The following is a 57,671-nucleotide window of genomic DNA, read 5'->3' on the forward strand; positions in this document are numbered from 1 at the left end:
CCAGGGCGTGCAGCCGCACAATTTCGATGATCGGCAGCAGACCACGCTTCTTCAGGTTCAGGGTATCCTTGTGATCACCGTTGCGCTCCACCACGAAGCGCCGGAAGATGCCGATGGGCGGGCTGCCTTCCAGCACGTTCTCCGCCAGGGCGGCCTGGAAGATGGAGTTGGCCCGGACCCGTTCCAGCATGTGGGACTGGACCCGGCTGGTAAGAGAGGCGTCGCCGTGGACGGTGCGGAGATCGAAGGCGATGCTGATCTCCATCACATGGTGTGGGCTGAAACTGGTGACCCAGTTGTCCACGGCCTCGTACCAGCCCGTGAGCCGGCGCCGCCAGAAGGGATTGGTGGCCATGACGTTGCCATTGCAGTAGACATAGCCGCACTCATTGAGCCAGTCGCTGACCCTGGTGGCCAGCTTCTCGAACCAGGCCACGTCCTCGTCGGTGGCCTCGTCCGCGATCACCAGGCCGTTATCCTGGTCGGCGTTGAGCAGCTGCTCCGCCCGCGCCTGGGAGCCGAAGCACAGCCAGGCGAAGGGCACCGGGGCCGGGCCCAGTTCGTCCAGGGCCATTTCGATCAGCCGGTTGGTTACGGTATCGCTGATGGCGGTGAGGATGTGGCTGACCTGATCCGCCGGTACCCCGGCATCCGTCCAGCGCAGCAGGAACTGGGGAATGTCGCGAAGCACCGTCTGCATGGTGGCGACCGATTCCTGGCGTGACAGGCGCTGGACGATGTAGACCGGGTCGTCCTGGCGGGCTGTGATCAGGTCCGAGGTGGTGAGGATGCCTACAGGCCTGCGGTCCTCAAGCACCGGAAGGTGGTGCATGCGGTGGCGGGTCATCAGCAGGGTGGCGTCAAACAGGGTCGCCTTACGCTCGAGGCTCACCGGGTCCGCCGTCATGATTTCGGAAACCGGGGTGTCCGGCGAACGGCGCGCCGCCAGTACCCGGCTGCGGAGGTCGCGGTCGGTGACGATGCCGCTCAGCTTGCCGTCGTTGAGCACCAGTGCCGAGGAAACCCGGCGGCTGGACATCATCTCCGCCAGCTCGCAGACGGGCGTCTCCTCGCTGGTGGTGACCAGATCGGTGGCCATCAGGCTGGTTACCGGCGTGAGCATGCCATCCGGTGACACCATGCTGCGGGTGGCCCGGAACAGGCGCCGGCTGCGCTGGCCATGGAAGAAACGGTCGAAGTCCCGGAAGCGCCCGCGCAGGTCCTGGTAGGCTTTCTGCGGCAGGAAGTAGATCAGGCTGTCCTCGATCAGGACCGCCCGCACACCGGGTTCCTGCTGGAGAAGCCCGCTCAGGGCGAAGCTCTCGCCCTCGGCCAGACGGTCGAGCAGCTCGCCGTCCTGGCTGCGGATCTCGACGGCACCACTTCGCAGAATACGCAGTCCCTGATCCCGGGTGTTCTCGTTGAACACATGCCCGTTGCGGAAATAGCCGATCTCCATCTCATGGACAATGCGCTCAACCTCTCCTTCGGGCAGGGCGTTGAAGGGCAGTGTCTGGCGGATGAAATCCGCGATGGAGGCCAGCTCTGGCGGCAGGGACTGGGTTTCGGTCATTTCCGGAAGTCCTCCCCGAAACTGGTTTCGTAATCGATGAAGACGGTCTTGGCCTCGCCGTAGTAGCTGGTGCCGTCCGCCCGGGCCAGGACGCGCATGCGGGCCTTGGTGCTCGCTTCTCCCGGAATCACGCCTTCCCAGCGGGTGCGTCTGTCGTTGGCCGGCTCCAGAGCGGTCTGTTCCGTTTTCTCCGCGCCGGGGTTTACCCAGCCCATGCTCATCGCGTCCAGCGGATGGGCGGATTCCAGTCGCACCGCCAGCTGGTTCTCGCCGTCGGCCCGGTCCACCTGGATATCCAGCTTAAAGTTGCCGTTGGTCATGGTGCAGGTGCCGCTCTCATAGCGGCAGTTCGAGTCACCGATCAGCTCGTAACCGAGCCCCTCCTTTGCCGGCTCCTTGCGTTCGCCCAGGGCGGTGTCCGCGGCGTACCAGGCCAGAATGGCCAGTGCCGGAGCAACCAGAAGCGCGACAATGAAATGGAAATTGCGGAACATGCAGGGCCTCTGATTCGGGAAAGGGAATTGCCGGGAGAGCACTCTGTTACAGAAGGGTGCTCTCGCGGCAGCTCCATCTAGGGTAGCTGAAAACGGACAGTGCTGCCGAAGCAGCACTGTCCGGGGATTGAACCCTCAGGGCTCAGTGCCCGCCTGAGGCGAGCGAGGAGCCCACCGGTACCCGCACGTCGTCCACGATGTGCTGGATGTTCTCCGGAGGTTCGGGAGTCATCTTGCACACGACCATGGCGACGATGAAGTTGACGATGGCACCAACCGCACCGAAGGCGTTGGGCGAGATACCGAAGAACCAGTTCGGATCCAGGTCTCCCAGGAAGGAAGTGCTGGCGACGAACATGATGCCCTTGTGCTGGAACACGTAGAGCAGGTTCACGGTCAGGCCCGCCAGCATGCCGGCGATGGCGCCTTCCTTGTTCATCTTCTTGTAGAAGATGCCGAACATCAGCGCCGGGAACAGACTGGCCGCTGCAAGCCCGAAGGCCAGTGCCACTGTCCCCGCGGCGAAGCCGGGTGGATTGAAGCCCAGGTAGCCGGCTACGGCAATGGACGCTGCCATTGAGATCCGTCCCGCCATCAGCTCGCTCTTCTCGGAAATGTCCGGCTTGAACACCCCTTTCAGCAGGTCGTGGGAGACCGCCGAGGAGATGGCCAGCAACAGACCCGCTGCTGTGGACAGGGCGGCGGCGAGACCACCAGCGGCCACAATCGCGATTACCCAGTCGGGCAGCATGGCGATCTCGGGGTTGGCCAGAACGATGATGTCACGGTTGAGCTCGGTGACCTCGTTCTCTTCCGGGTTGGAGCTGTAGTTGATGGTGCCGCTGTTGTCCTTGTCCGTGAACTCGATGAGTCCGGTCTGCTCCCAGTTCTTCACCCACTGCGGCCGTTCTTCATAGACCATCTCGGTGGCCTCGGTGGTGCCGAAGGTTTCCATCAGGTTCAGACGGGCCATGGCGCCAACGGTCGGAGCAGTGGTGTAGAGAATGGCGATGAACACCAGAGCCCAGCCCGCGGAGGAGCGCGCCGCCTTGACCGTCGGAACGGTGAAGAAGCGGATGATGACGTGCGGCAGACCCGCGGTACCGATCATCAGCGAGAGGGTGTAGAAGAACATGTTGATGCGGTTGTGCTCATCCACTGCCACGTACTCGGCAAAGCCAAGCTCGTTCAGGACCTGGTCCAGACGGTCCAGCACGTAGGTGCCGTGCTCGGTCAGGGTGGAACCAAGGCCGATCTGCGGCAGCGCCCAGCCGGTCATCTGCAGTGAGATGAAGACCGCCGGAACGGTATACGCTGTGATCATCACGCAGTACTGGGCGATCTGGGTATAGGTGATCCCCTTCATACCGCCCATGACCGCGTAGAAGAACACGATCAGCATGCCGATCGACAGGCCCATCTCATAGCTCACTTCCAGGAAGCGGGAGAAGGCAACGCCGGTACCGGTCATTTGGCCGATGACGTAGGTCAGTGACGCCAGGATCAGGCAGATAACGCCGATAACACGCGCGGTGTTGGAGTAGTAGCGATCCCCCAGGAACTCGGGCACCGTGAACTTGCCGAACTTGCGCAGGTACGGCGCCAGCAGCATGGCAAGCAGTACGAAGCCACCGGTCCAGCCCATGAGGAAGACCGAGCCGCCATAGCCGAGAAAGGCAATGAGGCCGGCCATGGAGATGAAGCTCGCCGCGGACATCCAGTCGGCTGCCGTGGCCATGCCGTTGGCAACCGGATGAACACCCTTGGAGGCGACGTAGAATTCGCGGGTCGAGCCCGCCTTACAGTAAATGGCAATGCCGAGATAGAGCGCGAAGGTGGCGCCCACGACAATATAGATCAGTGTCTGCTGGTCCATGGTAAGCCCCTTTTACTTCGCGTCTTCGGTTTCCTGGACGCCGTATTTCCGGTCCAGCCGGTCCATGAGTTTCGCGTACACGAAGATCAGCACCACGAAGGTGACGATCGAGCCCTGCTGTGCGAACCAGAAACCGAGCGGATAGCCGCCGATGTGGATGGCGTTCAGTGCCTCCGCGAAGATGATGCCGCAGCCGAAGGACACGAAGGCCCAGACGGCGAGCAACCACCCGATGATGCGCAGGTTGTCGCGCCAGTACTGCTTCTTGAGTGTTTCATTCTGGAATGCCATCAGCATTTCCCCCCATTATTGTTGTCAACGCGTTCACGGTGGGATCACCGCTACGGCACAGCTTTGACCCGCTGACCGCCAGTCTCCATACGACTTTGGTCTAAGCTGTCGTCCCGGTTTGTTAACTCCTTGTCACGCAAGGGTTCATGGCGCTTAGACCATGGTCTAATACCCAGTGCTTCCGCCCTTGTCGACACTGGGAGGTACAAAGCCTTTCCCACTAAGGCACCGAACTGACAAACAGAACAGGATTGAGGAGGCAGTGATGAGTGACGAAGCGGTTTACCCGGTCACGGACCACTTCCGGAACAAGGCGCTGATCGACAAAGAGACCTACGAGTCCATGTATCAGCGTTCCATCCAGGATCCGGAGTCCTTCTGGGCGGAACAGGCCAAGCGCCTGGACTGGATGAAACCCTTCTCGCGCGTCAAGGATGTCTCCTTCGCCAGCAATGACGTGCACATCCGCTGGTTCGAGGACGGCACACTCAACGCGGCCGCCAACTGCATCGACCGTCACCTGGAAGAGCGCAGCGGCCAGCCCGCCATCATCTGGGAGCCGGACGAGGAGAGCGAGGACAACCGCGTCATCACCTACGCCGAGCTGCACGAGGAAGTCTCCCGGCTCGCCAACGGCCTGAAGTCGCTGGGCGTGAAGAAGGGCGACATTGTCACCCTCTACATGCCGATGGTCCCGGAAGCGGCCTATGCCATGCTGGCCTGCGCGCGCATCGGGGCCATCCACAGCGTGGTCTTCGGTGGCTTCTCGCCGGAGGCACTGGCCGGCCGCATTGACGACGGGGGCTCAAAGGTCGTCATCACCGCCGACGAAGCGCGCCGTGGTGGCAAGCGGGTACCGCTGAAGGCGAACGTCGATGAAGCGGTGTCACTGTGCAAGGAATCCAGCGTCGACAACGTCGTGGTGCTCAAGGCGACCGGCGGCAACGTCGATTTCAATGGCAATCGCGACATCTGGTACCGCGACCTGGTGGGCAAGCAGTCCGACCAGTGCGAACCGGAAGAGATGGGCGCCGAGGACACCCTCTTCGTGCTCTACACCTCCGGCTCCACCGGCAAGCCCAAGGGCGTGGTCCACACCACTGGCGGCTACCTGCTGCACACCTCCATTACCCACGAGTACGTGTTCGACTACCGCCCGGGTGAGGTCTACTGGTGCAGTGCGGACGTGGGCTGGATCACCGGTCACTCCTACGTGGTCTACGGCCCGCTCGCCAACGGCGGCACCACCATGATGTTCGAAGGCGTGCCGACCTACCCGGATGTGGGCCGCCTTGGCCGTATCATCGACAAGTACAAGATCGCCACCTTCTACACCGCGCCGACGGCGATCCGTTCACTGATGGCCGAGGGTGATGCCCCCGTGGCCAACGCCGATCTCAGCTCCCTGAAGCTGCTGGGCACCGTGGGCGAGCCCATCAACCCCGAGGCCTGGCGCTGGTTCCACCAGAAGTTCGGCAAGGGGCAGTGCCCGATCGTCGACACCTGGTGGCAGACCGAGACCGGCGGCATCCTGATCTCGCCGCTGCCCGGCGCCATCGACCTCAAGCCCGGCTCGGCCACCAAGCCGTTCTTCGGCGTACAGCCGGCGCTGATGGACCCCGAGGGCAACGAGATGGAAGGCGCCACCTCCGGCGGCCTGGTTCTGAAGGACAGCTGGCCCGGCCAGATGCGCACCATCCTGGGCAACCACCAGCGCTTCGTGGAGACCTACTTCTCCACCTATGAGGGCTGTTACTTCACCGGTGACGGTGCCAAGCGCGACGAAGACGGCTACTACTGGATCACCGGTCGCGTGGACGACGTCCTCAACGTCTCCGGCCACCGCATGGGCACCGCCGAGGTGGAAAGCGCACTGGTCTCCCACGACGCCGTCGCCGAAGCCGCCGTGGTGGGCTGCCCGCACGAGATCAAGGGCCAGGGCATCTACGTCTATGTGACCCTGACCCACGGTCAGTCACCCAGCGACGAACTCGCCAAGGAACTCAAGCAGCACGTGCGCAAGGAGATCGGCCCGATCGCCACGCCGGACGTCATCCAGTGGGCCGACGGCCTGCCCAAGACCCGTTCCGGCAAGATCATGCGCCGCATCCTGCGCAAGATCGCCGCGGACGAGTTCGACTCCCTTGGCGACACCTCCACGCTGGCGGACCCGAACGTGGTCGATGACCTCATCGAAGGTCACCGCGTCGCAGCTGGTTCCAGCCAGTAAACCACGCTGTAGGAGCGAGCTTGCTCGCGATTGTTCATGGATCGCGAGCAAGCTCGCTCCTACAGAGTCCACGGCTTATTGCGCAGCCGCTGAACACAGACTATCTTCAACGGGGCACCGGCCTGGAGTCGCTGCCCCGTTTCCGTATGAAACCAGTGCCTATGACACCTGAATCATGACCACCCTGATCGTCGCCGACGACCACCCGCTGTTCCGCTCCGCCCTGAAGGACGTGATCCGTCAGGAAGAGCCTGATGCCACCCTCGAAGAGGCATCGGACTTCGGGGACCTGCAGTCGGTGATAACGCGGATCGGGGAGCCCTCACTGGTGCTCCTCGACCTCCACATGCCGGGCGCCCATGGTTTCAGCGCACTGCTTTTCCTCACCGCCCACTACCCGGACATCCCGGTGCTGATGATCTCCGCCAACGAGCGCGACGACATCATCCGCCGTGCTGCCGACCACGGCGCCGCTGGCTTCATCTCCAAGAGTGCCAGCATGGAAGCCATCGGCCAGGCCATCCGGAACGTGGCACGCGGTGACTTCTGCTTCCCGGACGGTGTTGACCTTGCCGTACCCGGCGTCAGCGAGGAGGAATCCGGCGTTGCGGATGCGCTTTCCGAGCTCACCCCGCAACAGTTCCGCGTTGCCACCATGATCAGCCAGGGGCTGCTCAACAAACAGATCGCCTACGAACTCAACGTCACGGAAGCCACGGTCAAGGCCCACGTCACCGAGATATTCCGCAAACTCGGCGTCCACTCCCGCACCCAGGCCGCCCTCAAGCTGGGCCAGCTGGACCTCGCCGACGTCTCCCAGGAAGAGTCCTGACCGATCCGGTTGTCGGATTGGTCAATTCCCACCCGTTAATCTTTGGTATCCTTCCCGGCGTCCACTAAAGAGTACGACCTGAGGCGGTGGGGTGTGCTCTGAGGGAAACTCAGTGGTCATGGATTCGTTCGCGCAGCGTCCAGAAAGGAGTTGGTTCGAGGGGGGCGGGGAATGCTCGGAGGGAAACTCGGTCGCCAGGGATGGCGACCGGTAGCCTACATGGAAGTACTTGTGGCGGTTCCCGGAGAGCATTCCCCGCCCCCGATGCAATAAGTTCCCAGTCTACAGGTACCCGGAGCCACTAATGTCAGCACTCATGAATGACCCCATGGCCAGCTTTTACCGGATCACCCGCAATGCCCGCCAGCGCTTCCTCAACCCGGAAACCCTGGTGCAGGCCGAACAGACCCCCTACGAGGTCATCCACAGCGACGACCTCGTGAACGTCCGCTACTACCCACCGCTGCGTGAAAACCACATTCCGGTCGGCGACGACGACACCCCCATGCCCGTCCAGCGCGATACCCACAAGGTCCCGCTGGTCCTGGTCGCCCCGCTCGCGGTCAACATGTCCATCTACGACCTGTTCCCCAACCGCAGCCTCGTCAAATACCTGCGCGCCAGCGGCTTTGAGCTCTACCTGATCGACTGGGGCACCCCCGGCTGGGACCACAACCACTTCGACATCGCCACCTACTTCGCGGACTACCTCCCCGAACTGCTGGACGAAGTCCGGAAACACAGTGGCGCCAGCGACGTCTCCCTCTACGGCTGGAGCTTCGGTGCCCTGTTCAGTTACTGCGCCGCAGCGCTGGACGAAGACAGACGCATCCGCAACCTGGTCCTGATCGGCAGCCCCTGCGACTACCACGCCAACGGCAGCATCGGTAAGCAGTACCAGCTGATCTCAAAGTCCCTGAGCTTCCTCGAGAACACCCTCGGATTCCGGGTCCACCAGACCAGGCGCCGCTTCTGGCGTTCCCCGGGCTGGGCCAACGCCACCGCCTTCAAGCTCACCTCGCCGATCAGCAGCCTGCGCAACTACCTGGACCTGGTGCGCAACCTGCATTCGGAAGAGTACGTGACCCGGAACGCCACCCAGGGGGCCTTCCTCAACGACATGGTGGCCTACCCCGGCGGCGTCATTCAGGACACTGTGCAGTACCTGTGGGTGGACAACTGCACGGCGCACGGGGATCTGCCCATGCACGACCCGGAGCACACCCTGAAGGACGTTACGTCGGACATCATGCTGGTGTACGGCGACAACGACCCGCTCGTCACCCCCGAATGCAGTCGTGCGCTCGTGGATCAGGTCTCAAGCCGCGAGATCGAGCAGGCTCTGGTACCGGGTGGGCACATGGGCATCCTTGCGGGCAGCGCTGCGCCCACGCACATCTGGCCAAAGGTGGTTGACTGGCTGGCGAAGCGCTCCGACTGACCCGCAGCGCCAGCACCTGTAGGAGCGAGCTTGCTCGCGATAATGTTAGTGCCCTGAAACGCCCGCAGGCTCAGTGTCCGGGCCGGCGGCGCAGCAGGCGACGCAGCGTCAGCCGCAGTGATGCCGCATCCACCGGTTTGGCCAGGAAGCGGTAGCCCGCCTCGCGCACCGCGTTGCGGATGGGATCGCTGTCGTCGGCACTGATGATCAGAACCGGTACCTTCTCTTCCCAGTTGAGCGTCAGCGCCTGCGCCACCTCCACGCCGGTCTCCTGGTCCAGGTGATAATCGGCAATCACCAGATCCGGCGCCTCGGCCGGCCGTTTCTGCATGGCCTCACCCAGGGACTTGGCGGTGGTGACCCGGCAGCCGAACTGGGTCAGAAGGGCCTGCAGACCGGCGAGCAGGTGCGGCTCGTTATCAATGCAGATGACCTGAAGGCCGGTCAGCTGTGGATCCTCGGTCTGGGGCTGATCCCGGCGGGTCTGCTCCGGCGTGCCGCGCGGTGCGGTCAGTGCGAACATCGAGCCCTGCCCCTGGATGGATCGGCAGTCGATGGGATGCTCCAGCAGGCGGGCGATGCGCATGGCGATCGGCAGGCCCAGACCCAGCCCCTGGACCTCGCGTGTGGCGTCGGTATGGAGGCGCTCAAACTCATCAAAGATGCGCTGCTGGTCCGATTCGGCGATGCCCGGACCGGTATCCCAGACCTGGATGCTGACCGACTGCGCGCTCTGGCGACAGCCCAGGACCACACGCCCTTCGCGGGTGTAGTTGATGGCGTTGCTCAGGAAGTTCTGGATCACACGCCGCAGCAGGTGGGGGTCGGTACGGATCCAGAGCGAACAGGGCACATAGTCGAGCCGTATTCCCTTGCGCTCGGCGGTCATGCGGAACTCGTTGATGAGCTCCTCCAGGATGGCGCCCAGCTCCACATTGCGTACTTCCGGTTCCAGGCGCCCGGAATCCAGCCGGGAGATCTCGCGCAGGTGGCTGATCAGGGTCTCGGCGGAGGCCAGCGCCGAATCAATGTGGCGCAGCTCCGGGGCCGCCTCATTGCCCTGCTGGCGCAGCAGGGTGGAAGACAGCAGGCGAGCCGCGTTGATCGGCTGCAGCAGGTCGTGGCTGGCACCGGCCAGGAAGCGGCTCTTACTGGCATGCACCTGGTGCAGCTCACGCTCGATCCGCGCCCTCAGCTCATTCTCGTTCTGGAGGGATTCGTTGGCGGCGGACAGTTCCCGTGTCCGTTCGGCCACCCGTTGCTCCAGGGTATCCCGGGCGTCCTCGAGTTCCGTCATCACGCGGTGGTATTCGGAGACATCGTTGTACGCGGTCACATAGCCGCCGGAGGGGATGGGCTTGCCCCGGATCTCGATGACGCTGCCATCCGGCATATGGCGCTCCAGCCGGTAGGGGCGGCCTGAGCGCAGCATCTCCAGGCGCCGCTCCACGGCGGCATTGATGTTGTTGTCGCGCACATCCGACAGCAGGCCACGGGCGGCGTTGTACTCATAGATCCGTGCGATGGGGCAGCCCACATAGAGAAGCCGTGGCGGGTAGTTGAACAGGTTCTCGTACTGGCTGTTCCAGGCCACCAGTTCCAGGTTGCGGTCCACCACGCTGATCCCCTGGGGGACGTTTTCCAGTGTGGTCTGAAGAAGGTGGCGCGAGAACTGGAGCTGCTCCGAGGTGCCGCCCATCAGATCCACGATGTCCTCCATCTGCAGGGGCGTCTGGCGCTCCAGCAGCCGGATGGCACGGTGCGCGGAAGCCGCCCCGATGACGGACCCCAGCTTGGACTCCGTCACCCGCACGGTGTAACGCGTGGCCTTGTCGAAGGGCAGCAGGCGCTGCTCCTGGCTCTGCTCCAGTTCCGCCCAGAGCCGGTCGGACTCCTCCTGGCCAAGGACGGGGCGGATCAGGCCGTGCAGCTGGTGCAGGGTGATCTCGGTGGCAGACAGGTCCTCGTCACTGAGACCGTGGCCGGGCATGGGGTCGATGAAGGCCAGGGCCTGGCGTTCATCCAGGGCTGTGGCCCTGGAAACCCGGGAGACCAGGGTCATGACCAGGATATTGAGGCCCAGGCTCCAGACCACGCCATGGGTCAGGGGATCGAGGAAGTTCCCGAGACCCAGGAGGTTCTGCGGTTGCAGCCACCCCAGCCCCAGAGGCCCCTGGGTCAGCCAGCCATTGTCCGACTGGATGAGGACCGGCAGCAGCAGGGTATAGAGCCAGGTCAGCGTGCCCGTGAGCAGGCCGAGCAGGACACCGTTACGGTGGGCGCCGCGCCAGTAGAGCCCCGCCACCAGTGCCGGCATGAGCTGGGCGCAGGAGGTGAAGGCCAGCAGGCCCATGTAGGACAGCCCCTCGGTGAAGCGGGCCGCCTGCTCCAGTATCCACCCCAGCAGCAGGATGCCCAGGATCGAGGCCTGGCGCACCTGGCGCAGCACCGCCCCCAGATCACTGCGTGGGCGGTCCAGGCGCTCCCGTATGCGCAGATACACCGGCATGAAGAGCTCGTTGGAGATCATCAGCGACAGGGCGATGGTGGCCACCAGCACCATGGCGGTGGCGGCCGACATGGCGCCCACAAAGGCCACCGCGGTCAGCCAGGAGTGGCCGGTGATCGCCGGAAGGGCAAGCACATAGCTGTCTCCGGGGATGGCCATGCCGGCCAGGTGATGGCGGGCCGCCTCCACCAGGGGCAGCACCATAATGGCGAACAGTGCCAGATAGAGCGGGAACATCCAGCGTGCGCAGCGGGCCGAGGCCTCGTCATGGTATTCCACCACCAGGACATGGAACTGGCGTGGCAGGCAGACGATGGCGAGGGCGCTCACCAGGAGCTGGGTGTAGAAACCGGCATCACCGAAGGTGGAGAACGAGAATGGCGACGCCTCGCCCAGAGGCCGCATATCGGTCTCACCGGCCAGCAGCCAGATCGCGAAGCCGCCCAGCAGGATAAAGGCCAGCAGCTTGACCGCGGACTCTGCCGCCACCACGGCCAGAAGGCCCCGGTGGCGATTGGCGCCATCGATGATGCGGGTCCCGAAAGTGATCGCGAACCAGGCCAGAAAGAGGGCGGCGAAGAAACTGACGTTGTTGCCCAGGGCGAAGGGCACCTGCCAGTCGGAGATGTTCGCCGAGCTCCAGGCCAGGGCAATGCCGCGCAGCTGCAGGGCGATGTAGGGCAGGGTGCCGATCAGCGCGACCATGGTCACGAGTGCCGCCAGCTTCTGGTCCTTGCCGAAGCGTGATCCGATGAAATCCGCGATGGAGGTCACCCGGTTGCGGCTGCCGGCCAGCAGAAGACGCCGGATGAAGGGCCAGGCGAAGACGAACATCAGGATGGGGCCGAGGTAGATCGGCAGGAAGGTCCAGCCGCTGTCCGCCGCATTGCCCACGGCACCGAGAAAGGTCCAGGAACTGCAGTAGACGCCCAGCGACATCCCGTAGAGCAGGCCCCGCATGCGCTTCGGCCAGCCGCCGGTGCGCTCGGCCAGCCACGCCAGGGCCACAAGGATCAGTGCATACAGGCCGCCGAAAAGGATCAGCTCGTTACTCGCCATGATCTCCCTGGGTCAGAATGGACAGACGGACACTATGGCACAGGATGTCCAGTCATGCTGGCGTAGCCTTCCCGGAAGGTCGGGAACAGGAAGCGGTACCCCGCCTCCCGCAACCGGCTGCTGTCCACACGCTTGGAGCCGACACGGCTGTCGCGCCGGGCATCCGGCCGGACCGGATCACAGCTCATGGTCTCCCGCACCCAGGCAACCACGTCGCCCAGCCGGGCCGGTTCGCAGTCACTGGCCAGGTAGCAGTCCGCGAGGTCGTCGCCGTCCAGCGTCCGGTTGACCAGGTGGCAGAGCGCACCCACCGCGTCGTCTTCGTGGATGCGGTTGGTATAGCCGCTGTCCGGTTCGGGGGCGATGCTGCCATCGCGCATGCGCGAGAGCATGCCGTCCCGGTCGTTGCCGTAGATGCCGGAAAAACGCACTACTGTGCCGGGGATCGGGCTCTCCCCGAGGCGCTGCTCAGCAGCGAGCAGAGCAGAACCATTGTAGCGCGGCGGCTCCGTGGGGCTGGTTTCATCCACCCATTCCCCCTGGTGCTGGCCATAGACCGCGGTGGAGGAGATGAAGAACACCCGTCGTGGTGGCCTGCTTGCGGCTTCCAGAACGGTCATGAGGTTGCTGGTGCCCTGCACAAAGGTCCGGTGGTAGCCCGTCTCGTCGTACTGGTCCGGTGTCAGGCAGATGATGGCGACGTCCACCTCCGGAACCCGCTCGCCCAGGCTGTCCGGGTCCAGCAGATCCCCCTGGATGGGCGTCAGGGGCAGGGGTACACGGCTGGCCTGACGCCTCAGACCGAATACCTGATGATGCTCGGCAAGGGCGGCGCCGATGCGCTGGCCGAGCCGGCCGCAGCCGGCCATGAGGATTCGTGCATCGCGCATTGCGCTGTCTCCGCTCATTTCATATGCTGCAATAGAAAAATTTAATCATCACCGGCCCGGGAGTGGCCATGACCCTTACCGAACTTCGCTACATCGTCACCCTGGCGCGGGAGAAGCACTTCGGCCATGCGGCGGAACGCTGCCACGTCAGCCAGCCTACACTCAGCGTGGCCGTTAGAAAACTCGAGGATGAACTGGGTATTGCGCTTTTCGAGCGCAGCAAGAACAGTATCCAGGTCACCGAGATCGGCCAGCGCATTGTGGAGCAGGCCCAGCGCGTTCTGGACCAGGCCGGTGTGATCCATGATCTGGCCGAGGACGGCAAGAACCAGCTCAGTTCGCCGCTCAAGGTCGGTGCCATCTACACCATCGGCCCCTACCTGTTCCCCCAGCTTATGCCGAGCCTGCGGGAAGAAGCCCCGGAGATGTCCCTTTTCATTGAGGAAGGCTATACCGGGGATCTGCGTCGCAAGCTCCGCCACTCAGAGCTGGATGCCATCATTGTGGCGCTCCCGTTCGAGGAACCCGAGGTGGTCACCTTGCCCCTCTATGATGAACCATTCGTTGTGCTGATGCCTTCGGATCACTCTCTGGCGGAATGCGAGCACATCGACAGCAGCCAGCTTGCGGACCAGCCCCTGCTGCTGCTTGGCCCCGGTCACTGCTTCCGGGATCAGGTGCTGGAGTCCGTCCCGGAGCTGATCGACACCATCAACCAGCGCCGCGAGACCGCCGGCGGGGTGGTGACCGAGGGCAGCTCCCTGGAGACCATCCGCCACATGGTGGCCTCCGGTCTGGGGATTACGGTGCTGCCGCTGTCGGCGGCCACCGCCATGAACTATCAGCCGGAACTGCTGGCCGTGCGGCCCTTTGTGGATCCGGTGCCTTCGCGGACCGTGGCGCTGGCCTGGCGGGTGACCTTCCCGCGACCCAAGGCGATCGATGCACTGGCCCACGCCGTGGCCCAGTGCCGTGACAGCAGTACCACCCAGGCGGCCTGTGGGCTGAGCCTGCGCGCACCCACCCGGGGCTGATTATGGCGGATCCGGCCACAGTGGATGTGACCGTGCTCAAGGGGGTTGGCAGTAAACTGGCCGCCACCCTTGAGCGTCTGGGGATCACCAGCCTTCAGGACCTGTTGTTCCACCTGCCCCTGCGCTACGAGGATCGCACCCGTGTTCTGCCCATGGGCCAGCTTCGGGTGGGGGATTCCGGGGTGGTGGAAGGTGAGGTGGTGAGTGCGGACGTGGTGCAGGGGCGGCGCCGCAGCCTCCAGGTGACCCTCCGTGACCGCAGCGGTTTCGTGGCCCTGCGCTTTTTCCATTTCAGTGCCGCCCAGCAGCGCCAGTTCGCCCCGGGCACCCGCGTGCGCTGCTTTGGCGAGATCCGCCCCGGACGGGCCGGGCTCGAGATCTACCATCCCGAATACCAGACCAACCCGGGGCCGTTGCCCACCGGCGACGAGGCCACGCTCACCCCGGTCTACCCGCTCACCGAGGGCATCCAGCAGCCCCGGCTGCGGCGCCTGTGCGAGCAGGCGGTGGCCATGCTGGAACGCCACCCGGTGCGCGAATGGTTGCCGGAATCCGTGCTCGGCGAGTACCAGCTACCGGAGATCAACCAGGCCCTGCGGATGCTGCACCAGCCACCGGCGAGTGCGGACCTGGCCGCCCTGATGGAGCAGCGCCATCCGGCCCGTGACCGGCTGGTGATGGAGGAACTGCTGGCCCATCATCTGAGCCTCCTGAAACTCCGCGCCCAGGTTCAGTCCTGGCAGGCTTTGGCGCTCAACACCGATGATGGCCGCCTGGTTTCCGGGTTCCTCGATGCCCTGCCATTCGAGCTCACCGGCGCGCAGCGGCGCGTGACCGAGGAAGTCAGCCACGACCTGGCCCAGCCGGTGCCCATGCTGCGCCTGGTCCAGGGCGATGTGGGCTCGGGCAAGACGGTGGTGGCCGCCGTGGCCGCGCTGCAGGCCATCGAAGCCGGCGCCCAGGTGGCGTTGATGGCGCCCACCGAAATCCTGGCTGAACAGCATTACCTGAGCTTCCGTGAGTGGCTGGCGCCCCTGGGCATTGAGCCGGGCTGGCTCTCGGGTAAGAGCCGCTCAAAACAGAAACAGGCTGTCCTGGCGCAGCTGGCCAGTGGCGAGTGCCCGCTGGTGATCGGCACCCACGCGCTCTTCCAGGAGGAGGTGGTGTTCAACCGGCTGGCGCTGGCGATCATCGACGAACAGCACCGCTTCGGCGTCCACCAGCGCCTGGCCCTGCGGGAGAAGGGCGCCAATGCGGAGACGGTGCCCCACCAGCTGATCATGACCGCCACCCCCATCCCCCGCACGCTGGCCATGAGCGCCTATGCGGATCTGGACACGTCCGTGATCGATGAACTGCCGCCGGGTCGCCAGCCCATCGAGACCATCGCCCTGCCGGACTCGCGCCGGGGCGATGTGGTGGAGCGGGTACGCACGGCCTGCGCCGAGGGCCGCCAGGCGTACTGGGTCTGCACCCTGATCGAGGAATCCGAGGCCCTGCAGTGCCAGGCTGCCGAAGACACCGCGCAGCAGCTCCAGGCGGAGCTGTCGGAGCTGACCGTGGGGCTGGTGCACGGGCGCATGAAGGCGGCGGAGAAAGCGGAGGTGATGGAGGCCTTCAAGGAAGGGCGGATCGACCTTCTGGTGGCCACCACCGTGATCGAGGTGGGCGTGGATGTGCCCGAGGCCACGCTCATCATCATCGAGAACCCGGAGCGTCTGGGCCTGGCCCAGCTCCACCAGCTGCGTGGCCGGGTCGGGCGTGGCGAGCGGGCCAGCTACTGCGTGCTGCTGTACCACCCACCGCTGTCGGACACCGCCAAGGCCCGTCTGAAGGCGCTGCGCGAGACCCAGGACGGCTTTGCCATCGCCCAGCGCGACCTGGAAATCCGCGGTCCGGGCGAGGTTCTGGGCACCCGTCAGACCGGGCTGATGGGGTTCCGTCTCGCGGACTGGGAGCAGGACGCCGGCTGGCTCGAGGAAGTGCACCGGATCGGACCCCGGTTGCTGCCGGAACCGGAACGGGTGGCCGCACTGATCGATCGATGGCTGGGGGAGCGTATCCGGTACGGGGATGTCTGAGGTATCCTTCCGGAACGGATACAGAAAGCAGTAATCCCGGCCCCTGAAAAACGCTTGATATGGACAGGACGTACCGATGACCACACCGCGACACCTGGAGGCCTTCCTCCGCACCGACGAGGGCGGGCTTACGCCGGAAAGCCTTAACAGCAGGGAGCCTGCTGCCGAACCACGCATCCGGACAGCGGTGCTGGCTGATGCTCTGGGCCGGGTCCAGGCCTTTTTCCGCGACGACAGCCTGCTCGACATCGACCACCTGAACCAGGCGCTGGCGCGGGAGCTGCGGGGGCTGCCCCTGCGCGAAATGGGGCGCCTGCGCCAGAAGTACCAGGTTCGCCAGATTCCGCCCCTGCCGGCAATGACCCATTTTGAGACGGCCGTGGACAACCGGATCGCTGAACTCGAGCAGGCACGCTTCTACAGCGGTCAGGGGGAAGAGGATCTGGCGCTGGCCATGGATGACTACAGGCGACTGCTCGGTGGCGCGCGCTGGCTGGCCATCTCCCGCCCGCTAACGGACATCGCGGTCAACCATCTGTCACCGGAACAGGACGAGGTCCAGCTGCGCGAGGCGCTGCACAGCTTCACCGGCCTGCGCATCAAGCAGCGCCTGGACGACACCCTTGAGATCCCGCCGCTGCCGGAGACGGCCCAGCGCATCCTGCACCTGCGCATGAAGCCCAACGCCGAGATCGGGGATCTGGCGGATATTGTGGAGAACGACCCAAGCCTCGCGGCCCAGGTGGTGAGTTGGGCCTCGTCTTCATTCTATGCGTCGCATACGCCGGTGAATTCCATCTACGATGCCATCCAGAGAGTGCTCGGGTTTGATCTGGTGATGAACCTGGCCATGGGCCTGTCCCTGGGGCGTACACTCAAACAGCCCACGGATCAGCCCGAGGGGTTCATCGGCTACTGGACCCAGGCCATCTGGATAGCCCAGGCGGTGAGCGTGATCATCAGCTGCATGCCCAGGCGCGAGCGGCCCACTTTCGGTCTGACCTATCTGTCGGGGCTGCTGCACAACTTCGGCTACCTGGTCCTGGCCCATGTCTTTCCACCGCATTTCTCGCTGATCTGTCGTTACACCGAAGTGAACGCCCATGTGCCCCATGAACTGGTGGAGCATCATCTGATTGGCATTACGCGTGAGCAGATCGGCGGTGTGCTGATGGATCTGTGGAACATGCCGGAAGAGGTGGTCACTGCAATCCGCCACCAGAAGAACCCGGATTACGCGGGTGAGCATTCAGCCTACGCCAACGCACTCTACCTGGCGCGGGCGCTGCTGGTGGAGCGCGGGGTGCGTCTGGGGCCGGAGCTCCCGGTTCCGGAGGCCCTCTATGAACGCCTCAATGTGGCGCCCGGCCGGGTGGCCGAGGAAATGGACATCCTGGTGGAGAACAGTGATTCAGTCGCCAGTATGGCGGGTATGCTGAGCTGAACGGCGCGCCTGTTTGTCCGCATACATGGCCTCGTCGGCACGCGCCAGCACCACGTCCGCATCCGCCACGTCTCCGGCCCGCCAGGTCACGACGCCGACGCTGGGGCCGTTGTACTCGATAGTGGTGCTCTCCAGTTCGTAGGTGCCACGGGTGCCCGTGCGCAGCCGCTCACTGATCACGCTGCGTTCGTGCGCGGGGTCGCCGCCCGCGCCCGGCTTGCCAACGAACACGAACTCGTCACCCCCGTAGCGCGCCACCATGTCGCCCATGCGGGAAAGGTTGCGCAGCTGCACCGCGAACTGGCGCAGGAATTCATCACCGACCTCGTGGCCATGGGTGTCATTGATCCGCTTGAAACCGTCCAGGTCGATGAAGGCAACGTGAACGGCACCGTCAACGCGCTGCGCCTGTGCGAGCAGCCGTTCGAGTTCCTGGATCAGATAGCGCCGGTTGGGCAGGCCCGTGAGGGTGTCGTGCAGGGCGTTATGCTTGAGTTCGAGATTGGCCGCTTCCAGGCGGGCGTGGTCCAGGAGCCGATTCGCCAGCAGTGACAGCGCATTGGCAACGCTGTTCAGAAGCTGGCGCTCATCCGGTGAACGGTTCAGGTCGTGGGCGGAGAGGATCAGGATAGCAGCTTCGGCTTTCTCGTCCGACGTGATCACCAGAAGGGCGGCATCGCCATCCTCGGGAAGCGCCTCACGGCGGCGCTGCTCGCGGACCCATTGCATGTCCTCCGGAGGGAATATCAGGTGTTCGTGGTCACTGTGCAGCATGCCCTCGAGGTGCTCGGGATTGGCCTCCATCAGGGCATCCGCCAGCCGGGTCGCTTCCGGGTCCTTCTCGCCCAGGGTCCGGGCGTGGCCGTCATCCCTCAGGTACAGCGGAATCACTCTCTCCCACAGGTGCGAGTGTTCGAGTCTGGCCGCTACTGCGGCCACGGCGTCATGAAGCCGGGAGGCGGACAGGCAGAGCCGGCTTACCTCCGAGATCAGCCCCATGCGCTGTATCTGCTGTTCCGCCTCCAGTGCCTGGCGGCGGACGCTGTGGGCGTGTTCCTCGCGCGTGATCTGGTGCGCGATGAGGTCCGCGCAGAGTCTCAACGTGGCAAGGCTGGTGTCCGCGATCTCCACGCTCCGGGAGCTGGCGCCGCAGAGGGTGCCCAGAAGCCCGTCATCCAGCCGGCGCACGGGCACGGTTACGTAGGTCTGGATGCCCAGGCGCCGGGCTGCCAGGGAGTCGCCCCAGGTATTGGGTACATCCTGGGTGAGCAGGCGGTTTTCGGTCAGGGCGCGCCGGCACAGGGTGTCCTGCCAGGGGACGCGAAGGCCCTCCTTGAGCGTGAGTGCACCCGTATTACGGGCGTAGATGATCTCCTGGGAGTCATCCTCGGGCCGGTACATGGTCAGGTAGACCGAGTCCAGCCCGGTTGCCTGCTGGATCAGATCCAGCATGGGCCGGACGAGCCCCTCGAGCGAGACCGCCGAGGCAACAGAGTGCGCAAGCTGGGAAAGGGCGGTTTCCATCAGTGTCCCATTCCGGGAAGTGTGCTTTCTGCAAGCATAGGTCAGTTAGGGCGGGGTGTCATGGATGCAGTGTTGAACGGCCCGGGTCAACGGTGCGTGGCTCACCGGCGGAGGCGCTGACACTGCCGTCGAAGCGGTAGTAGCGGATCGCCAGCGCGGCTTCATGGATGGCCTCGGCGTGCTCCGCCTCAAGTGCGAACCGCTCCTGGTCCAGGCGCTGTATGAGCTTGGGGTCGGCCTGTTTGCGTGCCTCGTGGGTGGGCATGTGTTCCGTCTTCTCGTAGATGGTCTGGAAGACGTCGTAGGGGCGGTGGTTCAGCAGCTCCGGTTCCACATGGTCCAGGAGGCCCTTGATGCGGATGCAGCCCTCGGAGGGCTCAACCTGTTCCTGTTCGAGCGTCATGGCGAGGATGCGGATGCTCTCGATCATGCTCTCGCGGCGCTCGGCCTGCAGTGCCCGTGTGCGCTCAATCGCGCGCTGGTGCTGGCGCAGGCGACGCCCCTTACGGAGGATGTACAGGCTCAGGCCGGCTATGGCGATGAGGCCGGCAATGATGAGCATCCATTGCATATTCTGGGGCATGATGACTCCTGGTGATCAGTGGCTGTTATGGCCGGCTGTGCCGTCCGGGGCCCGGATGTCCAGCTGGGCCTCACGGGTTTCGCCGTTGCGGAATTCGAGGGTCAGCGACCTTGTGTCGCCTTCGGTCAGTGGCTCATCCAGCCCCTTGATCATGAGATGGAGGCCCATGGGCGCGAGTTCAACCGCCGCGCCCGGCTCCAGTGTCAGCCCCTCGGGCAGGGCCTGCATCCGCATCTGGCCGTCCACCTCCCGGGATTCGTGGATCTCGACGCTGTCCGCCCAGTCCGCTGTTCCGCCGGTCAGGGTGCGGGCCTGTTTGCCGTCGTTGTGCAGTGTCATGTAACCGGCGCCCCGGTCGATCCCGGGCGGGGTGGCGCGGGCCCAGGGGGTCTCGATGCGGATCTCCGCGGAGGCGGCGCTGGCGCCCGCCGCCAGCATCAATACCAGAAACGCGAGCATACCGTTACTGTAGGAGCGAGCCTCGCTCGCGATACTTTCGGACCGACTATGCCAGGGGTATCCGTTGTGATCGCGAGCGGGGCTCGCTCCTACGTTGTAAGGGTGCCTGTGGTGATCGCGAGCAGGGCTCGCTCCTACGGTGTTCAGCAGTGATGTCATTGTTCAGGCTCCAAAGTGCCAGTCCGGCGGCTGCCGGCAGATCTGTTCAAACTGTGCCGCCTGCATGGGGCGGGCGAACCAGAATCCCTGGGCCAGCTCGCATCCCAGCTCCAGAAGGGTCCGCGCCTGATCGGGCGCCTCGATGCCTTCCGCCACCACGGCGCATCCGAAATTATGGGCCATGGCGATGACGGTGCGAACCAGGTTCTGGTCCTGCTGGTGTTCGCCCATGGCGTTGATGAAGGTGCGGTCGATCTTGAGCGTGCTCACCGGCAGGTCCTTGAGGTAGGCCAGGGAGGAGTAGCCGGTGCCGAAATCATCAATGGCAACGCTCACCCCGGCATCGGCCAGCTGCTTCAGCTGCCGGCGGGCCTGCTCCATATCCTCCATCAGGCCGGACTCGGTGACCTCGACTTCCAGGCAGTGGCTGGGCAGGCCGTGTTCCGTCAGCAGTGCCAGGATCTCCTCGGCCAGGTCCGGGCGCGTCAGCTGGCGCGCCGCCACATTCACCGCCATACGGCAGTGGCCACCGGTGAGGCCGGCCCGGTACCACTGAGCGGTCTGGCGGATGGTCTCCTCCAGCACCCAGCGCCCCAGGGTCAGGATCTCACCACTGCCTTCGGCCAGGGGGATGAAATCGCCGGGCGAGACCTGACCCAGGCGCGGATTGTACCAGCGCAGCAGGGTCTCGGCACCGGCGAGGGCGCCCGTGGCGAGATTGATCTTGGGCTGGAACATCAGTGACAGTTCATGGTTGCTGACCGCATTGCGCAGCTCGTGCTCAATCTCGCCGCGTCGGCGCAGGCTCTGTTCCAGGCTGGCATCAAACTGGCGGATAGCGGTGCCATCGTGCCGCGGCAGTGCCAGGGCCGCGTAGCGCACGAGCTGCTCGGCGTCGTTGCCGTCCCGGTCGCTGCGGCTCATGCCGATGCGCAGGCCTGTGTTGAGGCGCAGGTCACCGATCTGGAAAGTGCGGGTCAGCTCCTCAACCACGGCGACCAGGTCCTGTTCAAGTTGCCGCCCTGTTCCGTGTTCCCGGCGGAAGCAGACAAACTCGGCGTTGCCCCAGCACCCCACCTCCGCTTCTTCCAGCTTGCGGTTAAGCAGGCGCGCGACCAACCGCAGCAGCTGCTCCATGGCGGGGTAGCCGTGCAGGTGAGCGATCTCCTCCAGGTCGCTCAGGGCGATGAAGGCCACCGCCAGTGTGTCACCCTGCTCCAGATGCTCCGCCATACCGGCGAGGATGGCGCGCCGGTTGGGCATCCCGGTGATCGGCTCCTGGAGCGCCAGTCGTTCCAGCTCACGGGTCCGCTCCGCCACCATCTGTTCCAGCGTGCGCGCCTCGGAGACCCGCTCGAGATACTGGGAATGGCTGCTCAGGCTGTTGTGGATGCGCTGCAGTGCCTCGCGCTGGTCAAAGGGCTTGGTCAGGAAATCCCGGGCGCCGGCCCCCAGGGCCCGGTCCCGGGTCTCCTCATCGGTCTGTGCGGTCAGCACGATCACTGGTGGGCACTGGTCCTCCCAGCGTTCCACCAGGCGCCGCAGCAGCTTGTGGCCGTCCGGCTCGGGCATGCGGATGTCGAGCAGGATCAGCTGCGGCAGTGCCCGCTCACACCGGGGCTCAACCTGTTTCGGGTCCGAGAGGCCAATGAGGTTGCTGTAACCGGCATCCTCCAGCATCTCGCAGAGCAGTTCCACGTTCGCCGGGTTGTCGTCGACGACCATGATGGTCGCATCGGCGTGTGGGGTCTGGGTCTCCCCGATGGGGTTATTCCGGGTCATTGCGGATCCACTCGTCCAGGTGTTCAAACAGGTAGTTCATGTCCACCGGCTTGGTCAGGTAATCCACGAAACCGGACTCCATGCCACGGCGGATGTCTTCCCGCATGGCGTTGGCCGAAACCGCTACCACGGGGATGGGGCGGGTGACGGGATCGTCCCGCAGTTCGCCCAGGGCGCTTTCCCCGTCCATGCCGGGCAGGTTGAGGTCCATGAAGACCAGGTCCGGCAGCTGGGAGCGGACCATGTCCAGGCCCAGTTCCGCGCTGTGCACACAGACCAGCTCCAGCTCAGTGTACTCCTCGAAGGCCTCCTGCATCAGGCGCTGGTTGGCCGGGTTGTCCTCAACATAGAGGATGCGTCGCCGGCCGCTCTGGTTCTCGGGCCGGGCTGCTGCTGCTGTGGCTTCCTCCGGGTCCGTCGCGTCTGTGGCCGGTGTTTCCGCAAGCGCCAGATGCACCCGGAAGTCGGAGCCCACGCCGGGTTCGCTGACACAGTCGATCCAGCCGCCCATGGCCTCGACCAGGCGGCGGGTGAGCGCGAGCCCGATGCCGGTGCCCTCGATGCTGTGATCCGCGCCGAGCCGGTCAAAGGGGTTGAACAGCTGCTCGAGTTTGCCGGTGTCGATGCCCATGCCGGTGTCCTCACAGTGCAGCACCGCCCAGTCCCCCTCAAGGGTCCAGAACAGCCGCAGCTGACCTTCGGGGCGGTTGTACTTGATAGCGTTGGAGATCAGGTTGAGCAGCACCTGCTTGAGGCGGGTGAAATCCGCATGCACCCGCGGCCACTGGCTGGGCTGCCCGTGCAGGTGGGCTTCGATGCCGTGGGTTTCCGCCATACCGGCGATGGTGTCCAGTGCCTCCCGGGCTGTTTCGCCACTGCACAGCGCTTCCATGGAAAGCTGGATGCGCCCGGATTCCACGCGCGCCAGGTCCAGGATCTCGTTGATCAATTCCAGCAGGTGCTGGCCGCTGCGCTGGATCTGGCCCACCTGGCGCTGCTGGCGTTCGTCCAGGTGGGAACGCTGGCTGTTCTCCAGAAGCTGGGCGAAGCCGAGGATGGAGTTCAGCGGCGTGCGCAGTTCATGGCTCATGGCTGAGAGGAAGTGGCTCTTGGCCCTGCTGGCTTTCTCGGCCTGGTCACGGGCCTGTGCCAGTTCCCGGGTGAAACGGTCACGCTCCTCGAAGTGGCGGCTCAGGTTGATCAGCAGGGCACAGGTGGCGGTGAACGGCTCCAGCCATTCCAGCACGGCGTCGTCGTAGTCGTATGCCCCGTTGGCGATCGCGAACATGCCGATGACTTCGCCGTTGTGGCGGATGGGCACGCCCATGTAACTGTACAGCGGCGGGTGGCCCTCGGGCAGCCCGGCGCCCCGCTTGTCCTGCATGGGGGCGCTGGAGATGATGGTCTCGCCGTGGGCAAAGACCTTGCCCAGCAGGCTGTCCGGGGTGCTGAGTGTCATGTCGCCGGCGCGCAGCTGCTCCATGAGTTCCCGGGATTCCGGGCTCCAGGACAGGTCCGTGATGGCATGGATCTTGAGCGCAGGTGTGTCCTGCTCGTTGGTGATCACCTCACCGATCAGGCCGTAGTCGCTGCCGGTCAGCTCCCTGAGCGCATCCAGGAGAAAGGTCCAGAGCCGGTCGCCGGACATCAGGGCCTCGTAGTCGGTCAGCCCCCGGTGCAATACCTGAAGCAGCTGGCTCTGGCGGTCCCGTTCGCGTTCACGTTCACGCAGTGCCTCGTTCATCTGCAGGTATTCGGTCACATCGTGCGCCACGCTCACAATGCCGTGGATGGCATCATTGGCGTCGAACAGGGGCGCCTTGCTGATGCGGAAACAGCGGCCGTCGGAGTTGTTGAATGTCAGCGCCTCCGGGCGCCCCGTGGCGAGGAGCCGTTCATTGGCCGCCTCGGCCTCCTCAAGGATTTCCTGCGGGTAGAGATCGCGGGCGGTCAGGCCTTCAACCTGATTCTGGCCCAGCTCCCGTGCCAGGATCCCGCTGGCTTTATTCGCCAGCAGATAGGTCCCTTCCCGATTCTTCACATAGATCGGGTCCTGGCTCGCATCGATGATCGAGCGCAGAAAGGCCCGCTCCCGGCGGGATTCCGCTTCGGCTTCACGGATGTCGCTGAGATCCGTGAGCACCACCATGAACTCGCTGCTGCTGTCGTCCGCCAGCGAGACCCGGTTCAGTGTGGCCTGGACCGGCACGCCGCCTCCGTTCCGGGTCAGGGCGCCGGTCTCCCGGGTGATCTGCGGCTGGTCCGCGTGATCAAGGTGGAACTCCGGTAGGACCCGCTGCAGGGAGAGGTTCTGGAGACTGGCTCCGGTATGACCGAGCAGTGACAGGGCAAAAGGATTGGCGTCCTGGATCAGGCCCTCACTGTTGACGCGGATGATGCCCACGGAAGCGCCGGCGATCAGGGCCCCGTAGCGGGCATTGGAGACCAGCGCCTGGTAGTGCTCCTTTTCCTGCTCCCGTCGCGCCAGCTGGAAGCGCAGCAGCTCTTCCGCCTGCTGGGCCAGGCGCGTCAGTGTCCACTGGTCGGATTCGGAAAGGCTGTGCGGGGCAACATCCAGGATGCACAGGCTGCCCACGATGGCGTCGCCTTCAGGGCGCAGTGGAATGCCGGCGTAGAACCGGATGCCCGGCTCGCCGCGGACCAAAGGCTTGTCCCGGAAGCGGGGCTCGAGAGAGGCGTCCTCACAGATCAGGGGCGCGTTGTCGGCAATCAGCTCAGTGCAGAAGCTCTCCTCACGGGGACTGTCCGTGAGGGGATCCGCTCCCGAGCAGGATTTGACCCACTGGCGCTCGGCTCCGACCAGGGTGATCAGGGCGAGGCGTGTGCCGAAGAGGTGTCGGGCCAGTTCCGTCAGCCGGTCATAGGCCGTTTCCGGGGCCGTGCCCATCAGGCCAAGCCGGTCAATGGCGGCCAGCCGACTGTTCTCATCGGGATACGGCGTAGCCATGGCTCCCCACCTCTGACGCGGATGCTGTGTTCATCATTATGGCTGTCTGTCTGCTTGCGCTGAATTTTTGTTCAATCTTTTACATTCGTGGCCGTTTCGGCCAATTCCTCCCCTACCACACCTTGATAACGTCAGATCAGGGCAAAGTGCCACGTGATCCGTTGTTGTAAGGAGGCCGGGTGCAGCGGGGTCTGACATTGATCGAGCTCATAGTGACCATGGCTCTCATGGCGCTGATTCTGGGTATGGCCATTCCGGTCAGCCGCAGCATCATGGCGTCCAGCGAGCTGACGGCCACCACAAACGCCATGGTGGGGGTACTGAACGAAGCCCGTGTCCAGGGCATACGTCGCAACCGCACCGTCTGGATCTCTCCCGGAGTGGGTGAAAACGGCACCACGGCGTGGCAGAACGGGATCCATGCCACTGTCGGCGCTCCGGAGGAGTTTCTGGAACAGACAGTGTTCCTCAGGGCGGTCAGCACCATCGATGGCCGACTGGAGGTCAGTGTTGACGGCGCCGATGCCACCCAGGACGCCTTTGGTTTCAGCCCGGAAGGGTACCTGCTCAATGCGGATCGAGTGGACTTTGTGCTGTGCAACAGCATCACGCCCTCGGACAGCCGGCGAGTGCGGATCAACCTGGGTGGCCAGATCGAGACCACGACCATCGAGCGCGGGGAGTGTGACGGGGCATGAGACACCAGCGTGGCCTGACCCTTCTGGAGGTGCTGATCTCCGTTCTGCTGCTCTCGCTTGGGATCCTGGGGGTGGCCGGGCTCCAGCTGCACGCGCTGCGTTCGTCCACGGAGGCGGACCTGCGTACCCAGGCGCGACTGCACGTGCGCGACATGATTGAGCGGATCCGCATGACCCCGGAGGATCGTGAAGCGTTTGAGGTTACCGGGAACAGCTGCGCGGCGGACAGCTTACCGGGTGGCAGCGGTTTCGTGGCGAATGAGGTCAACAACTGGTGCCGCGCCGTCGCGAACGGGCTGCCCGGCGGGCGTGGCCTGATCAGTGTGGATGGCACCGATATCCGGGTGCAGGTGAGCTGGCTGGAGCGCGCGGCCCCGGATTCCCAGGATTTCAGCCAGGATGAGCGCGAGCGTACTGAGTACGGACTGGATGCAACCGCACGGGAGAACGGCTGATGCCCGGGCAGGCCGGCAGCATGAAGGCGCAGGGCGGCATGACCCTGGTGGAGGTCATGATCGCCATGGTTCTGGGACTGTTGGTGCTGATGGCGATCGTCCAGATCTTTGTCGGCCAGCGCCAGACGTTCGCGCTGGCCGAGGCTACCAACCAGGTCCAGGAAACCGGTCGGATCGCCGTGGAGTTTCTGTCCCGGGCGGGGCGTAACACTGATTACTGGGGGTGTCTCCAGGATGCCTCCGGACTGGAGAGCAACCTCAATGCGGGCAACGGCCAGTCCGTGGCTTTTGACTTCAGCCGCGGGCTCGGCGTCTACAGCGGCCCCATGGACGATATGGATGACCTCAACCCCGTGGCGGATTCGCATGTGCTGGTTTTCCGTGGCGCGAAGGGCGGCGATTCCGCCCGGGTGGATGCGACGGCCAGCAACAGTGGCGGCCTGAGGAGTGATTCCGGGCGCGACCTGACGCGTTACTTCAAGCCCGGGGATCTGATGGTGGTCGCAGACTGCGGGGGTGGCGAGATCTTCCAGGCGACATCCGTGCAGCAGCACCAGGTCCGCCACCAGCCGAGTGCCAATGTGACCCCGGGTAACAGAAACAACCAGCTGCAGACCGACCCGGGCGCCGGCGCCCGGATGATGGGCGTCAGCACCCAGCGTTTCTTCGTTGCTGAGCAGGGTGAGGGCCGTTACTCACTGATGATCCAGGAGATCACCGGAACCACGACCGGTGGTGGTCCGGGCGGCGGTGGTAGCACCACGGCTGAGCTCGGCCCGCCGCGCGAGGTGGTTTCCGGGGTGCGTGCCATGCGCGTACGGCTGGGCCTGGATACGGACGGTGATGACGCGGTTGATGCCTGGGAGGCGCCCCCTGCGCAGGGCGGCGATGAATCCGTTCTCGATGAGGCCATCGGGCTGCGCATCAGCCTTCTGGTGCGCTCGCCGGGCGGGGAAGTGACCGAGGAGCCGCAGTCCTTCTGCTTCCCGGCATGGCGGGACTGCACCGACAGCGGCGAAGGCCTGGTCAGTGCGCAGGACCGCCACCTCTACCGGGTGTACTCGACGTCGATGACCATCCGCAACCGGCTGACGGAGTGAGGTATGCAGGCGAGCAGCGGAATGCAGCAACAGCAGGGCGCCACACTGATCATGACCCTGCTGGTGTTGCTGGTGGTGTCGCTGCTGGCGATCAGCAGTGCCGAAAGGGCCACCCTGCAGGATCGTATGGTGGGCAGCCAGCGGGATGCGGATATCGCTTTTGAGATGGCCGAGGAGGCCCTCAATGAGGCGGAAACCCTGCTCGAGACCGGCCAGGTGACGCCCGCGGATTTCAGCGCCCAGGGCCCCTTCTACAGCCAGGGTGAGGCCCCGGACCCCTTCGAGCATGCCACCTGGGAACCCGGCGGCGGCAGCCGCGAGGCCACGGCAACCCATAACCGCTGGGTGCAGGAGTACAGCGACGCCACCATTCCCCGGTTCATCATCGAACGCATCGGGCGGATCGGCGACGGCGGCGAGGGCAGCGTTATGGTCGGTGGCCGACAGCAGCTGGCCGCCGGCGGGCAGATGGAAGGCTATCGGATCATCGTGCGCTCACGGGGTGCCACGGGACACAGTGACCGGATCCTTGAAGGCTATTTCGCGGCGGATCTGAGGTGAGCCGGTGGCATCGAACACAAGAAGAACAATGGGCAGGAGCAGGCAATCATGGCGGTAACCGCAGTACGGGACAGGATCCTGACGTATCTGCTCGGAGTCAGTCTGCTGGTTCCGGTGGTGGCAGCGGGGGCGGAAAACAGTGGCTTTGCCCAGTCACCGCTGTTCCTGAATGAGCCGGCGGCGGACAGCATGGCGTTTGTGCTGGACGATTCCGCCAGCGCGGATTTTGAGCTGCAGGTTCCCGGCACCCGGCAGGGGGCCCTGGAGAGGGATGGCTTCAGCCGCTGGCTGGGGGAGCTTCTGGACGGCAGCGATGTGAATCTGTTCGAGTCGATCGCCCAGCCGCTGCTCCGCGATATCCGCTATGGGTACCTGTTCGAGCCGGGCCTGGCCGACACCTACGACGGCCGCCGCATCAATCCGGAATACCACGTCGTGCCCCCACTGGCGAAGTTCGGGTTCCTGCGCTCCGCAGCCTGGAACCCCCAGTTCTACAACCCCGGGGTGGATTACGAGCCCTGGCCCTACCCGGTTCCGGACGGAATGCACACAATGCCTCCGGCCAGCACCAGCGACCCGAAGCTGGACCCGCTGTATGGGCAGCGGATGAGCGAGATGCGCTCGGACAGCGGTTTCGCCAACTGGCTCAGGGATGGCGCTGATTTCCTCAGTGATGTGGAGTGCTTCCTGACCTCCTGGTTCACCGACTGTGAGGCGAACCGGCCCATGCTCGATGTGCAGTACCGGCCCTTCACGGTATCCGGTGAGCTGCGTGATGCGGTCAAGGGCGTACTGGACTCGGCGGGCACCTCGATCAAGGAGAGCACGCTGGGCCTCAGTCCCGGCTCGACATTCCTTGACCGGAGCGCCTGTGCGATTGATGAATTCCGCAATGACTTCGGCACCGTTGTGGGCGAAGAGACCCTGTTCAACCAGAACAGCGTCTGTATGCCGCATGTGCAGGCGAGTTACTACGTGCCCCAGAAGACCGGCTCCTACCGCTGGGAGGGCGACCTTTTCGGTGTTCTCGGAGAAGGGGAGTGCGGCAGCCGGCAAAGTGATGACTTTGTTGAGTTCATCGAGAACTTTGACCAGGAGGCACTGCGGTTCGAGGACGCGCAGGGTAACCAGTTCCCCGGAGCCCTGGCTCCTGACGGCACCTGCCTGCGGCGGGTGAACCTGAGCGATCCGGATGCCGTCCGGGACCTTGTGCAGGAACGCTACGGCCGCACCTACGAGGAAGAACTCCAGAACTTCGCCAACTGGTTCACCTACCACCGGCGCCGCCACCAGTCCCTGAGGGCGGCACTGGGGGAGACAGCGGTGCGGGTGGATAACCTGCGTGGGATGCCGGTGCTCACCAACAGCGCCTCCGGGGACCTGCCCCTTTACGACCTGCAGGACCGTTCCGGGAACGGCGGGCTGGACCGGTTCCTGGCGCAGATCTACACGGGTTATAACGGCGCTACGGATGAGCGGACAGCGCCCCTGCGCAGCACCCTCAATCACGTCGGGGAGCAGTTTGAGCGCAGCGACGACAATGCCCCTGTGACCGCCTCCTGCCAGCAGAACATCGCGGGCCTGTATTCGGACGGCTACAGCACCGATGGCACAGTCAGTGCCGTGGGCAATGCCGATGGCGGCGCTGGTGGGCCCTTTTCCGACGGGGCCAGGGGAACCCTGGCCGACGTTGCCTGGAACTATTACGACGAGCTTGAGGTCCCCGGCCTGGAAAACGGCAATGTGCCGGTTCCGGATGCCTGCAGTGAGCGTAACCCAGCGGGCTGGCTGGACTGCAACCGCGACCTCCACCTCAACACCTTCGGGGTGACCACCGGCCACCAGGGCGCCAATGTCTGGGGCTGGCCGATGCCCGGCACGGACGATGGCTATGAGCGGCGCAGGGATGCGCACCAACAGCCACCCCAGTGGTGGCCGGTCTCCACGGATCGCCCGGGAGATAACCCCGGCAGCGCCGCCCAGCGGGATGATCTCTATCACGCTGCGACCAATGGTTTCGGGGAACTGTTCAGTGCGGATGATGCCGTGAACGCAGCCTCTTCGCTCAACAATGCCCTCAACCGCCCCAGCACCCTCAACGCCTGGGAGTCCGCCGCAACGCCCGAGGCGGTTGAGATCTCGCAGCGCGAAGGGCTGGTCTACAGCGCCTCCTTCAATCCCCGTGACTGGGAAGGTCGACTGACCGCCCGGCGCGCGGATCTCACCGCGACGGACAGTGACGACCCGCAGGACCAGGTCCTGGGGGAGGTCCTGTGGGATGCGGGCACGGTCCTGGATGAGCGCAATCTCCAGAGCAACCCGCGTACCATCCTCACGGCCGGTGCCGACGGGGAACCCGTGGCGTTTGAGCCGGACAACCTTGATCAGCTGCCCGATGAGGCCCGGGCCGATCTGAGCGCTGGCGGCGACCGTGCCACCGCCGAGGATCGCATTGCGTACCTGGCGGGCCGGCGCAACCTTGAGGGGGAACGGTTCCGCGAGCGCGGCGGCCGTCTGGGCGATATTGTCCACTCGAATCCGGTCCATGTGGGGCGGCCCGCCATGGGGTGGCCGGACGAGGCCCCCTACGGCACGGAAGATGACCGCTACTCGGATTACCTGGCCGCCCAGAGGGACCGGGAGCGCACCATCTACGCGGGTGCCAATGACGGCATGCTGCACGCCTTTGACGGCACCCCGGATGACTCCGGCGGTGGCGAGCGCTTTGCCTATATCCCGTCCTTCGCCTTTGATGACGCGGAAAGCCGCGGCTTCAGCTACCTCACGTCACCGCAATACCAGCACCGCTACAGCGTGGATCTGGCGCCGGCGGTCTCCGATGCCCACATCCAGACGGATCCGGATGCCGGCCCTGAATGGCACTCGGTGCTGGTGGGCGGCATGCGCACCGGTGGCCGGGGCCTGTTCGCACTGGATGTCACGGATCCCGATGTGGCCAGCTCCGACTCGCCCGAGGACCTGCTCCTGTGGGAGTTCCAGCATCAGGACCTGGGGACCCTGAACAAGCCCGTGAACATCGTGCTCATGCCCTGGGATGACGGCCACGAGTGGGTGGCCGTGTTCGGCAACGGCTACAACGCGCCCAGTGGCCGTTCCGGCGTCTTCATGCTGCGGCTGGAGGGCGGCCTGGACGGCGAATGGAGCCGGGGCACGGATTACCGCTTCATCGAGACCGGCGGCGATGGGCTGCCGGGCGTGACCTCGGACGTGACGCCAGTGGATACCGATCGCGACCGGGTTCCGGACCGGCTCTATGCCAGCGACCGCGAGGGCCGTATCTGGGTCCTGGTGGAGAACAGTGGCAGCTGGGTCGCGAAAGACGAGCCCCTGTTCCGCACTCCGGGAGGCCAGCCGATCACCACCGGCGTGACGGTGACCGGCAACCGCTTTGTGCCGGACGAGGACAGCAATGCCCCGAACCTGCTGGTGTTCTTCGGCACCGGCCAGTACCTGAGCACCGGTGACCTGAGCGACACCACCACCCAGTCCTTCTACGGGGTCTGGGACCATGGCGGGACAGGGATCAACGCGGATCAGCTGCAGGTGCAGGATCTGACCGAATCCGTGGCCGGGCAGACCCGCACCCGCAGCCTCAGCGGCGATGAAGTGGCCTGGGGCCGGAATCCCACGGATGACCACGGCTGGTACTTTGATTTCGATACCCGCATCGGTGAACGGGTGGTGGAGCGGCCAAGGCTGCGCAACGGTCAGCTGCGGTTCAATACCACCATACCGGAGACGGATCCCTGTTCCGCCGGTGGCAGCAGCTTCCGCATGTTCGTGGACCTGGACGGCTCCAACCCGGACGAGCCGAACGTGGACGATGACAATGACGGGGAGCTGGAGGATGAGCCCAGCGCGGGTACCGAGCATGATGACGGCCTGCTCAGCGGTGGCAGTGGCCTGCTGGACGTGCAGGTGGACAATGCCACGGATGAGGAAAAGGATGAGGAGACCCGGATCACCCGGACCAGCGAACCCGCCATCCGGCGTGGCCGGCTGGGCTGGCAGGAGCTGGTGCGCCCGCGCTGAGCCTCAGCCGTAGCCCCAGAGCAGGGCCAGGTTCAGTGACGGCAGCATGTCCGGCACCAGGGTGGTGCGGACGCGGTAGTCCTCCACGCTGGTGTCGCGCCGCAGTGGTCCCAGGTAGCGCTTGCCCTGGGCATTGAACACCGCCTGGGCAATGGGCGAGCGCGGGGTGCGGCGCCGGTGGGTGACCAGCCCCGTCTCACCATTGGCCAGCTGCACCAGCACGCCCGGCGGGTAGGGTGTGAGCTGCCGGAAAACCGCCTCATAGACCATCTGGTGGGGGTCCTCCGCCATGGACTCCAGGATTTCATCCATGGCGTGATCCGCCCGGTAGCGGTTGCGGTAGGCGCGCTTGGTGATCATGGCGGTATAGCGCTCCGCCAGGGACAGCACCTTGGCCTCCACCAGCAGCTCACTGCCGCTCAGTCCCTTGGGGTAGCCCCCGCCGTCAAAGCGCTCATGGTGCTGCTCCACGATCGTCAGCAGCACCTCCTGGTTGATGCCGGCCTTGCGCAGGGCACTGGCGCTGAGTTCCGGGTGTTTCTCGATCACCCGGCGCTGCTCGTCGGTCAGCTTCCGGTTGGAGTTGTTGAGCTTATCCAGGTACGGCAGCAGGGTGATGTTCGCGGTCAGCGCGGCCTGAAGCAGCAGCAGGGTCCGGGTGTCGTCCAGTTCGAAGTGGTAGGCCGCCAGCCAGCAGATGATGGCGTAGAACAGGGTCTGCTCATAGGCCGTGGGTTCCACCGCATAGACGTGCACCAGGCCGATGCAGGCGTCCGCGTCCTGCTGGCACAGGCTCTGGATGCGCCGGGCCAGGTGTTCCAGGCGCTCACTGGCGCGGGCATCCGCGTTCATGATCCGCTCCAGGGCCTGCTCCAGTTCGTACAGCAGGATCGAATACTCCGCGAAGGGGCTGAAGCGCGGCGTGGCATCGTCCTTCTGGCGCTTCTCCGCCTGACGCTGGGGCGGCTCGTACATGCCCCGCTCATAGAGCCGCTCAAGCTGCCATTCGTTCTGGATGACATACCCCTGGGCCACCAGCAGGTTGCCGGTTTCGTCATAGACTGGCCAGGGCAGTGGCTTACCCACGGTCAGCAGCCCCGGAGCGAGCCGTACCAGATCGGACATCGAATACCTCGTCGGAATACGTCAGGTGTGACAATAAAGCACAGAGGCAATAAAGCACAGACCGACGCCGGATTTTATGCCTCACAGGTTGGCCGGGTTCTCAGTCTCAGCCAGGCCCGGATCCGGCGTGACAGGGCATCCACCCCGATGTTGAGCAGGGCCGTGATCAGGATCAGCACCATGGCCCGGTCAAAACGGATCTCCTGGATGGCGCCCTCCACGTAGAAGCCCAGTGTGGTGATGCCGAGAATGCCCAGGATGGCCGTTTCGCGCATGATGATCTCCCAGCGGTAGAACAGGAACGCCAGGAAGGGGGGATAGACCCTGGGGACCAGCTCCCAGGCATAGCGGTTGAAGCCGATGGGCGCGCCCTTGCGCAGGGGCACCTCATCGCTCATGCGGCCCACCAGATGGCCGATGATGCCACCGTTGTGCAGGGCCAGCGCCACAACTGCGGGCAGCATGGAGGGGCCCCAGAGCTGGAGCAGGAGATAGGCCAGCATGTACTCCGGTGTGGAACGGGCAATGACCAGCAGCACATGGCCGCTGGTACGCCGTACCGGCCCGGTGAAATGCGTGGAAATCAGCGGGAAAGCCAGCAGTGCCAGAACGCCCGTGGCCACCAGTGCCATCTGGGTCAGCAGCAGGGTGTTCCAGATGCCGGGCAGGGCCTGGTTGGCCAGTATCTCCGTGAGCCAGGGCTGGAGCCCCTCCCAGCCTTCACCCTCGCGCAGGGGGCGGGGCACGATGTCCTGGGTCACGAAGCGGGTCACGTTGCCCCAGATGATGGGCAGCCCCTCCCCCAGGAAGAACGGGGCAGCCAGCAGGTAGACGGGCACCAGCCGCGGCCGGAGCCAGAGCCGCATGGTGGCGATCAGCACATAGAACACCAGCAGCAGCGCGCCCACCTGGGAGTAATACCCCTGGGAGAACGCCGCCTCCAGGTGGAAGCCCAGTGTGGGCAGCCCAATGAAGCCGAGTATGGCGGATGAGCGCAGGCCACACTCCAGGCGGTAGGCGGTGTAGGTGCGCAGGTGTGGCCAGGCCTCGGGCACCTGGGTGAAGAAATAGCGCAGCAGGCGGCGGGTGTTCTTCGGAGCCGCCCTCGCCGGCAATGGGTCCGCCTCATCGATGATCTCCGAATAGACCTTGGCGAAGATCCCGGCAAAGGGAATGGCGATGGCCAGAACCCCGGACAGCGGGTGGATCCCAAAGCACTGCAGGAAGATCAGCGCCCAGAAGATCTCATGGATCGAGCGGATGAAGGCGCAGAACGCCCGCACCAGACGGGAGGAGAAAAGGGTGGTCAGCAGGAAGCCGATCACCGCGCCCAGCGCGACCCCGGTAAAGGCGTAGGCCAGGGTGCGTGTGAACGCGGTGAACAGCTCGTTCGTGGCCGTGAGATCCGGTGTGACCAGCCCGTACAGCAGCCGCTGCAGCTCCTGCCAGGGGTTGAGCGTGGTGATCGCCAGGTCCGAGAACGGCAGGCAGGCCAGGGCCACGCCGATGAATGCCAGGGTTGTGAGGCCGGTGCGGGATCGAAGCATGTCAGTAGAGCGGCTGCAGGTCGGCGGCTGTCAGTCGGGCGCTGGGTTCATCCAGGGCGATGTGGCCGTCCTGTATACCGATGATCCGGTCGGAGAAGGCCAGGGCCAGCTCCACATCGTGCAGAGCGATCACCGACGTGGGGTAAGCCTCTGTCAGGGCCGCCATGACGCGCCGTGCCAGCGGGCCGTCCAGCGCGGAGACCGGCTCGTCCGCCAGCAGCAGGCTGCCCTGCTGGTAAAGCGCCCGTGCCACCGCCACGCGCTGGCGCTGGCCACCGGACAGTTCACCGGCGGGTTCGCGCAGCTTATCCCCGAGCCCGAGCCTATCCAGGATACCCTGAACCTCGCCCCTGGGCTTTTTCAGGGGGAACAGCAGGTTGCAGAGGCTGTAGAGGGTGGTGTGGCGGTCCAGCTGCCCCATGTAGACGTTGTGGAATACCGACAGCGTATCCACCAGCCCAAGGTCCTGGGGCATGTAGGCCGTGCCGGATTCCGCCTCGTCGTAGAGCAGGCTGAGCAGTGTGGACTTGCCGGCACCGCTGCGGCCAACCAGCGCTACACGCTCCCCGGATGCCAGGCTGAGTGAGAGCGGGCCGAGAACCCGCTCTCCTCCATAGCTGGCGGAAAGGTCATTGACGGCCAGTATCGCCATCAGTCGAGCAGACCCGTTTCCCTGCCAACCCGCTTGATGGTCGCGTAATCGTCGTTGCTGGCGGGGATGAACGAGGAGCGCGGGAAGCTTTCCAGCAGCTCCGGATCCTCCATGTTCAGCAGCGCCTGCTGGACCCGGTCGCTGAAGCCATCGCCGAAACGTTCATCGACGTCACCCCGGATGGTCCACTGGTAATCCGGATAGGTGGGCGATTTCCAGATCACCTGGACGTCGTCGGTATCAATCTCACCGTTCTCGACCATTTCTTCCCAGACGCTGTAGTTCAGCGCGCCCACCAGGTAGGAGCCGGATTCCACCAGGCGTGCGGTGCGGGTATGGTTACCGCTGAAGCCGACGCGACTGAAGACCTCTCCCGGCGCCTGGTTGAAGCGTTCGCGGATATAGTGCTCCGGCATCAGGCGCCCGGAGGTGGAACCGCGTGAACCGAAGGTCAGGGTCTTGCCCTTCACCGCTTCCGGGAGCTTGCCGTCGGAGGGTTCAATGCCGGTGCTTTCATGGGCGATGAAATAGCTGCGGAACTCCTGGTCTTCCGCCCCCTGGGCGATGGCCTTCGAGCCCGGCACTGCTTCGCGGGCACGCACGCCGGAAAGGCCGCCGAACCATGCCAGCTGCACCTGGTTGTTGCGGAAGGTGGTTACTGAGGCCGCGTAGGATTTGACCGGGACGAACTGCACCGGTACGTCCAGCTCCGACTCCAGATAGTTCGCGACTTTGGAAAAACGTTCTTCCAGGCTGGTTTCGTCCTGGTCCGGGATGGCGGTGAAGTACAGTGTCGGCGCCGCCATGGCCGGCGTTGCCATAATCAGGGCCGTAAGCAGGCCGGTTATCCATCGCATTGTTCTGTCTCCTTGATTACTGTCGTGTCGAAGGTAACGTAAGGTTCTACGTGTGGCGCGATACCAGCGTTCATCGGCGCCCCCACTAATCTGTAGGAGCGGCCATGGCCGCGATCCCGTTACCCAGAGCCACAAGCCCCGGCACGGGCTCGCGCTCGCGGCCATGGCCGCTCCTACAGCAGGAGGTCGAGTATCTTGCACATCACGCTGATCACCCCCGCCCCGCGCGGTTCCCGCGCGGGCAACCGGGCCACCGCCGAACGCTGGGCCCGCCTGCTGCGGGCCTCCGGGCACCGGACGCGCATTATAACGGAATACGACGCCGAACCCACGGACCTGCTGGTGGCTCTCCACGCCTGGCGCAGCAGTGAGTCGGTGCGCCAATACCGGGCGCATACCCCCTCGGGGCCCCTGATTGTGGCGCTCACCGGCACGGATATCTACCGCTTCCAGCAGACACACCCGGAGGCCACCCGTTACAGCATGGCCGAGGCGGATGCCCTGATCGGGCTGCATGAGCGGGTTGCGGATGACATCCCGAGAGAATTCCATAATCGTCTCCATACCATCTTTCAATCGGCGGAACCACTGCCCAGCCGCAGGGCTCCGGTACAGTCCCGGTTCGACGTGGTGGTTATCGGCCACCTGCGTGACGAGAAGGACTCCCTGCGCACCGCCTGGGCCGCCCGCCAGCTGCCGCAGGAGTCGCGGCTCAACGTGATCCAGCTCGGCCGGGCTCATGATGACGAGTGGCAGGCCCTGGCGGAGCAGGAAGCCCGGGAGAATCCGCGCTTCGACTGGAAGGGGGAGCTGCCCCGCTGGCAGGTGCGCCGGCACATGGCGAAGGCGCGGCTGATGGTGATCAGTTCGGTGATGGAAGGCGGTGCCAATGTGGTCTCCGAGGCCTGCGTGGCCGGCCTGCCGGTGATCGCCTCGGATATTCCCGGCAACGTGGGGCTGCTCGGCGGGGACTATCCCGGGACCTATCCAGTGGAGGACACCACCGCGCTGCGCGAGCAGCTTCTGCGCGCCGAAAACGAGCCGGAATTCCTGGCGGCTCTGCAGGGCCGCGTTGAGGCCCGGGCGCCCCTGTTCCGGCCGGAAGCCGAACAGGCTGCCCTGGAACGGGTGGTCAATGCGGTCATGGACCAATACGGTAAAGAGAATCAAACGTAACCGCCTGGGTGATGCAACATACCCCTGTAGGAGCGCCCCTCGCGCGCGATAGTCTGCGCGATCCGGGGCGCGATCGCGAGCAGGGCTCGCTCCTACAACACAACACGCGATCATTGACGGAGAACGCACGGGATGAACGACCGCGAAAGCCTGATCCACGCCCTACACCATACCCGGGACCGCGTTAAGGACCTGGTCTGCAGCCTGCGCGAGGACCAGCTCAGCGTTCCCTACCACCCGGGCGTGAACCCGCCCGTCTGGGAAATGGGCCACTCGACCTTCTTCTACGAGGTGTTCGTCCTCAACTGGCTGGACGGCACGCCCAGCTACGATCCCTCAATGGACGAGCTCTGGGACTCCTTCCACATGGACCACGAGGACCGCTGGTCGAAGACGCTGTTCCCTTCGCGCGAGGACACGCTCACCTACATGGACACCATCATCCAGCGCATGGAGGACCGCATCCGCAACCAGCCGCTCACGGATGAGGCGCTGTACCTGTACCGCTACGCCATCTACCACCAGAACATGCACGTGGAGTCCATGACCTGGTGCCGCCAGACCGTGGGTTACCCGGCACCGCCGTTCGCGGAGCCCAAAGGGCTGACCGGGGAAGGCGTTGACCAGGATGCGCGCGGCGACGTCACCATTCCCGCCGGCCGCTACCTCATTGGCCTGCCGGCGAACCGGGATTCGGACGCCTACGCCACCGAGGACTTCGGCTTCGACAACGAAAAGCCCGCCTTTGAGGTGGACATGCCGGAGTTCAGCATCTCCCGGACCCTGGTGACCAACGGTGAGTTCCAGAAGTTCGTGGAAGAGGGCGGTTACGAGCGCCCTGAGTTCTGGAGCCAGGGGGGACGCAAGTGGCTGGAGCGTGAGATCAACCTGAACTTCGGCACTGGCGAGCCGCCGCTGATGGGCACCCAGACGCAGCCGTTCCACTGGCGCAAGCGCGATGGCCGCTGGTACGAGCGGGTCTTTGACCAGTGGCTGCCGCTGGAGCCGGGGCATCCGGTGAAGCAGATCAGTTACTGGGAGGCGGAGGCGTTCTGCGCCTGGGCCGGGCGGCGGCTGCCGAGCGAGTACGAGTGGGAAGTGGCAGCCCTCGCCAACAAGCCGGGGGAGGAACGCCGGCGTTATCCGTGGGGTAATGAGATGGATCCGGCGAAGCTGGATATGGACCAGCGCTACATGGGCCGTGTGCCGGTGACGGCGTTCCCGGCGGGTGAGAGTCCCTTCGGGTGCCGGCAGATGCTGGGCACGGTCTGGGAGTGGACGGGCAACCATTTCATGCCCTATGACGGTTTCTCGGTGGATATGTATCCGTTCATGTCGACGCTGCAGTTCGCGACGCACAAGACCACCAAGGGGGGTGGTTGTGCGGCGTCGTCCATGCTGATCCGTGGGACTTACCGGCAGGCGTATCATCCGGATCGGTGTGATGTTTATACCGGCTTTCGTACCTGCGCTCTGTAGGAGCGTTTGTTCCTCCTGTAGGAGCTTGCTTGCAAGCGATACCCGAGACCATCGCGAGCGAGCTCGCTCCTACAGATTGACCGCATTGATTTTGGGGTTTCTGGATGACGGATTTCTACGAGACGGATGAACAACTGGGCCAGTACATGGACTTCCATTACGGCCCAAAGCACTTCGGCGTACCGAACTTCCCGAAAGCCTGTGCCGAGCGCTGTCTGCAAGCCAAGCCCCGGGGCGAGCGCGCCCTGGACCTGGGCTGTGCCACCGGGCGCAGTACCCTGGAGCTGGCCAGAGGGTTTGGGCATGTGCTGGGCATGGACCTCTCGCACCGGTTTATTGATGCGGCGGAGCGGCTGCGCCGGGATGGGGAGCTGAGCTACCAGCTGGTGGATGAAGGCGAGATCGGTCACCAGGAGACCGCGTCCCTGGCCGAGCTCGGGCTGGCCGGGGAAGCCGCGCGGGTGTCGTTCGAGGAGGGCGATGCGGGCAATCTGGGGCCGGAGTACAGCGGCTATGACCTGATCTTCGCTGGCAACCTGATCGACCGCATGCCGAATCCGGGGCCGTTTCTCGGTGGGCTTAGGGCGCGCCTGAATCCGGGCGGGGTGCTGGTGGTGACGTCGCCCTACACGCTGTTGGCCGAGTTCACGCCGCGCGACAGCTGGATCGGTGGGTACTACGGTGCCGATGGTGAGCCGGTGACGGTGCTGGATGGCATGCGGGCCCACCTTGAGCCTGGCATGCGGCTGGCCGCCGAGCCCGAGGACGTCCCCTTCGTGATCCGCGAAACGCGGCGCAAGCACCAGCATACCCTGGCCCAGTTGACTGTCTGGGGGCGGATGGATTGAGTCCGCTCAGAAAGGCCAGTTCGTAACCAGAAGGTAGAGGGCCCCGGCGGCCGCGAGGCCGGCCCCGATGATGACAAGCCCGTCGCGGGTGCTGATGCCGATGGCGGCCAGGGAGATCGCCAGTGCGGGAGCGGCGGCCGCGAAGGGGATCAGTTCCAGCGGGATCATCGTCAGCCCGGACACCGCGCAGGCCAGGAAGATGAGGCTGTTGGCCCAGGGGTGGGTGAGCAGTGACAGTCGGTGTGAGAACAGGCGGTCGATCCGGCGGGTCACGGGCTGGGCCCGGTCGATGGCGCGGATCAGGTTCTGCCTGTGGATGCTGAGTTCGCGCAGACGCCGGGGCACCCAGGGGGAGCGCCGGCCCAGGCTGCCCTGAATGGCGATCAGGAAGATCAGGATGCCGCAGACGCTGGGTACGCCCGGTATCGCGCCGGTGGGCAGGAGCGCGAGCAGTGCCGGGGCCAGCAGCAGTGGACCGAAGCCGCGGGATTCCAGGGCGGTGATGAGCGTGTCCACCGGCACCTGTTCCGTGGTCGTCTGCTCACGGACCCTCAGGAGGACATCCGTGATCCCCATTGATTGGCTCATGCCGGCAACCGTGCTCCACCCCAGTGACTATGCGGGAATCCTACACGTTTTGGATCGCCGGAGCATGAGTGGTCCATTAACAGCCCTCAGGGATTGAGAAGGATCGGCTCCAGCGCCTCGCCCTGTTCCTTTACTCGGCCGATGATGGCCGTCTCCGGGTACCCCAGGGCCTTCAGTTCGGCCACACAGGCGTCCGCCTGGTCCGCCGGCACGCTCGCCAGCAGGCCGCCGGCGGTCTGGGGGTCGAAGGCCAGCGGGTAGCGAGGATGGTTCACCACCTCCTCCTGGTTGCGGATGGCGCGGCGCAGGCGCACGTTGGCCGGCTGCAGTGAGCTCAGGATGCCGGAGGCGGCGGTTTCCTCGGCGCCGGGCAGCACCGGTATGGCGCTCAGGTCCAGCTCCGCGTCCACGCCCGAGGGGCGGGTCATTTCCACCAGGTGGCCGAGCAGGCCGAAGCCGGTCACATCGGTGCAGGCCTGGGCGCCGTGTTCATGGATGCAGCGGGCGGCCTTCTGGTTGGAGACGAGCATGGAAGCCAGGGCCGAATCGATCCAGCGCCCCTTGGCCTCCAGGCGTGGATGGGCCGCGAACAGGGTGCCGGTGCCGACGGGCTTGGTCAGGATCAGCACGTCGCCGGGCTTCATGCCGCCCTTGCTCATGACGGTGTCCGGGTCGATGTAGCCGTTGGCGGCGAAACCCAGCGCCAGCTCCTTGCCCTCGCCGGTGTGACCGCCCACCAGCGCACAGCCGGCCTCGTTCAGGGTCTCCACGGCGCCGGCCATCATCTGGTAGACCACGTCCTCCACCTTGGATTCCAGCCCGTAGGGCACCGTGGCCACGGCGGTGGCGCTCTGGGCCTCGGCGCCCATGGCAAAGAGGTCCCCGAGGCTGTGGTTGGCGGCGACCTGGCCGAAGATGTAGGGGTCGTCGATGAAGGCGCGGAAGAAGTCCACGGTGTGCACCATGGCCATGCCGTCCGGTACCCGCACCACGGCGGCGTCGTCCGGCGCATGGAGGCCCACCAGGACGTCGTCGCGCTCAATGGGCTGGAGGCTGTTCAGGGCTCGCGAGAGCACGGTGCTGCCGACCTTGGCACCGCAGCCGCCGCAGCGCATGGCCACGGCGGAGATGGCCTGCTGGGCCTCTTCACTGCTCAGTGCGATGCCCGAGGTGGGGTCGTCCTTGCTGTCCTCGCTCATGGCCGGGAGGTTGTTGAACTTCGCCATGAAGCGCCGGTCGATCCAGTCCTTCCAGCGCCAGACCCACTCGCCCGCAACCCCGAAGGACCCGCGCGAGGCCACGGCGTACTGGTCGCCGGTGCTGATCAGGGCCAGCCACTGTTTCTGCGGGTGGTAGTCCTTCAGTGCCTTGCCATGCACGGCCCGCCGCAGGTTCTCGGCCAGCGGTTTGCCCTGGCGCACGGCAAAGACCCCTGCCTTCTCGCGCGGGTGATTGACCATGGTGGCGATGTCGCCGGCGGCGAAGATGTTGGGGTCCGTCACCGTCTGCAGGGTGTCGCGAACCCGGATGAAACCGCCGTCGTCGAGTTCCAGCCCGGTGCCGGTCAGCCATTCCGCGCCGCCGGCCTGGGTGACCCAGAGGACTTCGTCCGCCTCGAAGGTCGCGCCGCTGGAAGCCACCAGCTGGCGGTCGTTAACCTGCTCAATCCGCGTTCGTTCGTGAACATTCACGCCCCTTTCCTGCAGAACGGACTCGAAACGGCGGCGAACGCTGCTGTTGTGCGTGGGCAGGAGCTGATCAGAAGCATTGAAGAGGTGGAAACGGGCTGCCTCCGGGTCCTTGCCCATGGCGCCCAGCTCATTGCGCAGGCGGTACTGCATGGCCAGCGTCAGTTCCACGCCCCCGGCACCGCCGCCAACCACGGCCACATTGAGCTCGCCCTCGTGGTTCTCCATGCGTTCGAGCAGGGTCTGCCAGCGGTTGTTGAAGCGGTTGATGGGCTTGACCGGGACGCTGTGGTCCTCGGCCCCGGCGACCTGGTCGACCCGTGGTGTGGAGCCGATGTTGATGGAGAGCAGGTCGTAGGGAATGGCCGGGCGGTCGCGACAGATGACGCGCTGGTTGGTGCGGTCGATGTCGATGGCTTCGCTGCGGTAGAAACGGGCACCGGCGAATTCGGCCAGGCGGCTGAGGTCGATGTGGACGTCGTCGTAGCTGTAGTGGCCGGCGATGTAGCCGGGGAGCATGCCGGAGTAGGGGGTGTGGGTGTCGCGGCAGATGAGGTTGAGGCGCACGCCCGGGATGGGGTTCATGGCGAAGTTGCGCAGTACGCCGACGTGGCTGTGGCCACCTCCGATGAGGACGATGTCGCGGAGTACTGGCTGGTCTGGTTGGTCCATTGGTACCTCTTGAGTGATGGTCTGTTGCCTGTACCGCGCTGCTTTGTACGGTGAGAAGTGATTACCGGTTTCGCGGGGCCACACCCCGTAGGAGCGAGCTTGCTCGCGATAAAGTCCACGCATCGCTTGCAAGCAAGCTCCTACGGCCCCTGCAAACCGCTGCCCTGTAGGAGCGAACTTGCTCGCGATAATCTGGCCTGATTCCTGGCACTGTTAAAAGCGCCACGGAATCACCAAGCGCGCTATGGTATCAATGCCCCTCGCGATACAGCGACAGGGAGAGATATCGCATGAGGCAGGCCTTTTCAGCGGTGGCTGTGCTGATCCTGCTGGTGCTGGCGACACCACTGCAGGCGCAAAGTTACTACATCGGTGTGAACGGTGGCTATTCCGATTTCCGGGATACGCGCTTCGCCTATGGTGACGGCGGGGACACCCGTGTGATCGGCTCCTATGAAGGGGGTGAGACGGTGTCGGTGAGTATCGGGCGGGCGTCTGAGGGCAGTGGGACCTTCAATGGCCGGACGGAGCTTGAGCTCGGCTTCCAGAGGGATCGTGTGAGCGGCATGGTCTTTGATGACACCACGAACGAGGAGCCCGCGGTTGATGATGATCCGGTGGTGGATGAGGAAACCGGCGACGTCGAGGAGGAGGGCAGTCGCGATCGGGTGAGTGATGTGTCGGGTCAGTCCGAGGCGGCGTTCGGGTTTGCCAATGCCATCGGGGACTTCAGTCTGACCAGCAGTACGGCGCTGGTTGGCGGCTTCGGGTTTGGCCTGGCGGAGGTGAATTTTGATCAGCACAGCGCACGGGGTCGAGGCGTTGTGATGGATGAGAATGACATCACCTATGGCTACCAGCTGATCGGCGGTCTGGTCTGGCAGCCGTTCAGTGTACTGGATCTGGAAGTGTCCTACCGCTACCGCTCCTGGGAGGACATCAGCCTGGAGGCGACCAATGGGGTCAAAAGCAATCTCTCGATGCGCTCGCATAATCTGATCGGGAGTCTGCGGCTGCGGTTTTAATCCGGGCGGGAACTGCTAGTCTGGAGAGCAGTATCCGCAAACCGGAAGGATGGTCATGGTCTGGCTCAAGTCGTTTGTTGCTGCATTCCTCGCAACCCTGGTGTTCCATCAGGGAGTGTTGGGTCTGATGTATCTCGCCGAGATGGTTCCTGCCGCGCCCTACAACATGGAGCCGAGGGCGCCTCTGGGCGTGCCGGCGGTGGTCTCGCTGGCGTTCTGGGGTGGACTCTGGGGCCTGCCGCTCTGGGCGGTGGTCCGCAGCATGGGCACGCTGGGCTACTGGGGTGTCTCGCTGGTGTTCGGGGCGGTGCTGCCCACGGCTGTCGCCATGCTGGTGGTTTTCCCGCTCAAGGGGCTGGATGTATCCGCTTCCACCTGGGCTGGAGGGCTTATCCTCAACGGCGCCTGGGGCATCGGAACCGCGCTGTTCATGATCCTGATGGGTGCTCGCCGCAAACCAGCAGATACCCTGTAGGAGCGAGCTTGCTCGCGATGGGTTTCCGGAATCGCCTGCAAGCAGGCTCCTACGGGCCTACCGCGCGCACCGGTAGGCCGTACCACTGACCTCCGGCGTGATGCTGGTCTCGTCGTGCTGCCAGACCACATGGGTGGCATCCCGCCTCGCGGCACTCTCCAGCGCATGGTTGCGGGCAGCGGCCATGGCTTCACCCTGGGACCAGTGGAATCCCGAGGAACTGCCGTAGACGGAGCCCACAGGCTCACAGCCCTCCACCTCGGAAGGGTGCGCCTCCACAATCCGCGCCGCCTCCGGGCTGGGATTGGCGGCGCAGCCGGCCAGCATCCCAGTGGCTGTGACCAGTGCCGTCAGTTGTCGCGCTATTCCCATTCAGATCTCCCGCTGTAGGAGCGGCCATGGCCGCGATCCGTCACTCTCACGCGCAGGCCGGTGGCCCGCATCACTGCTGCCTTGATAACACGTTTCCCGGCAGAGCCGCTATGCTGACAGTAATACAGTAACCGAGTCAGGAGTGCAGGATGACGCATACCGGCGTGGTACTGACCGGCGGCGGCGCCCGGGCCGCCTATCAGGTGGGCGTATTACGGGCGATCTCGGATATGTATCCCGGCAGCGGTTACCCGTTTGACGTGGTGGTTGGCACTTCGGCGGGGGCCATCAACGCCGCGGCCCTGGCCGGGGGCGGCAGTATCTTCCGGCACAACGTGAGTCAGCTGGAAAACATCTGGGCGAACCTGAGCGTGGATCAGGTCTACCATGCCGGCTCCTTTGCCATCATGCGCAACATGAGCCGGGTGGCGCGCAAGCTGATCTCCGGTGGTGAACAGCGTCACAGCCTGTCCCTGCTGAACAATGAGCCGCTGCGCCGGCTCCTGGAGAAGGAGCTGGACTTTGATGCCATCCACCAGACCATCGAACAGGGGCACCTGCGCGCGCTCGGGCTCAACGCCTGCGGCTACACCACGGGCCGCAACCTGTGCTTCTTCGAAGGGAGCACGGACGTCACCAGCTGGAGCAACGGGCAGCGCGCCGGCTCACGCACAGAGCTGACGCTGGATCACGTGATGGCCTCATCCGCGATTCCCACGCTGTTCGAACCGGTGCACATCAACCGGGAATACTTCGGCGATGGTGTGACCCGGCAGATCGCCCACATCAGTCCGGCGATCCGCCTGGGCGCGGAAAAGGTGGTCATCATCGGCGTCAGCGGCAACAGCCAGACCGAGCCCAAGCGCCCGGAGCATCCGGCAATCCCCACTTTCGGGCAGATCATGAGCCATGTGTTCAACGGGCTCTTCCTGGACACCCTGGATTACGACATCGAACGCCTGGACCTGATCAACCAGCTGGTCGAGCTGATCCCGCAGGAGGCGCTGACCGGGGCGGGCTTGGATCTCAAGCCGATCGAGCTGCTGGACATCTCACCCAGCCAGCCGCTGGAGGACATTGCGGAGCAGTACATGGACGGTCTGCCCACCATCCTGAGAACCCTCGCGGGGGTGCCGGAGGACGGGAACGTCTCCGGCGCCAGCCTGGGCAGCTACCTGCTGTTCGATCACCGTTTCTGCCGGGACCTGATCGAACTGGGCTACAAGGATGCCCAGGCCCAGAGCGACGAGATCGCCCAGTTCTTCGGCTCCGGCAACCTGTAGGAGCGGCCATGGCCGCGATCCGAGCATGGTTCATGGCCGCGACAATCGCCGCTGTAGCGGCTCCTACGAGAACCGGGAAAAGTCCGGTGCCCGTTTCTCACTGAAGGCCTTGAAGGCCTCCGCCGCTTCGGGTGACTGCAGGCGTTCGGCAAACCGCTGGCCCTCGCGTGTCATGGCCCCGGAGACCTCTTCCGCTGTTGCGGCGTTCATCAATTCCTTGGTGGCGCGCAGGGCGGCCGGCGGGAGGGCGGCCAGCTCCAGGCAGGCGTTCCAGGCGTTGGTTTCAGTCTCGGAGGGATCGCAGACGCCGTTGATCAGCCCGTAGCGCTCAGCTTTCTCCGCATCGAAGGGGCGCCCGAGCAGCAGCAGTTCGCCGGCGCGTGCACGGCCGAGCCAGCGCGGCAGCAACAGGCTGGAGGCGCCCTCTGCGCAAAGGCCCAGGTTGGTGAAGGGCATGCGGAAAGTGGTGTTGCTGCCGGCCCAGGCGAGGTCGCAGTGCAGCAGCAGGGTGGTTCCGATGCCCACGGCGGGGCCGTTGGCGGCGGCGACAACCGGTTTGGTGGCTTCCGCCAGCCCGAACAGGAAACGGCCAACCGGGGTATGCTGGAATTCGTCCGGCATGCCGTTGGCGAATTCGGAGAGGTCGTTGCCGGCGGTGAAGCATTCGGTGTTGCCGGTGATCAGGATGGCGCGGATGTCCGGGTCGTTATGGCCCTCGGCCAGGCCGTCCGCCAGGGCGGTGTACATGGCGTGGGTGAGGGCGTTTTTCTGGTCCGGGCGGTTGATGCGCAGGATCAGGATCTGGTGGCTTTTTTCCTGGATGATGTTGTCGGTCATTGTTCTTCCCCGAAAGTGGTTGATGCGCGCACTGTAGGAGCGAGCTTGCTCGCGATACCCGGATCGCCTGCAAGGCAGGCTCCTACAGCCGTAGCCGCAATTCCTGTGCCCTGTAGGAGCGAGCCTTGCTCGCGATATTCGGATCGCTTGCAAGCAAGCTCCTACGGGGAGTCTGAATACCGCAGGCAATGGTCACTGTTGGCCGAAATGGCTTGATCGCAGAGTATAACGGCCCGCATCGATTCTGTAACATCATGGTCCACACGCTGTCTGGTGCGTATCAGAAACAAGAGAAGTCGGTAACAGGACAGGAATCGATAATGGAAGAGACCGTAGCCCAACCCCTGAAGCTTCTGGATCCACGCAAGTTCCGGGATCCGTGGACGACTGCGGATGGCGAGCCGCGGGCGAGTGTGCACCTGAAAAAGCTGGAAACGCTCTGGTTCTGCACCGGCACCCTGTGCAACCTCACCTGCGAGCACTGCTACATCGAGTCCTCACCCAGTAACGACAGCTTGGTCTACATCAGCGTGGGTGAGGTAGCGGCGTATCTGGATGAGATTGAGCGGGAAGGGTTCGGGACGACGACCATTGCGTTCACCGGCGGTGAGCCGTTCATGAACCCGGACATGGTGCCGATCCTGGATGAGGTGCTGCGCCGGGGCTATGAGGCGCTGGTGCTGACCAATGCCATGAAGCCGATGATGAAGGTGAGCGAGCCGCTGCTGGAAGTGCATCAGCAGTACGGCGACCGCCTGACCATGCGCATCTCCATCGACCACTACAGCAAGGACGTGCACGAGCAGGAACGCGGTAAGCGCTCCTGGGATCCGGCGATCCAGGGCATGCAGTGGCTCAGTGAGCACGGCTTCAACCTCGACATCGCCGGACGGCTGTTTTCGGGGGAAACGGAGGAGCAGATGCGCGCCGGCTTTGCGCGGCTGTTCGAGCGCGAAGGCATCGGCATGGACGCCCGCGACCCGCACCAGGTGGTCCTGTTCCCGGAAATGGACGAGAAGGTGGATGTGCCGGAGATCACCACCTCCTGCTGGAGCAAGCTCCAGGTCTCACCGGATGCCCAGATGTGCGCCAGCTCCCGGATGGTGATTAAACGCAAGGGCGCTAACCACCCCGTTGTTGTGCCGTGCACCCTGCTGCCGTACCAGCCCGAGTTCGAGCTGGGCCAGACCCTGAGCGAGAGCTTCCAGGAAGTCCCCCTGAACCACCCCCACTGCGCCAGGTTCTGCGTCCTCGGCGGCGCCAGCTGCTCCGGCTGAGGTCACCGCTGTAGGAGCGGCCAAGGCCGCGATCCCTCTCCTGGCCAGGGCAGGATCGCAGCTGTAGCTGCTCCTACGGTTTCTGCAACCAAAAATGCCCGGCGCAGGGCCGGGCATTCTCAAGCGTAGGAGCGGCCATGGCCGCGATCACGACTGGCGATCAGTCCAGCGCCACACCAAACGCATCCTTGAACTGCTTCGCGAACTCATCACGCGTCAGCGAATGGTTCTGCGGGCCAGTGCTGGCAACCTTGATGGAGCCCATCAGGGACGCCATGCGGCCTGCGGTCTTCCAGTCCTTGCCTTCGCTCAGACCGGTCAGCAGGGCAGCGCGATACGCATCGCCGCAACCCGTCGGGTCCTTGATGGCGGCCGGCTTGACCGGTTCCACGTGCACTTCCTCGTCGGCGTAGATCACGGAGCCTTCACCGCCCAGGGTCACGATCAGGGCTTCAACCTTCTCGCCGATCTGCTGGCGGCTCAGGCCGGTCTTCTCTTCCAGCATGCCCGCTTCATAGTCGTTCACGGCAACCCAGGTCGCCTTATCAATGAACCACTCCAGGTCATTACCGTCGAACATCGGCAGGCCCTGACCCGGATCGAACATGAAGGGAATGCCCGCATCCGCGAACTGGCGTGCGTGCTCGATCATGCCGTCGCGGCCGTCCGGCGCGACAATGCCCATTTTGATGCCTTCGTCGGTCGGCACGCTCTGGGTGTGGGCGTGGTTCATGGCGCCCGGGTGGAAGGCCGTGATCTGGTTGTCTTCCATGTCCGTGGTGATGTACGCCTGGGCGCAGTACTCGGAATCGATGGTCTTCACGTACTTGTCGTTGATGCCGTGCTTGTTGAGCCACTCGCGGTAGCCGCCAAAGTCCGCGCCAACGGTGGCCATGGCGAGGCCGTCGCCGCCGAGCAGTTTCATGTTGTAGGCAATGTTGCCGGCGGTGCCGCCGAAGTTGCGCTGCAGCTCCGGTACCAGGAAAGCCACGTTCAGCATGTGAACGCGGTCAGGCATGATATGGTCCTTGAACTTGCCGTCAAAGGTCATGATGGTGTCGTAAGCGAACGATCCACAGATCAGTGCTGTCATAGGTAGTCTCCTGTGTTCTGCCAACGGTGCACGGGTAAACAGGCTGTTTACCGCCATGCGGCGTCAGTCATGGAGTGAGGCCGTGCTGGAAGCGTGTTTGTCGTGTGATTGGGGCTTCCGGCCCCACGGTCGCCTTGCAGGCTACCTTTGTCTGGCCTCTGTTTCAAATCGGAAACGGGTGGCTGCAACAGGAAAATTGCGTAACCCACTGTTGAGACGGGAGTAACCGGAAATGGAGCGCCAGTTCTGGGTATCGATCACCGCGCTGATGTTCTCGATCGGCGTTCTGCTGCTGGGCGTGGGGCTCATGGGGACCCTGCTCAGTGTGCGCCTGAGCTTCGAGGATATGAGCGGGCAGGCGAAGGGGCTGGTCCTCTCCGCCTATTACATTGGTCTGGTGATCGGCTCCCAGAAAGGCGGCTGGGTGATCCGCCAGGCCGGCCATATCCGGGCCTTTGCCATCTTCGCGGCGCTGTGCACCGTGGCCATACTGCTGCAGGGGCTCTATGTGACCGGGGTGAGCTGGTTCCTGCTGCGGATCCTGATCGGCTTTTCCACCTCCGGCATCTACATGGTGGTGGAGAGCTGGCTGAACGAGCGGGCCGAGCCTTCCAACCGGGGCACCGTTTTCTCCGCCTACCAGATCATCACCTACGCCGGCATCGGCATGGGGCAGTTCCTGATGCACCTGGGTGACCCGCAGGGGCCGGAACTGTTCATGATTGTGGGCGTGCTGTTTGCCCTGTGCCTGGTGCCCGTGGCCCTGAGCCGTGCCAGCAACCCGCCCGAGCCCCTGGCGCAGGCGCGCATGGCTCTGGGCCAGACCTGGCGGGACTCGCACCTGGCGGTGATCACCTGCCTGGGCGCGGGGCTGCTCAGTGGCGCGGTCTACACGCTGATCCCGCTGGCAGCGCTGCGCATGAACCTGGCGGTTTCCGATGTGGCGCCGTTGATGGCGGGGCTGGTTCTGGGCGGTGTGGCCCTCCAGTGGCCGATCGGGCACTTCTCTGACCGCTTCGGGCGGCGCCCGCTGATCCTTCTGGTGGCGGCCGCCACAACCCTGATCACGGCTGCCATGATGGCAGCGGCGGGCCGTGTTCCGCTCTGGCCGCTGGTCGGGCTTTCCGCGCTGCTGGGCGGGTTTGTGTTCACGCTCTATCCGCTGTCCGTGGCTCTGGCGAACGACAGCCAGGACGAGGGCGATTTCGTCGGGGTATCCGCGGCGCTGATCTTCCTCTGGGGCATTGGCGCGGCCATCAGCCCCATCCTCGGGGGGTCCATACTGGCGCGCACACCGCCGGGTGGGGTATTCATCTACATGGGGGTAATCAGTGCGCTGGTGGCAGTCGCCGCCCTGGTGCAGCGCCGCCACTTCGAGCGCATCCGCAGCCCCTTCCGGATGATGACACGCAGCGCGCCCACGCTCGTGGAACTGGACCCGCGAGCGTATGAGGAGGAAGACGCTGGCCCGGAGACAGAACCAGAGCCCCCGGAGTGGTACCGCTGAACGCCCCTGTAGGAGCGAGCTTGCTCGCGATAAAGCCCACGCATCGCTTGCAAGCAAGCTCCTACAAATCCGGCAACCCTTCCTGTGTAGGAGCGAGCTCGCTCGCGATCAGTTATGTCGCGTCAGCCCCGGAATCATCCGGCAGCTGCGCCTGGGCCTCGCGGTAGGACAGCGCCTGGATCCCCGAGCCCTGCATGGAGGCGCGCAGGGAATGGGCCAGGGCGAAGGCATAGGCGCGCTGGTAGAACGGCATCTGACCCTGATAGCGGGGCAGGGCGTCCTCCACCGTCTCGGACTCCTCCATGGCCTCCTCGAACGATTCCCAGCGCTGCTCCAGGCTGGCCATCAGCTGCGGATCAGCTGCTGCCTCCTCGCACATCTCCAGCGACCAGGTCATGTCCTCGTGCAGCTCACACTCGCCGATGTAGCGGCCGTAAACGTCCTCGCTCCACTCATCCGGATGGATGGGCGAGAGCCAGAAACGGCCGTTCTTCTGGTAGAGCCAGTAGGTATTCCCGCGCACAGGCTTGAACTTGAAATCGCTCTCCAGAACGAACAGCGACGTGAACAGCTCCAGTGAAATCTGCTTGATCTGCTTGGGCTGGGCCATGAGCGCCGGCGCGCGGCTCTCCTCAAGGAAAGCCAGAACCGGCCGCAGACCCTTGCCCTGGGGGTTTGGATTCTCAGGCATGTGGCGTACCTTACCACAAAGATCTCCTTCTGTAGGAGGAGCTTGCTCGCAAGCGACACGGGGATATCGCGAGCAAGCTCGCTCCTACATTGAAGGGAAGCGTCTTACCCATTTGGGGATAGCCTGCTCAGCCATCAGGGCAAGAGGCAGACCCCCTTATCCATTGATAAAGTGCATATTGGACAATAACGTTATAGCTTACGATGATTCCCTGGTATGAATGACTGCATGAGCGACGACATCCAGACCCTTGCGCGGGAAGATGACGAGCGGTGCCAGAACCCGGGCTCCGGCATGGCGCTGCTGGGCCAGCATCCGCTGTTCAATGGCCTGTCGCGTCGGGATTTTGAGGATCTCGGGGAAAGCATCCGTCTGCTCAAGCTGCGTCGGGGGCAGGTGCTGTACAAGCAGGATTCACCGGCCTACGAGTTCTTCTATGTGGTGAGCGGGCGGCTGCGCCTGTACCGGCTGGACACCACCGGCCAGGAACGCACCCTGGACAGTCACGGCCCGGGGGAGGTGTTCGCGGATGTGATGATCTACGCGGACCCGGCCCGCTATGTGGCCTACGCCGAACCGCTGCGCCGGACCGAGCTTCTGGCTATTCCCACGGATCGTTTCCGGGCGATCCTCGAACGGAACCCGGCCTACAGCCAGCTGCTGCTGCGCCAGTATGCCTCACGCATGGTCCAGCGGTTCCGGGATCTGGAGGTGATGACGGTGCGGCGGGGCGTGCAGCGGGTGATGCGCTACCTGTTGGAATTCGTGCCGGACGACCAGCGTTACAACATCGAGGTGGAGCTGCCCCTGCCCCAGAACCAGATCGCCACACGCCTGGCCATGCAGCCGGAAACCCTCTCCCGGCTGATGCGGGACATGGCCGAGGAGGGTGTATTCGAGCTGCGCCGCGGCCGCCTGTTTATCCCGGACCGCCGGGCACTGGAAGAGCGCTGCCTGTAACCTCAGGCGGCGCCCAGCGCCTGCATCACCTCATCGCAGCTGCAGTCGATGATGCTGACATTCCGGAACCCCAGCCGCTCAAGCGCTTCCGCAGCCAGCGCGGCACGGCCACCGGTGGCGCAGTGCAGGAAGATGGGGGTGTCCGGGTCAGTGGTGTACTCCGGAATCTTCATCTCCAGAATGCCCCGGGGCAGGTTGATGGTACCCGCCGCCTGCTTCTCGCTCACCTCGCCCGGCTCGCGCACATCAATCACCAGCGCATTCGGCTCGTCCTCAAGCATGCTGCGGGCGGCTTCCGGCGTGAGGCAGTGAAGATTGGCCTTGGTTTCGGCAACGATTTCGGGGAGGGTGCGGATGCTCATGGTAGTGGCTCCTTATGGTCTGGTGCGGGATGAGCGTCGCCCATAATAACCCCTTTTCCCCTAACTGTAGGAGCGGGCCCTGCTCGGGATGATCCAGGTATCGCTTGCAAGCAAGCTCCTACAACCCAAGCTTCTGTAGGAGCGAGCCCCGCTCGCGATGGATCCAGATATCGCTTGCGAGGCAAGCTCCTACGGGGTCATGCGGCTCAGCCGTCCCGCAGCAGGCTGATGATATTGATCAGCCCGGCATTGGCGCGGGTCAGATAGGACGACATCGTCAGCGAATAGTTCGGAACCATCCCGAACTGGGAACCATTGAGCACCATCGGGCTGGTCAGCGAGCGCTGGGTGTATTCCAGCTCCCGGATGATCTGGTCCAGGCTGACCATGGCGTTCTTGTCCTCAAGCACACTGCGGAAGTCGCGCTTGATGGCCTTGAGATAGACCAGCATCGCCCAGGTGGTGCCGCGGGCCTGGTAGAACACATTGTCCACCTGCATCCAGGGCGTCTGGCTCACCTGCTCCACTGGCTGGGCCTTGGCGGCAGTCGCGCTGGGGTCATTGGCCAGCATTGTTGCCCGGCGCTTCTCCGCCACGCTGGCCGCCAGGTTCTGGGACATGCTGCCCAGGCGCTTGTTCATCAGGTCCAGGATCGTGGCCAGGTTGTCCGCACGGGCGTAGAAATCCCCGCGGGCGGTGTCCGGATCCGCCAGGTCATCCCGGTACGCCCTGAGTTCCTCAATGGCGTCGTTGTACTTGCCCTCGGCGGAGGGGAAGATCCAGCGCTCGCTGTCGTTGTTCAGCAGGATCTGGGCCTGGACCAGGTTGGGGTTCTCGTTCGACTGTGACTGGGAGCGCGAGACGTCATTGCGCAGCGCCAGTGACAGATCCCGCGCCTGGCGGATCGCGCCCGTCTCCCAGGCCGCGATGTTGTCCATCAGCACAAAGGGCGGCAGCACGTCGTTGGAAAGGAAGCCGCCGCGCTTGTTGACGATAACGTCCAGGGAACGGATCAGCGACTCGGTGGTGTAATAGCCCACGGGCGGCTTGTCCTGATCGGACTCGGCCGTGAAGGCCTCCTCAATGGCATCCTGTTTCGGCGCCTCCGGGCTGCTGTCGGGCCAGAACGAGATCACAAACAGCGCCATCGCAATGGCCAGCCCCACCACCAGCGGCGTCATAATCATGCCCCGGGCGCGCAGCCTCGGCATCCGGATCCGGTTGGTCATCGCCCGCATCTTCCGTCTTATCGTTCCCATAGGGGTCCCTTCATCGTTGATTACCGCACAGCCGCAAGGATAACTGACTTCCCGCGATCCCGGAATCCGTCAGGGTGGCTGGCGCGATCATCACCCCCTGTAGGAGCGAGCCCTGCTCGCGAAACCCCAGGGATCGCTTGCAGGGCAAGCTCCTACAGTCTCGGGGCCCTCGTCATCTGTAGGAGCGAGCCCTGCTCGCGATAGGCCGGGATCGCTTGCGAGGCAAGCTCCTACAGTCTTGGAATCCTCGTCCCCCCGTAGGAGCGAGCCCCGCTCGCGATATTACAGAAAAGTGACCAATGGAACCGACGCAGGTTCGAGGCAAAATTCGGGGTTACTGGTACACTCTTGTGAATTAGTCACAGGACCGGGCCCCATGTTCAGACGCATCACTTACCTGTTCAGGCATGTCTTTTCACAGTTCGCCGCGCTGGATCGGCCACAGAAGCGTCTGGTTTCCGCCATATCGGATGCCGTGTTTATCATGCTCTCGCTTTGGGCGGCTTTTTCGTTGCGGTTGGAGACCTTCTTTCGCCCTGAAGACCCCGGTTACTGGGTGCTGTTTCCCGCGATTGCCATCGTCACCGTATTCCTGTTTGGCAGACTTGGACTTTACCGGGCCATCATCCGGTACCTCAGTGAGCGTGCCCTGCTTACCGTCCTTGCGGGGGTGACAGGCTCCGCTCTGCTTCTGATCGCCGGTGCTTTCATGCTGCGGGTCGAGCTGCCCCGCTCGGTCCCATTCCTCTATGGCGCCTTCACCTTCCTGTTTGTGACAGGGACCCGCTTCGGTGTTCGCCGGTTGCTCAACCGTCCCAGACACTTCGGGAAAATGCCTGTACTCATCGTGGGCGCAGGCGAAACCGGTTTTCAGCTGGCTTCCGCGCTCAATCAGGGCATTGAGTACCGGCCGGTGGCTTTCATTACCCTGGAGCCGGACAATCACAAGACCACGATCAATGGTCTGCCCGTCTACGATCTGGAACATGTCCGCAAGGCCGTCGCCAAGCATCAGGTCAAGCGGATCCTGCTCGCCATTGATGAAAACGCCACGGTGGAGCGGCGTGAGATTCTCCGCGATCTTGAAGGCCTCCCGGTGCCCGTCCAAACGGTTCCCCCGGTCACGGAACTGGTGACAGACAGGGCGCGTATCACTGATGTGCGTGATCTTGATGTTGAGGATCTACTGGGCCGTGAGCCCGTTCGCTACCGCAATGAGCACTTGGCGGAGTCGTTGAGTGGGCGAGTGGTCATGGTCACTGGTGCGGGCGGCTCCATCGGCTCTGAGCTGTGCCGACAGATCCTCCGCCAGGGCCCTGCTGGCCTGGTCCTTTTCGAGCAGTCTGAATACGCGCTCTACCGTATTGAGCGAGAACTCCAGAGTATCCGTGATAAAGAGCATATCGCGGTATCCATTCACCCGTTGCTGGGCAGTGTTATCCACCGGCGGCGGTGTGAAAGTGTGATCCGCGCTCTGGGGGTCAGTGTTGTTTACCACGCGGCAGCTTACAAACATGTGCCGCTGGTGGAGCAGAACGTTATCGAGAGTGTACAGAACAACGTGTTCGGTACCTGGTATACGGCGGAGGCTGCCATTGCCGCTGGGGTGGAGAAGTTTGTGCTTGTTTCCACGGATAAGGCCGTAAGGCCCACCAACATCATGGGAGCAAGCAAGCGGCTGGCGGAACTCGTTCTGCAGGGGCTGGCCCAACGTCAGGGTAAGACGGTCTTTTCCATCGTGCGCTTCGGGAACGTGCTTGGCTCGTCTGGTTCCGTCGTCCCGCTGTTCCGGGAACAGATCCGTAATGGTGGCCCTGTGACCGTTACCCACCCGGATATCACCCGCTATTTCATGACGATCCCTGAGGCAAGCCAGCTTGTACTGCAGGCGGGAACCATGGGTGAGGGTGGTGAAGTGTTCGTGCTGGATATGGGGCAACCCGTGCGCATTGCGGAACTGGCGCGGCGGATGATCCATCTCATGGGGCTGACCGAGAAGAGCGAGGATAACGAGCACGGCGACATTGAGATCATTTTCAGTGGCCTGCGCCACGGCGAGAAGCTCCACGAAGAGCTTTTAATTGGTGATGATCCCCGGGGCACGGAGCACCCGCGCGTTATGAAGGCTCGCGAGAGCTCGATGGAATGGTCCCAGCTCGAAGAACTACTGGAAGAACTGATGCTGGCCAGTCAGGGTTTTGACTGCCACCGTGTTGTAGAGCTTCTGAAGGCCGCTCCAACGGGGTACCAGCCCAATCACGACGTGCAGGACATCGTATGGTCTAATGGTGGCAATGCCCTTCCCATGAGTAATGCAGCTGACATCAGCGACACCATCCGCCGCATCTTCGGGTGACGATTTCTCCACGTGACGGTCAGCCGCCTGGGTTGTCCTTGCGGTCTGTGTTCTGTGACGTACAATTGCGCTCCACTCCTACAGGGCACTGTTGACGGACCCCATTCGCTGATGCGAGTTCTCCAGTTCTATCGTACCTATCTCCCGGACACCCATGGCGGCGTAGAAGAGGCCATTCACCAGATCTGCCTGGCCACCGGTGAGCTGGGGGTGGAGCATCGAATCGTGACCATGGCCCCGGTCAGGGAAGTCGAAATACTGGAGCGACCGGAAGCGACCGTCATCCGCGTGCCCATACAGGCAGAACCCGCATCCTGTTCCATGGGGCTGGAGGCCTTCAGGGTCTACCGTGAGCAGGCAGAGTGGGCGGATCTGATCCAGATTCATTATCCTTGGCCCTTCGCCGACCTTGTCCATCTGCTGTCCGGCTGCCGCAAACCAGTGGTGGTCACCTATCATTCGGATATCATCCGCCAGAGGGCGCTGGAGCGACTCTATGCCCCGTTGCGGTGGCTTTTTTTCAGGCACGTGGCGCGGTTTGTAGCGACCTCGCCGGATTACGCCGGCAGCAGCCGGCTGTTGCAGCGCGCTAAGCAGCCCGTCGAGGTGATCCCGCTCGGACTCTGTCCAGAAAGCTATCCACCGGCCTCTGCGGAGGCACTGGCGCAAGTCGAGAGTGACTTTGGCAGTGACTTCTTCCTGTTCATTGGCGTGCTGCGCTATTATAAAGGGTTGCGGTATCTGGTGGAGGCTGCGGCAGAAACAGGGCTCCCCGTGGTGATCGCAGGGCGCGGGCCCGAGGAAAAGCGGCTCCGGGAGCAGGCAGATGCCCTTGGTGCTGACAACCTGATGTTCGCGGGTTTTGTCAGTGACGAAGTCAAACAGGGGCTTATGGCGAAAGCGCGGGCCATCGTCTTCCCTTCCTGTGAACGCTCAGAGGCTTTTGGGGTTACGCTTCTGGAAGGGCAGCTTCACAGCCTGCCGCTGATCACCTGTGACATCGGCACGGGCACAAGCTATGTTAACCGCCATGGTGAAACCGGCTTGGTGGTCCCGCCCTGTGATCCCCACGCGCTGGCCCAGGCCATGCGCAACCTTGAACAGGCCCCGGAGCAGGCCCGCGACATGGGCAAGGCCGGGCGTGAGCGCCTGGACAACGTATTTGCCGGCAGTCAGGTGGGTGCGCACTATCTGGCACTCTACCAACAGCTGCTTGGCTCAGAACCCGTACAAAACCCGACAAATAACAGGTAACCGTCTCCATGCAGGACGCATCCATTCTCCCCGTTCTCCTGGCCGGTGGCACCGGCTCACGGCTCTGGCCGCTCTCACGAAGCCTCATGCCGAAGCAGTTCATCCGGTTAACCGGTGATCAGACCATGCTGCAACAGACCCTGCAGCGTGCTGCCGGGGTTAACGCACAGGCCCCCGTCGTGGTCTGCAACG

46 protein-coding genes (2 of these 46 cut by a window edge) are annotated in these 57,671 nt (G+C 64.3%); 23 read left to right on the forward strand and 23 right to left on the reverse strand.

Going from position 1 to position 57,671, the window contains the following annotated elements; all coding sequences use genetic code 11:
* The 4 genes from GLW01_RS00270 to GLW01_RS00285 all read right to left on the reverse strand — a co-directional run.
* Window positions 1-1,573: the 5' portion of a putative nucleotidyltransferase substrate binding domain-containing protein gene (locus GLW01_RS00270; RefSeq protein WP_151441201.1), read on the reverse strand. The gene continues 287 nt to the left of window position 1, outside the view; the window shows 1,573 of its 1,860 coding nt (coding positions 1-1,573); its start codon is at window positions 1,571-1,573; its stop codon lies beyond the left edge, outside the window.
* Entirely contained in the window at window positions 1,570-2,067 is a 498-nt protein-coding gene (locus GLW01_RS00275; protein ID WP_160897702.1) for a hypothetical protein, read from the reverse strand. Before GLW01_RS00275 ends, GLW01_RS00270 begins: the two co-directional genes overlap by 4 nt.
* 142 nt (window positions 2,068-2,209) lie before the next feature.
* Window positions 2,210-3,943 (reverse strand): VC_2705 family sodium/solute symporter, encoded by a 1,734-nt coding sequence (locus GLW01_RS00280; protein ID WP_160897703.1) that lies wholly within the window; start codon window positions 3,941-3,943, stop codon window positions 2,210-2,212.
* Window positions 3,944-3,955: 12 nt separating this feature from the next.
* On the reverse strand, window positions 3,956-4,234 hold the full coding sequence (locus tag GLW01_RS00285; RefSeq protein WP_160897704.1) for a DUF4212 domain-containing protein: 279 nt from the start codon (window positions 4,232-4,234) through the stop codon (window positions 3,956-3,958).
* A gap of 265 nt (window positions 4,235-4,499) precedes the next feature.
* Here GLW01_RS00285 and acs point away from each other — a divergent pair, with 265 nt between their 5' ends.
* The 3 genes from acs to GLW01_RS00300 all read left to right on the forward strand — a co-directional run bounded on the left by acs (window position 4,500) and on the right by GLW01_RS00300 (window position 8,737).
* Window positions 4,500-6,464, forward strand: a complete 1,965-nt coding sequence (acs, locus tag GLW01_RS00290) for an acetate--CoA ligase (RefSeq protein WP_160897705.1) — start codon at window positions 4,500-4,502, stop codon at window positions 6,462-6,464.
* A gap of 175 nt (window positions 6,465-6,639) precedes the next feature.
* A complete protein-coding gene (locus tag GLW01_RS00295) occupies window positions 6,640-7,296 on the forward strand; it encodes a response regulator (protein ID WP_095616503.1) in 657 nt (218 codons plus the stop codon).
* Between the two features lie 304 nt (window positions 7,297-7,600).
* The gene (locus tag GLW01_RS00300) at window positions 7,601-8,737 is read left to right on the forward strand and encodes an alpha/beta fold hydrolase (RefSeq protein ID WP_160897706.1); all 1,137 of its coding nucleotides are present in this window, start codon (window positions 7,601-7,603) and stop codon (window positions 8,735-8,737) included.
* Between the two features lie 70 nt (window positions 8,738-8,807).
* Here the strand turns inward: GLW01_RS00300 and GLW01_RS00305 are convergent, their stop codons facing one another.
* Window positions 8,808-12,305, reverse strand: coding sequence for a hybrid sensor histidine kinase/response regulator (locus tag GLW01_RS00305; protein ID WP_160897707.1), 3,498 nt, complete (start codon window positions 12,303-12,305; stop codon window positions 8,808-8,810).
* A gap of 32 nt (window positions 12,306-12,337) precedes the next feature.
* Complete coding sequence (locus GLW01_RS00310; RefSeq protein WP_160897708.1) at window positions 12,338-13,195, reverse strand: SDR family oxidoreductase; 858 nt, start codon at window positions 13,193-13,195, stop codon at window positions 12,338-12,340.
* A 68-nt stretch (window positions 13,196-13,263) separates the two neighbouring features.
* Between GLW01_RS00310 and GLW01_RS00315 the strand changes: the two genes are divergently transcribed.
* From GLW01_RS00315 to GLW01_RS00325, 3 genes are all read left to right on the forward strand, one after another.
* Complete coding sequence (locus tag GLW01_RS00315) at window positions 13,264-14,229, forward strand: hydrogen peroxide-inducible genes activator (RefSeq protein ID WP_151441209.1); 966 nt, start codon at window positions 13,264-13,266, stop codon at window positions 14,227-14,229.
* Between the two features lie 2 nt (window positions 14,230-14,231).
* On the forward strand, window positions 14,232-16,310 hold the full coding sequence (recG, locus tag GLW01_RS00320; protein WP_160897709.1) for an ATP-dependent DNA helicase RecG: 2,079 nt from the start codon (window positions 14,232-14,234) through the stop codon (window positions 16,308-16,310).
* A 76-nt stretch (window positions 16,311-16,386) separates the two neighbouring features.
* Window positions 16,387-17,754 carry an HDOD domain-containing protein gene (locus GLW01_RS00325; protein ID WP_160897710.1) on the forward strand — a complete coding sequence of 456 codons (1,368 nt, stop codon included), beginning with the start codon at window positions 16,387-16,389 and terminating at the stop codon, window positions 17,752-17,754.
* Here the strand turns inward: GLW01_RS00325 and GLW01_RS00330 are convergent.
* From GLW01_RS00330 to GLW01_RS00350, 5 genes are all read right to left on the reverse strand, one after another.
* On the reverse strand, window positions 17,722-19,278 hold the full coding sequence (locus GLW01_RS00330; protein WP_160897711.1) for a sensor domain-containing diguanylate cyclase: 1,557 nt from the start codon (window positions 19,276-19,278) through the stop codon (window positions 17,722-17,724). The two genes, GLW01_RS00325 and GLW01_RS00330, sit on opposite strands and share 33 nt — an antisense overlap.
* A gap of 58 nt (window positions 19,279-19,336) precedes the next feature.
* Window positions 19,337-19,861, reverse strand: coding sequence for a DUF2489 domain-containing protein (locus GLW01_RS00335; RefSeq protein WP_151441213.1), 525 nt, complete (start codon window positions 19,859-19,861; stop codon window positions 19,337-19,339).
* 15 nt (window positions 19,862-19,876) lie between these two features.
* Window positions 19,877-20,320: a copper chaperone PCu(A)C gene (locus GLW01_RS00340; RefSeq protein WP_160897712.1), complete on the reverse strand. Its 444-nt coding sequence runs from the start codon at window positions 20,318-20,320 to the stop codon at window positions 19,877-19,879.
* Window positions 20,321-20,482: 162 nt separating this feature from the next.
* Window positions 20,483-22,261 carry an EAL domain-containing response regulator gene (locus tag GLW01_RS00345; RefSeq protein WP_160897713.1) on the reverse strand — a complete coding sequence of 593 codons (1,779 nt, stop codon included), beginning with the start codon at window positions 22,259-22,261 and terminating at the stop codon, window positions 20,483-20,485.
* Window positions 22,248-25,229, reverse strand: a complete 2,982-nt coding sequence (locus GLW01_RS00350) for a hybrid sensor histidine kinase/response regulator (RefSeq protein WP_160897714.1) — start codon at window positions 25,227-25,229, stop codon at window positions 22,248-22,250. The genes GLW01_RS00345 and GLW01_RS00350 overlap by 14 nt, the downstream gene beginning before the upstream one ends.
* A 179-nt stretch (window positions 25,230-25,408) precedes the next feature.
* Between GLW01_RS00350 and GLW01_RS00355 the strand changes: the two genes are divergently transcribed.
* From GLW01_RS00355 to GLW01_RS00375, 5 genes are read left to right on the forward strand one after another with little or no spacing between them, the layout of a single operon-like run.
* Entirely contained in the window at window positions 25,409-25,927 is a 519-nt protein-coding gene (locus GLW01_RS00355; protein ID WP_151441217.1) for a GspH/FimT family pseudopilin, read from the forward strand.
* Complete coding sequence (pilV, locus tag GLW01_RS00360; RefSeq protein WP_151441218.1) at window positions 25,924-26,382, forward strand: type IV pilus modification protein PilV; 459 nt, start codon at window positions 25,924-25,926, stop codon at window positions 26,380-26,382. The genes GLW01_RS00355 and pilV overlap by 4 nt, the downstream gene beginning before the upstream one ends.
* On the forward strand, window positions 26,382-27,482 hold the full coding sequence (locus GLW01_RS00365) for a PilW family protein (protein WP_160898099.1): 1,101 nt from the start codon (window positions 26,382-26,384) through the stop codon (window positions 27,480-27,482). The genes pilV and GLW01_RS00365 overlap by 1 nt, the downstream gene beginning before the upstream one ends.
* Window positions 27,483-27,485: 3 nt before the next feature.
* On the forward strand, window positions 27,486-28,043 hold the full coding sequence (locus GLW01_RS00370) for a pilus assembly PilX family protein (protein WP_160897715.1): 558 nt from the start codon (window positions 27,486-27,488) through the stop codon (window positions 28,041-28,043).
* 48 nt (window positions 28,044-28,091) lie between these two features.
* Complete coding sequence (locus GLW01_RS00375; RefSeq protein WP_160897716.1) at window positions 28,092-32,096, forward strand: pilus assembly protein; 4,005 nt, start codon at window positions 28,092-28,094, stop codon at window positions 32,094-32,096.
* A 3-nt stretch (window positions 32,097-32,099) separates the two neighbouring features.
* Here the strand turns inward: GLW01_RS00375 and GLW01_RS00380 are convergent, their stop codons facing one another.
* The 4 genes from GLW01_RS00380 to GLW01_RS00395 form a co-directional block, all read right to left on the reverse strand.
* On the reverse strand, window positions 32,100-33,221 hold the full coding sequence (locus GLW01_RS00380; protein ID WP_151441221.1) for an HD-GYP domain-containing protein: 1,122 nt from the start codon (window positions 33,219-33,221) through the stop codon (window positions 32,100-32,102).
* A gap of 74 nt (window positions 33,222-33,295) precedes the next feature.
* Window positions 33,296-34,768: a PhnE/PtxC family ABC transporter permease gene (locus GLW01_RS00385; protein ID WP_160897717.1), complete on the reverse strand. Its 1,473-nt coding sequence runs from the start codon at window positions 34,766-34,768 to the stop codon at window positions 33,296-33,298.
* Between the two features lies 1 nt (window position 34,769).
* A complete protein-coding gene (locus GLW01_RS00390; RefSeq protein WP_160897718.1) occupies window positions 34,770-35,420 on the reverse strand; it encodes a phosphonate ABC transporter ATP-binding protein in 651 nt (216 codons plus the stop codon).
* Window positions 35,420-36,277, reverse strand: coding sequence for a putative selenate ABC transporter substrate-binding protein (locus GLW01_RS00395; protein WP_160897719.1), 858 nt, complete (start codon window positions 36,275-36,277; stop codon window positions 35,420-35,422). Before GLW01_RS00395 ends, GLW01_RS00390 begins: the two co-directional genes overlap by 1 nt.
* A gap of 195 nt (window positions 36,278-36,472) precedes the next feature.
* Here GLW01_RS00395 and senB point away from each other — a divergent pair, with 195 nt between their 5' ends.
* The 3 genes from senB (at window position 36,473) to GLW01_RS00410 (ending at window position 39,780) form a co-directional block, all read left to right on the forward strand.
* On the forward strand, window positions 36,473-37,453 hold the full coding sequence (senB, locus tag GLW01_RS00400) for a selenoneine biosynthesis selenosugar synthase SenB (protein ID WP_160897721.1): 981 nt from the start codon (window positions 36,473-36,475) through the stop codon (window positions 37,451-37,453).
* Between the two features lie 132 nt (window positions 37,454-37,585).
* Entirely contained in the window at window positions 37,586-38,932 is a 1,347-nt protein-coding gene (gene senA, locus GLW01_RS00405; protein ID WP_160897723.1) for a selenoneine synthase SenA, read from the forward strand.
* A 104-nt stretch (window positions 38,933-39,036) separates the two neighbouring features.
* A complete protein-coding gene (locus GLW01_RS00410) occupies window positions 39,037-39,780 on the forward strand; it encodes a putative 4-mercaptohistidine N1-methyltransferase (RefSeq protein ID WP_160897724.1) in 744 nt (247 codons plus the stop codon).
* Between the two features lie 6 nt (window positions 39,781-39,786).
* Here GLW01_RS00410 and GLW01_RS00415 read toward each other — a convergent pair whose 3' ends face one another.
* Both GLW01_RS00415 and selD read right to left on the reverse strand, forming a co-directional pair.
* Window positions 39,787-40,368 carry an exopolysaccharide biosynthesis protein gene (locus tag GLW01_RS00415; protein ID WP_202405496.1) on the reverse strand — a complete coding sequence of 194 codons (582 nt, stop codon included), beginning with the start codon at window positions 40,366-40,368 and terminating at the stop codon, window positions 39,787-39,789.
* Between the two features lie 86 nt (window positions 40,369-40,454).
* Window positions 40,455-42,728, reverse strand: coding sequence for a selenide, water dikinase SelD (gene selD / locus GLW01_RS00420; RefSeq protein ID WP_160897725.1), 2,274 nt, complete (start codon window positions 42,726-42,728; stop codon window positions 40,455-40,457).
* Between the two features lie 290 nt (window positions 42,729-43,018).
* Here selD and GLW01_RS00425 point away from each other — a divergent pair, with 290 nt between their 5' ends.
* Both GLW01_RS00425 and GLW01_RS00430 read left to right on the forward strand, forming a co-directional pair.
* Window positions 43,019-43,753: a hypothetical protein gene (locus GLW01_RS00425; RefSeq protein ID WP_160897726.1), complete on the forward strand. Its 735-nt coding sequence runs from the start codon at window positions 43,019-43,021 to the stop codon at window positions 43,751-43,753.
* Window positions 43,754-43,808: 55 nt separating this feature from the next.
* Window positions 43,809-44,228 (forward strand): hypothetical protein, encoded by a 420-nt coding sequence (locus GLW01_RS00430; protein ID WP_160897728.1) that lies wholly within the window; start codon window positions 43,809-43,811, stop codon window positions 44,226-44,228.
* Window positions 44,229-44,285: 57 nt separating this feature from the next.
* Here GLW01_RS00430 and GLW01_RS00435 read toward each other — a convergent pair whose 3' ends face one another.
* Window positions 44,286-44,600: a hypothetical protein gene (locus GLW01_RS00435; RefSeq protein WP_151441231.1), complete on the reverse strand. Its 315-nt coding sequence runs from the start codon at window positions 44,598-44,600 to the stop codon at window positions 44,286-44,288.
* 149 nt (window positions 44,601-44,749) lie between these two features.
* Here GLW01_RS00435 and GLW01_RS00440 point away from each other — a divergent pair, with 149 nt between their 5' ends.
* A complete protein-coding gene (locus GLW01_RS00440; protein ID WP_160897729.1) occupies window positions 44,750-45,883 on the forward strand; it encodes a patatin-like phospholipase family protein in 1,134 nt (377 codons plus the stop codon).
* A 63-nt stretch (window positions 45,884-45,946) separates the two neighbouring features.
* On the opposite strand, the gene GLW01_RS00445 is transcribed toward GLW01_RS00440, so the two are convergent.
* Window positions 45,947-46,720, reverse strand: a complete 774-nt coding sequence (locus GLW01_RS00445) for an enoyl-CoA hydratase (protein ID WP_151441233.1) — start codon at window positions 46,718-46,720, stop codon at window positions 45,947-45,949.
* A gap of 320 nt (window positions 46,721-47,040) precedes the next feature.
* Between GLW01_RS00445 and GLW01_RS00450 the strand changes: the two genes are divergently transcribed.
* Window positions 47,041-47,997, forward strand: a complete 957-nt coding sequence (locus tag GLW01_RS00450) for a radical SAM protein (protein WP_160897730.1) — start codon at window positions 47,041-47,043, stop codon at window positions 47,995-47,997.
* A 160-nt stretch (window positions 47,998-48,157) separates the two neighbouring features.
* Here GLW01_RS00450 and GLW01_RS00455 read toward each other — a convergent pair whose 3' ends face one another.
* Complete coding sequence (locus GLW01_RS00455; protein WP_160897731.1) at window positions 48,158-49,090, reverse strand: carbohydrate kinase family protein; 933 nt, start codon at window positions 49,088-49,090, stop codon at window positions 48,158-48,160.
* A gap of 232 nt (window positions 49,091-49,322) precedes the next feature.
* Between GLW01_RS00455 and GLW01_RS00460 the strand changes: the two genes are divergently transcribed.
* Entirely contained in the window at window positions 49,323-50,597 is a 1,275-nt protein-coding gene (locus GLW01_RS00460) for an MFS transporter (RefSeq protein WP_160897732.1), read from the forward strand.
* Between the two features lie 112 nt (window positions 50,598-50,709).
* Here the strand turns inward: GLW01_RS00460 and GLW01_RS00465 are convergent, their stop codons facing one another.
* Complete coding sequence (locus GLW01_RS00465) at window positions 50,710-51,288, reverse strand: DUF2452 domain-containing protein (RefSeq protein ID WP_151441237.1); 579 nt, start codon at window positions 51,286-51,288, stop codon at window positions 50,710-50,712.
* 228 nt (window positions 51,289-51,516) lie between these two features.
* Here GLW01_RS00465 and GLW01_RS00470 point away from each other — a divergent pair, with 228 nt between their 5' ends.
* Window positions 51,517-52,248, forward strand: a complete 732-nt coding sequence (locus GLW01_RS00470) for a Crp/Fnr family transcriptional regulator (protein WP_160897733.1) — start codon at window positions 51,517-51,519, stop codon at window positions 52,246-52,248.
* A gap of 2 nt (window positions 52,249-52,250) precedes the next feature.
* Here the strand turns inward: GLW01_RS00470 and GLW01_RS00475 are convergent, their stop codons facing one another.
* Window positions 52,251-52,610, reverse strand: a complete 360-nt coding sequence (locus tag GLW01_RS00475; protein ID WP_151441239.1) for a rhodanese-like domain-containing protein — start codon at window positions 52,608-52,610, stop codon at window positions 52,251-52,253.
* A 206-nt stretch (window positions 52,611-52,816) separates the two neighbouring features.
* Window positions 52,817-53,839, reverse strand: a complete 1,023-nt coding sequence (locus tag GLW01_RS00480) for a DUF2333 family protein (protein ID WP_160897734.1) — start codon at window positions 53,837-53,839, stop codon at window positions 52,817-52,819.
* Between the two features lie 406 nt (window positions 53,840-54,245).
* Between GLW01_RS00480 and GLW01_RS00485 the strand changes: the two genes are divergently transcribed.
* From GLW01_RS00485 to GLW01_RS00495, 3 genes are all read left to right on the forward strand, one after another.
* Window positions 54,246-56,225, forward strand: coding sequence for a nucleoside-diphosphate sugar epimerase/dehydratase (locus GLW01_RS00485; RefSeq protein ID WP_160897735.1), 1,980 nt, complete (start codon window positions 54,246-54,248; stop codon window positions 56,223-56,225).
* Window positions 56,226-56,336: 111 nt separating this feature from the next.
* Window positions 56,337-57,479, forward strand: a complete 1,143-nt coding sequence (locus GLW01_RS00490) for a glycosyltransferase (RefSeq protein ID WP_160897736.1) — start codon at window positions 56,337-56,339, stop codon at window positions 57,477-57,479.
* 8 nt (window positions 57,480-57,487) lie between these two features.
* Window positions 57,488-57,671, forward strand: the start of a protein-coding gene (locus GLW01_RS00495) for a mannose-1-phosphate guanylyltransferase/mannose-6-phosphate isomerase (protein ID WP_160897737.1). The gene runs 1,241 nt beyond the window's last position; only the first 184 of its 1,425 coding nucleotides appear in the window; its start codon is at window positions 57,488-57,490; its stop codon lies off the right edge, out of view.

It is taken from the genome of Vreelandella halophila, assembly GCF_009856365.1.
Classification (GTDB): domain Bacteria; phylum Pseudomonadota; class Gammaproteobacteria; order Pseudomonadales; family Oleiphilaceae; genus Halospina; species Halospina utahensis_B.

Bases quoted from the DNA above. Each gene is read 5' to 3' on its own strand.
- GLW01_RS00350 (WP_160897714.1), bottom strand. From the start codon at position 25,229: ATGGCTACGCCGTATCCCGATGAGAACAGTCGGCTGGCCGCCATTGAC.
- GLW01_RS00365 (WP_160898099.1), top strand. From the start codon at position 26,382: ATGCCCGGGCAGGCCGGCAGCATGAAGGCGCAGGGCGGCATGACCCTG.
- GLW01_RS00490 (WP_160897736.1), top strand. From the start codon at position 56,337: ATGCGAGTTCTCCAGTTCTATCGTACCTATCTCCCGGACACCCATGGC.
- GLW01_RS00480 (WP_160897734.1), bottom strand. From the start codon at position 53,839: ATGACCAACCGGATCCGGATGCCGAGGCTGCGCGCCCGGGGCATGATT.
- GLW01_RS00335 (WP_151441213.1), bottom strand. From the start codon at position 19,861: ATGCCCCAGAATATGCAATGGATGCTCATCATTGCCGGCCTCATCGCC.
- GLW01_RS00280 (WP_160897703.1), bottom strand. From the start codon at position 3,943: ATGGACCAGCAGACACTGATCTATATTGTCGTGGGCGCCACCTTCGCG.
- GLW01_RS00470 (WP_160897733.1), top strand. From the start codon at position 51,517: ATGAGCGACGACATCCAGACCCTTGCGCGGGAAGATGACGAGCGGTGC.
- GLW01_RS00345 (WP_160897713.1), bottom strand. From the start codon at position 22,261: ATGACCCGGAATAACCCCATCGGGGAGACCCAGACCCCACACGCCGAT.
- GLW01_RS00460 (WP_160897732.1), top strand. From the start codon at position 49,323: ATGGAGCGCCAGTTCTGGGTATCGATCACCGCGCTGATGTTCTCGATC.
- GLW01_RS00305 (WP_160897707.1), bottom strand. From the start codon at position 12,305: ATGGCGAGTAACGAGCTGATCCTTTTCGGCGGCCTGTATGCACTGATC.
- GLW01_RS00340 (WP_160897712.1), bottom strand. From the start codon at position 20,320: ATGCTCGCGTTTCTGGTATTGATGCTGGCGGCGGGCGCCAGCGCCGCC.
- GLW01_RS00440 (WP_160897729.1), top strand. From the start codon at position 44,750: ATGACGCATACCGGCGTGGTACTGACCGGCGGCGGCGCCCGGGCCGCC.
- GLW01_RS00485 (WP_160897735.1), top strand. From the start codon at position 54,246: ATGTTCAGACGCATCACTTACCTGTTCAGGCATGTCTTTTCACAGTTC.
- GLW01_RS00385 (WP_160897717.1), bottom strand. From the start codon at position 34,768: ATGCTTCGATCCCGCACCGGCCTCACAACCCTGGCATTCATCGGCGTG.
- GLW01_RS00310 (WP_160897708.1), bottom strand. From the start codon at position 13,195: ATGCGCGATGCACGAATCCTCATGGCCGGCTGCGGCCGGCTCGGCCAG.
- GLW01_RS00390 (WP_160897718.1), bottom strand. From the start codon at position 35,420: ATGGCGATACTGGCCGTCAATGACCTTTCCGCCAGCTATGGAGGAGAG.
- GLW01_RS00330 (WP_160897711.1), bottom strand. From the start codon at position 19,278: ATGGAAACCGCCCTTTCCCAGCTTGCGCACTCTGTTGCCTCGGCGGTC.
- GLW01_RS00475 (WP_151441239.1), bottom strand. From the start codon at position 52,610: ATGAGCATCCGCACCCTCCCCGAAATCGTTGCCGAAACCAAGGCCAAT.
- GLW01_RS00425 (WP_160897726.1), top strand. From the start codon at position 43,019: ATGAGGCAGGCCTTTTCAGCGGTGGCTGTGCTGATCCTGCTGGTGCTG.
- GLW01_RS00325 (WP_160897710.1), top strand. From the start codon at position 16,387: ATGACCACACCGCGACACCTGGAGGCCTTCCTCCGCACCGACGAGGGC.
- GLW01_RS00275 (WP_160897702.1), bottom strand. From the start codon at position 2,067: ATGTTCCGCAATTTCCATTTCATTGTCGCGCTTCTGGTTGCTCCGGCA.
- recG (WP_160897709.1), top strand. From the start codon at position 14,232: ATGGCGGATCCGGCCACAGTGGATGTGACCGTGCTCAAGGGGGTTGGC.
- GLW01_RS00380 (WP_151441221.1), bottom strand. From the start codon at position 33,221: ATGTCCGATCTGGTACGGCTCGCTCCGGGGCTGCTGACCGTGGGTAAG.
- GLW01_RS00455 (WP_160897731.1), bottom strand. From the start codon at position 49,090: ATGACAGCACTGATCTGTGGATCGTTCGCTTACGACACCATCATGACC.
- GLW01_RS00375 (WP_160897716.1), top strand. From the start codon at position 28,092: ATGGCGGTAACCGCAGTACGGGACAGGATCCTGACGTATCTGCTCGGA.
- GLW01_RS00465 (WP_151441237.1), bottom strand. From the start codon at position 51,288: ATGCCTGAGAATCCAAACCCCCAGGGCAAGGGTCTGCGGCCGGTTCTG.
- pilV (WP_151441218.1), top strand. From the start codon at position 25,924: ATGAGACACCAGCGTGGCCTGACCCTTCTGGAGGTGCTGATCTCCGTT.
- GLW01_RS00430 (WP_160897728.1), top strand. From the start codon at position 43,809: ATGGTCTGGCTCAAGTCGTTTGTTGCTGCATTCCTCGCAACCCTGGTG.
- acs (WP_160897705.1), top strand. From the start codon at position 4,500: ATGAGTGACGAAGCGGTTTACCCGGTCACGGACCACTTCCGGAACAAG.
- GLW01_RS00435 (WP_151441231.1), bottom strand. From the start codon at position 44,600: ATGGGAATAGCGCGACAACTGACGGCACTGGTCACAGCCACTGGGATG.
- GLW01_RS00395 (WP_160897719.1), bottom strand. From the start codon at position 36,277: ATGCGATGGATAACCGGCCTGCTTACGGCCCTGATTATGGCAACGCCG.
- GLW01_RS00410 (WP_160897724.1), top strand. From the start codon at position 39,037: ATGACGGATTTCTACGAGACGGATGAACAACTGGGCCAGTACATGGAC.
- selD (WP_160897725.1), bottom strand. From the start codon at position 42,728: ATGGACCAACCAGACCAGCCAGTACTCCGCGACATCGTCCTCATCGGA.
- GLW01_RS00285 (WP_160897704.1), bottom strand. From the start codon at position 4,234: ATGGCATTCCAGAATGAAACACTCAAGAAGCAGTACTGGCGCGACAAC.
- GLW01_RS00300 (WP_160897706.1), top strand. From the start codon at position 7,601: ATGTCAGCACTCATGAATGACCCCATGGCCAGCTTTTACCGGATCACC.
- GLW01_RS00295 (WP_095616503.1), top strand. From the start codon at position 6,640: ATGACCACCCTGATCGTCGCCGACGACCACCCGCTGTTCCGCTCCGCC.
- GLW01_RS00315 (WP_151441209.1), top strand. From the start codon at position 13,264: ATGACCCTTACCGAACTTCGCTACATCGTCACCCTGGCGCGGGAGAAG.
- GLW01_RS00445 (WP_151441233.1), bottom strand. From the start codon at position 46,720: ATGACCGACAACATCATCCAGGAAAAAAGCCACCAGATCCTGATCCTG.
- GLW01_RS00415 (WP_202405496.1), bottom strand. From the start codon at position 40,368: ATGAGCCAATCAATGGGGATCACGGATGTCCTCCTGAGGGTCCGTGAG.
- GLW01_RS00450 (WP_160897730.1), top strand. From the start codon at position 47,041: ATGGAAGAGACCGTAGCCCAACCCCTGAAGCTTCTGGATCCACGCAAG.
- senA (WP_160897723.1), top strand. From the start codon at position 37,586: ATGAACGACCGCGAAAGCCTGATCCACGCCCTACACCATACCCGGGAC.
- GLW01_RS00370 (WP_160897715.1), top strand. From the start codon at position 27,486: ATGCAGGCGAGCAGCGGAATGCAGCAACAGCAGGGCGCCACACTGATC.